The sequence below is a fragment of the Confluentibacter sediminis genome (assembly GCF_003258355.1).
GTDB classification, from domain to species: Bacteria; Bacteroidota; Bacteroidia; order Flavobacteriales; family Flavobacteriaceae; genus Confluentibacter; species Confluentibacter sediminis.
In genome coordinates this window covers 1-41,584 of the sequence record NZ_QKPO01000023.1, presented here as the reverse complement: position 1 = coordinate 41,584, position 41,584 = coordinate 1, and the positions used below count along the sequence as shown (strand labels likewise).

At 32.5% G+C, this 41,584-nt stretch carries 32 protein-coding genes; 15 read left to right on the top strand and 17 right to left on the bottom strand.

Going from position 1 to position 41,584, the window contains the following annotated elements; translation table 11 throughout:
• The 6 genes from DKT72_RS16790 to DKT72_RS16765 all read right to left on the bottom strand — a co-directional run.
• The coding region (locus tag DKT72_RS16790; protein WP_111309908.1) for a putative porin at nucleotides 1-1,515 on the bottom strand (1,515 nt) is incomplete at its 3' end.
• A 358-nt stretch (nucleotides 1,516-1,873) separates the two neighbouring features.
• Nucleotides 1,874-3,193 (bottom strand): DUF4302 domain-containing protein, encoded by a 1,320-nt coding sequence (locus tag DKT72_RS16785; protein ID WP_111309907.1) that lies wholly within the window; start codon nucleotides 3,191-3,193, stop codon nucleotides 1,874-1,876.
• A gap of 50 nt (nucleotides 3,194-3,243) precedes the next feature.
• Entirely contained in the window at nucleotides 3,244-4,191 is a 948-nt protein-coding gene (locus DKT72_RS16780) for a substrate import-associated zinc metallohydrolase lipoprotein (RefSeq protein WP_111309906.1), read from the bottom strand.
• An 18-nt stretch (nucleotides 4,192-4,209) separates the two neighbouring features.
• Nucleotides 4,210-5,643 carry a RagB/SusD family nutrient uptake outer membrane protein gene (locus tag DKT72_RS16775; protein ID WP_111309905.1) on the bottom strand — a complete coding sequence of 478 codons (1,434 nt, stop codon included), beginning with the start codon at nucleotides 5,641-5,643 and terminating at the stop codon, nucleotides 4,210-4,212.
• A 4-nt stretch (nucleotides 5,644-5,647) separates the two neighbouring features.
• A complete protein-coding gene (locus tag DKT72_RS16770) occupies nucleotides 5,648-9,229 on the bottom strand; it encodes a SusC/RagA family TonB-linked outer membrane protein (protein WP_162623349.1) in 3,582 nt (1,193 codons plus the stop codon).
• 182 nt (nucleotides 9,230-9,411) lie between these two features.
• Entirely contained in the window at nucleotides 9,412-10,584 is a 1,173-nt protein-coding gene (locus DKT72_RS16765; RefSeq protein WP_111309903.1) for a FecR family protein, read from the bottom strand.
• 106 nt (nucleotides 10,585-10,690) lie between these two features.
• On the opposite strand from DKT72_RS16765, the gene DKT72_RS16760 reads away from it, so the two are divergent.
• The 4 genes from DKT72_RS16760 (at nucleotide 10,691) to DKT72_RS16745 (ending at nucleotide 15,790) form a co-directional block, all read left to right on the top strand.
• On the top strand, nucleotides 10,691-11,281 hold the full coding sequence (locus DKT72_RS16760) for an RNA polymerase sigma factor (RefSeq protein ID WP_111309902.1): 591 nt from the start codon (nucleotides 10,691-10,693) through the stop codon (nucleotides 11,279-11,281).
• Nucleotides 11,282-11,293: 12 nt separating this feature from the next.
• A complete protein-coding gene (gene rnhB / locus DKT72_RS16755) occupies nucleotides 11,294-11,893 on the top strand; it encodes a ribonuclease HII (protein WP_111309901.1) in 600 nt (199 codons plus the stop codon).
• An 89-nt stretch (nucleotides 11,894-11,982) separates the two neighbouring features.
• Nucleotides 11,983-14,415 carry a ribonuclease HII gene (locus tag DKT72_RS16750; RefSeq protein WP_111309900.1) on the top strand — a complete coding sequence of 811 codons (2,433 nt, stop codon included), beginning with the start codon at nucleotides 11,983-11,985 and terminating at the stop codon, nucleotides 14,413-14,415.
• A gap of 325 nt (nucleotides 14,416-14,740) precedes the next feature.
• The gene (locus DKT72_RS16745; RefSeq protein ID WP_111309899.1) at nucleotides 14,741-15,790 is read left to right on the top strand and encodes a nucleoid-associated protein; all 1,050 of its coding nucleotides are present in this window, start codon (nucleotides 14,741-14,743) and stop codon (nucleotides 15,788-15,790) included.
• Here the strand turns inward: DKT72_RS16745 and DKT72_RS16740 are convergent.
• From DKT72_RS16740 to DKT72_RS16715, 6 genes are all read right to left on the bottom strand, one after another.
• Complete coding sequence (locus tag DKT72_RS16740) at nucleotides 15,787-16,233, bottom strand: GNAT family N-acetyltransferase (protein WP_111309898.1); 447 nt, start codon at nucleotides 16,231-16,233, stop codon at nucleotides 15,787-15,789. The genes DKT72_RS16745 and DKT72_RS16740 overlap by 4 nt on opposite strands.
• 4 nt (nucleotides 16,234-16,237) lie before the next feature.
• Complete coding sequence (locus DKT72_RS16735; protein WP_111309897.1) at nucleotides 16,238-17,533, bottom strand: phosphoribosylamine--glycine ligase; 1,296 nt, start codon at nucleotides 17,531-17,533, stop codon at nucleotides 16,238-16,240.
• Nucleotides 17,534-17,709: 176 nt separating this feature from the next.
• Nucleotides 17,710-20,697 (bottom strand): protein translocase subunit SecDF, encoded by a 2,988-nt coding sequence (secDF, locus tag DKT72_RS16730; protein ID WP_111309896.1) that lies wholly within the window; start codon nucleotides 20,695-20,697, stop codon nucleotides 17,710-17,712.
• 163 nt (nucleotides 20,698-20,860) lie between these two features.
• Nucleotides 20,861-21,490, bottom strand: a complete 630-nt coding sequence (locus DKT72_RS16725; protein WP_111309895.1) for a hypothetical protein — start codon at nucleotides 21,488-21,490, stop codon at nucleotides 20,861-20,863.
• A 112-nt stretch (nucleotides 21,491-21,602) separates the two neighbouring features.
• Nucleotides 21,603-22,523, bottom strand: coding sequence for a malate dehydrogenase (gene mdh, locus DKT72_RS16720; protein ID WP_111309894.1), 921 nt, complete (start codon nucleotides 22,521-22,523; stop codon nucleotides 21,603-21,605).
• A 240-nt stretch (nucleotides 22,524-22,763) separates the two neighbouring features.
• Nucleotides 22,764-23,780 (bottom strand): DUF6588 family protein, encoded by a 1,017-nt coding sequence (locus DKT72_RS16715; protein ID WP_111309893.1) that lies wholly within the window; start codon nucleotides 23,778-23,780, stop codon nucleotides 22,764-22,766.
• Nucleotides 23,781-24,004: 224 nt separating this feature from the next.
• Between DKT72_RS16715 and DKT72_RS16710 the strand changes: the two genes are divergently transcribed.
• Complete coding sequence (locus DKT72_RS16710) at nucleotides 24,005-24,781, top strand: membrane metalloprotease (RefSeq protein WP_111309892.1); 777 nt, start codon at nucleotides 24,005-24,007, stop codon at nucleotides 24,779-24,781.
• 66 nt (nucleotides 24,782-24,847) lie between these two features.
• On the opposite strand, the gene gyrB is transcribed toward DKT72_RS16710, so the two are convergent.
• Complete coding sequence (gene gyrB / locus DKT72_RS16705) at nucleotides 24,848-26,797, bottom strand: DNA topoisomerase (ATP-hydrolyzing) subunit B (protein WP_111309891.1); 1,950 nt, start codon at nucleotides 26,795-26,797, stop codon at nucleotides 24,848-24,850.
• A gap of 297 nt (nucleotides 26,798-27,094) precedes the next feature.
• Nucleotides 27,095-28,111: a dipeptide epimerase gene (locus DKT72_RS16700; protein ID WP_111309890.1), complete on the bottom strand. Its 1,017-nt coding sequence runs from the start codon at nucleotides 28,109-28,111 to the stop codon at nucleotides 27,095-27,097.
• Between the two features lie 300 nt (nucleotides 28,112-28,411).
• Here DKT72_RS16700 and DKT72_RS16695 point away from each other — a divergent pair, with 300 nt between their 5' ends.
• The 4 genes from DKT72_RS16695 (at nucleotide 28,412) to DKT72_RS16680 (ending at nucleotide 34,082) form a co-directional block, all read left to right on the top strand.
• Nucleotides 28,412-28,681 (top strand): Asp-tRNA(Asn)/Glu-tRNA(Gln) amidotransferase subunit GatC, encoded by a 270-nt coding sequence (locus tag DKT72_RS16695; protein WP_220628146.1) that lies wholly within the window; start codon nucleotides 28,412-28,414, stop codon nucleotides 28,679-28,681.
• Between the two features lie 2 nt (nucleotides 28,682-28,683).
• Nucleotides 28,684-30,084: an amidase family protein gene (locus DKT72_RS16690; protein ID WP_111309889.1), complete on the top strand. Its 1,401-nt coding sequence runs from the start codon at nucleotides 28,684-28,686 to the stop codon at nucleotides 30,082-30,084.
• Complete coding sequence (gatB/aspS, locus tag DKT72_RS16685; RefSeq protein ID WP_111309888.1) at nucleotides 30,084-33,422, top strand: bifunctional amidotransferase subunit GatB/aspartate--tRNA ligase AspS; 3,339 nt, start codon at nucleotides 30,084-30,086, stop codon at nucleotides 33,420-33,422. Before DKT72_RS16690 ends, gatB/aspS begins: the two co-directional genes overlap by 1 nt.
• 129 nt (nucleotides 33,423-33,551) lie before the next feature.
• Nucleotides 33,552-34,082, top strand: a complete 531-nt coding sequence (locus DKT72_RS16680) for a DUF2911 domain-containing protein (RefSeq protein ID WP_111309887.1) — start codon at nucleotides 33,552-33,554, stop codon at nucleotides 34,080-34,082.
• Between the two features lie 64 nt (nucleotides 34,083-34,146).
• On the opposite strand, the gene DKT72_RS16675 is transcribed toward DKT72_RS16680, so the two are convergent.
• Complete coding sequence (locus tag DKT72_RS16675) at nucleotides 34,147-34,647, bottom strand: pyridoxamine 5'-phosphate oxidase family protein (protein WP_111309886.1); 501 nt, start codon at nucleotides 34,645-34,647, stop codon at nucleotides 34,147-34,149.
• Between the two features lie 107 nt (nucleotides 34,648-34,754).
• A complete protein-coding gene (locus DKT72_RS16670; RefSeq protein ID WP_111309885.1) occupies nucleotides 34,755-35,384 on the bottom strand; it encodes a 7-carboxy-7-deazaguanine synthase QueE in 630 nt (209 codons plus the stop codon).
• Nucleotides 35,385-35,554: 170 nt separating this feature from the next.
• Between DKT72_RS16670 and DKT72_RS16665 the strand changes: the two genes are divergently transcribed.
• Genes DKT72_RS16665 through rluF form a run of 6 tightly spaced genes read left to right on the top strand, consistent with a single transcriptional unit; the run spans nucleotide 35,555 to nucleotide 40,650 of the window.
• Complete coding sequence (locus DKT72_RS16665) at nucleotides 35,555-37,099, top strand: helicase HerA-like domain-containing protein (protein WP_111309884.1); 1,545 nt, start codon at nucleotides 35,555-35,557, stop codon at nucleotides 37,097-37,099.
• A gap of 28 nt (nucleotides 37,100-37,127) precedes the next feature.
• A complete protein-coding gene (locus DKT72_RS16660) occupies nucleotides 37,128-37,688 on the top strand; it encodes a hypothetical protein (protein ID WP_111309883.1) in 561 nt (186 codons plus the stop codon).
• Between the two features lie 9 nt (nucleotides 37,689-37,697).
• Nucleotides 37,698-38,669, top strand: coding sequence for a YitT family protein (locus tag DKT72_RS16655; RefSeq protein ID WP_111309882.1), 972 nt, complete (start codon nucleotides 37,698-37,700; stop codon nucleotides 38,667-38,669).
• Nucleotides 38,670-39,035 carry a cupin domain-containing protein gene (locus tag DKT72_RS16650; protein ID WP_111309881.1) on the top strand — a complete coding sequence of 122 codons (366 nt, stop codon included), beginning with the start codon at nucleotides 38,670-38,672 and terminating at the stop codon, nucleotides 39,033-39,035.
• Nucleotides 39,036-39,863 (top strand): alpha/beta fold hydrolase, encoded by an 828-nt coding sequence (locus tag DKT72_RS16645; protein ID WP_111309880.1) that lies wholly within the window; start codon nucleotides 39,036-39,038, stop codon nucleotides 39,861-39,863.
• A 19-nt stretch (nucleotides 39,864-39,882) separates the two neighbouring features.
• Complete coding sequence (gene rluF, locus DKT72_RS16640) at nucleotides 39,883-40,650, top strand: 23S rRNA pseudouridine(2604) synthase RluF (RefSeq protein WP_111309879.1); 768 nt, start codon at nucleotides 39,883-39,885, stop codon at nucleotides 40,648-40,650.
• 2 nt (nucleotides 40,651-40,652) lie between these two features.
• Here the strand turns inward: rluF and DKT72_RS16635 are convergent, their stop codons facing one another.
• On the bottom strand, nucleotides 40,653-41,528 hold the full coding sequence (locus DKT72_RS16635) for a bifunctional 5,10-methylenetetrahydrofolate dehydrogenase/5,10-methenyltetrahydrofolate cyclohydrolase (RefSeq protein ID WP_111309909.1): 876 nt from the start codon (nucleotides 41,526-41,528) through the stop codon (nucleotides 40,653-40,655).
• Between the last annotated feature and the right edge of the window lie 56 nt (nucleotides 41,529-41,584).

Genomic DNA, 41,584 nt, shown 5'->3' with positions numbered 1-41,584 from the left:
TTTTCCCAATTTAACCCTTAAATACGATATCGTTTTATTATCCTGAAACCCTTTTATGGCATTGTCTGTGTCCTTTTTAAAATACGTGTAATCTGTGATTGTTGAATAGTCTACAGAAATATTTGCTATTTTTTTGGATTGTAGCTGAAATGATAGTTGTTGTGTTTCAGTATTATTAAAATTGTTTCTCCAATTATAATTAAAATAATTACTTTGGTACAATAGTAAATTATAATTAGGTGCTTTCGAGTTGTGATTTATGGTCGCTGTTGCCGATACATCTTCATTAAGTTTAAACGTAGCTTCTCCTTTTATATAATTACCATCAAAATCTCCTGCTACATTTAATCCTAATTCACCATTGAATTCAAATTTCCGAAATGCTTTATGATACTTTCCTCCTGCAGAAAACACATCGCCTTTTAATCTATTGGTAATAGTATTGCCATTTAAAACTACAACTTTATCATATCCGTAATTATAATTGGTATTACTAATATTGAATTGTAAATCTCCAATAATATCATTGCTATAATTTAAATTAGCTTGATTATAAAAATTTTCTAGTGTAACACGATCTGTGAATGCTGTTGTTTTAAAAGCTGACCCAAAAAAACTTGTAACCGCAGCAGATTGATCATATTGATAAAATTTATCTTCAAAAGACATTATATGACCTATACTAATTTGATTTGTTGACAATGAATCTTTTTTATTTAAAAGATAATACTTGTGATCTAAATAAACTCTTTTTCCCTCTAAAGTGTTTTCTGCATTTTCAAAATTCATTTCTAATATAGACCGATCCAAAAATTCAGGATCACCACTTTCAAAATATGGCACATTATCATCTTTTAACCCTCCATTTTCTTGATTCATTAAATCTTGGGTGACAATATGGGTTCTAACAAAATAACGCTTGTTCTTTGTTTGATAATTCGCCGTAAACCTAAAGTTACCTGTACTGGTTAGTAAATGTTGATATTTACCCAATGAACGTAACCCTTTATAAGCTATTGAAAAATTGAATTGAGGCGATGTGTTTACTGTAAAAAAGGAGTCTGCCAACTGTCCTTGTTCGAATGCAGATTTATATAATAATTCGGTTAAAGGTGTGGGAACACGATAATAACTAATATCCTCTACCTCCATATAATTAAAATGTCTGGCTCTTGCCCCAAAACTTGGCATTAAGCTGGTACTTTCAAAATCGTAAGTTAAACTATTATACGTTTGCCCTAGATTTGAAAAAGGCAAAAGTCCGAAGTCGTCTCTTCTTAAATAGTTGAATTTATAATCCTTTCTTATGGTTAACGTCGTATCAACATAAGTTGTATCGTTTTCATGAGAAATAATGAGGTAATCTGTTATTTTAGCAACTTCTTTATCTGATTTACGCTGGGTATCGCTGGGCGACTTCATGCCTTCTCCTCTAAGTGAACGATTTGGTTTATCTTGAGCAAATGCTCCATAATAGAAAAACACCGTAAGGAATGCTAAAAATATTTTTATCATCAATTTATTTTTTCCGAAGCAAAAGTAATTATTTGAACGTTAAGTGTCAGTAAATATTTTAAATCAATTTGAATTAATCTGCAACAGAAATAACAAAATATTCTTTATAAAAAGCAACAATCTATTAAAATAAGTTTATAAAACTAAAATCATGACCGTGACATCATCTTTCATTCTCCTACATGCTAATGCTACTAAAACCTATTTTAATTGAAAAAACAAAGCTGTACCAAATGATGACATGGAATTCATCTTGGTACAACCTTGTTCCAATGTTTACATAAATCTATATGCTTAATAAAGCAAATTATTATTTAGCCCGATCTTTTATATTGCCTATTATTTTTTCCTTATTTAATTAATACCAAAGTCCATAAAGCCTTAAACGGGGATTCTCGAGACTTGTAAATGTCGATGCCGAGTTAGAATATTGACTCGTGTCTGTTACAAATGACCCTTCATTTTGAAAATATAAACCTTCACTGCTTTTAAAAAAACCTAAAAGTGGTTCTAATAAAGGTTCAAAATAAGCCGCATTTCCGTTAAGTGTCCCATTATATGTTAAATACAATTTATTATTTTCTATCCTTTGAGCAAAACTATAAGCTCCATAATATCTAGCTCCTGTAGCCACACTATCCATTCCAATATATATTATAATATTACCATCTTGATCTGGTATTGTATTATATTCCCAAGCACCGATAGTGAAAGATGTATTTGATTGGTTGATTGATTCTAGTAAAGCTATAAAACCAGAAGATTCCAATAAACTAATACCCCATTCTACTCTATATGCAAATGTTTCATAACCTGATGTTCCTAAATTATCAACATCATTAGTAGGCACTCCCGGTATATTGTCATATATAATCCTTAAATTTTCAGAAGTATTTTCATATTCATTTGCGGTTTGATTATATACAAAACTTGTTAATATAATACCATTAACATCTATAGGGGTTATAAAATAAAAACCATCTGCCGTAATTGCTATTGGACCACTTACCGATTCTATTTTCCCATCTTTTAGATAACTAACGGTTGTTAGCCTTGTTGCTGCATTAAAATCAAATGTTGCGATTACCTCATCATTGTACAATACATTTCTAAAAACAGATTCGGTACCATCTCCCGCGATATTCTCTACAGACATTTTTACATTATCTAAATCTAAATCGGCTGCAGTTGCTGGATACAATTTAAAAATCGTCACATCATCTCCATAGTCCAATTTACTTTCAAGAACAATTTCTTCACTGGTTGCAGATAATACATTAAACACAAATTCACCATCATTATTATTATTATTCAAAGCAAATATGTCGCTAAATACCGATGAAGTCTCAAAAACCAATTCAATTTTTAATGTTTTGTCTAACCTATACGTTATATCATCTTCATTAGATTGATAGTCTGATTTTATTGTAACCCCACCATTTTCATCAAAATTCAAAAGCATGGTATATGCACCAAAGTTTTTGTTTGGCGAATAATATCCTTTCCATCCATTTTCAGGAGCTGTTAACACGTTTAAATACTCTGTTTTAAGAGCATCTGTTCGTTCATTTATTGTTTGATCAAAAAGAGGATCTACATCATTATTTGAACAACTAATCGCTAAAAGAAGCAGTAGTAACGGAAATGACGATACTAATATTTTTATAATCTTATTCATGATTTATATTTTTATTAACCTAATTAAGTAAAAAGTAACTCATCTTTTACTTAATCTGGAATTTCGTTAGTTTCTATAACTTTATTTAATCTAACTTGCAATGAATCCCTTACCGCTAAAAGATCTACATTAAAAGAATTCTTATAATATTCTACAACAAGGTCTACTTTTTTCTTAATTAATAAACGCCCTTCATTAAGCTCTTGACAATTAACAATGTCTCCTGCATCTGTATATGTTGTACAATCTTCTTGAGCTATAAAATCTTCCTCAAAGCTCTCTGGATCTGTAACTAATAAATGTGATATTATTTCACAAAAATCTTCGTATTCATTTAATGTTCCATAATTTCGCACCATACCAAGTTTTATCGCGTCCTCCTTACTAACGCCATTACTCCAGTTATTACCTAAATAGGTGTCTGAAATTTTATTAAAACCTACAGGTAAGCCATAATTTTGATGTACGATATGAGAAAATTCATGATGCACTGTTGCTAATATACCTCCTCCAGGACGGGTCATCCAATCTCTGTCTTGATAATCTAAGCTATTTAGATTTAAAATTGTAACACGGGCTCCACCTTCGGCATATCCTAATAATATAGTTCCATCTTCTTTGTAAATATAAGAACCAATATAAACTAACTCTGCAGGGAATAATTCTTTAATAAAATTAGCGGCAGACGTTCCTGATGCAGCATAAGAACCAATCCATAAATGGTTAATTAACTTTGTGGCTGGAATAACAAAATCTGATTTTATAGGAGTCGCGCGTTGCGTCGGATCTATATAGTTATCATTCCATCTCCAGCGTGTAGCCGTACCGTACAACTCGAAAAGACTATGGCCATTATTACTGTAGAGGTATTGATCGTTAACACTAGATATATCTGGATTTTCTGGTGCCACATACTCTAAGTTGGGGTCATTACCGTCGCATTGCATAAACAACAAAGTTGCGAAGCATAGTATTATATGTTTTATTATATTTTTCATATTCTTAATATTTTTCAATTATCTTTGATTTGGTTCGATTCCGTTAGCGATTGCTTTTAAAGGAATTTGTTCTGCTTTTCTCGAATCTTTAGCCGTTAAGTTATACTCATTTCCCAATACATCAATATGAGTAACTTCTAAATCAAAGCGTTTTATATCAAACCACCTTAAACCTTCTCTTAAAAACTCCTTTCTGCGTTCTCCTATAACAAGCTTCAACATAGCTTCTTTTTCTGTACCACCATAGTACCCAACCACATCTGTAATGGTAAGTTGCCCTCCAGTATCATATCTTAAAGTTGCCATTACGTTATAATCATTAATGGCATCTTGTAATCTATCCAATTGAATGTATGCTTCGATTCTATTTAATATAACCTCTTCACTGCGTAACTCTGGCATAATAAAATAAGGGAAGCCTGTTGTCGATGTAGTATATCTAAATAGTTCTGTATATTTAGGTGGGTTTCTAGCCGAAGATGAGCTATAACCATATGCCAAACGTCTGAAATCATCGCTTCCCTGTGGGTTGTCATAAAGATAAATTTCGTTGAAAGTTCCTGTGTTAGGCTGATATCCTCTTGTATATCTCGTAACTGCTAAAGTTTCTTTTCTTACAAGCAATAAGTTAGTAGGATCATTAACATCTATAAATTGATTAGCTATCGCAACAGACCCTGAACCAGAAAAAACAGCATCCATGTCTCTTACATACGTTGTTCCTATAACACCAGAACCTAAAAGTTTATTCGAATACTCTATACACTTTGCGTAATCACCTTTAAACAAATAAAATCTAGATGCAAAGGCAATAGCGGCATTTTTATTGAAATGGTATTTTCCCAAACCTGTATAAAACTCATCAGAAATTAAAGGAAACCCTTCCTTTATATCATCTTCTATTAATTTAAAGGTTTCTTCAAGGGTACCACGGTCATAAAATACTTTTAACTGTGTTTCTGGTTCTGTTATATATGGAATGCCCAAACTTGATTTATTTTCATCATTGTAGTTTAAACAAAAAACACTAGCTAACATAAAATGATTATAAGCTCTAGTAATTAATGCTTCTCCTTTTAAAGCATTCCGATAAGAATCGTCTCCTCCCTTAATTTCACCTAAAGCCTCCAAAGCTTGGTTGGAATGGGCTATAGCAGCATAATTATTTTCCCATAAATAAGTTGGCGTATCTTGTTGTTCATAAGATACAACAGGCTGAAATGTATAGTTTTCAGTCATCCAAGTGTATTGATCATTTTCGGGAATGGCTGTGGCATTATCTGATTTCCATTCTACAAAGCTATATATAGCCTCCGAATAAGCAGACACCAATAACTCTGACACATCATCTAAAGTTGTTGCAGTTTGTCTATTATCGGGTACTTCATCTAGGTAATTATCGCATCCAAATAATACAATAAAGCCTAATAATATCATTAAATTCTTTTTCATAGTATTAAAAATTAAAATTAAGCGTAAAAGTGTAGCTTCTTGTTAAAGGGAGAGAAACCCCTCCTGTTTGGAAAAACTCTGGATCAATACCATTTAATTTATCATCTGAATATAGCAACCAAAGATTATATGCTGAGAGACTCATTGAAGCAGATTTTAACCAGGTGTTACGAATAAAACTTTCAGGCATTCTATATGTTAGCTTGATATTTTTAAGTCTTACAAAATCACCATCGGCAACTCGTAGATCACTTTTATTATAAAGTTCATATGCATTTGAACCTGCGGCATCTAAACTATTACTAACAGTTTCAGATAATATAGCAGGAATATTGGTAATGTTTTCGTCACCTGGAAGAGACCATCTATTAATTAAATCTCCTGGTAAGGAATTATAATCATCATATGTCGATTTATAGGCATCATCTAACCGGATTTTATTTCCACCTCTATAAGAAAAACCAAAATCAAAAGATAGATTTTTGTAACTTATTGTATTGTTAAAACCTCCAAAAAAAGTAGGTTCTGTTGGCCCTTCATACTTTAAATGTTTCGTTATATCTTCTCTATCTTGTAAATTAAGTGAATAAATAATTTCACCGTCTTCACCATAAAAAGTTGGAATACCATTTGAATCTAAACCTGCAAAAGGCACAGAAAACAAAGATCCTGCTGAATACCCTATTATGTTCCCCCCATTTCTACTTATAGCATCTCCAATACGATCCTGCGATTCCCATTGCGTAATTTTACTTGTAGAATGACTAAAGTTAAAATTCGAACTCCATTTAAAATCATTAGAAACTAAATTTACTGTTCTTAATGTTATCTCATAACCATCTCTCTTTAAAGTCCCAATATTCCCTAATTTGGTACCTTCTCCACCTACTCCATTTGTTTCAACATAGCCTATCAAATCTTCAGACGTTCTTTTATAGTACTCTAATTCAACACCAAGACGGTTATTAAATAAATAAGTTTCTAAACCAATATTCCACTCATAAAGCTTCTCAAAAGTTAACTCACTGTTTTCCAATTGATCTATCAATAAAGCAACTTCACGCTCTGAAGCATCTGGTCTTAAAGGTTCTGCTCCGTATAAAATTAAACCTGCACTTGCATCATAGGGGTTTTTTCCTGACAAACCATAAGTAGATTTGATTCTCAACTGGTTTACCCAATCGACATTATCCATAAAAGATTCTTGATGTATATTCCAAGCACCACTAATATTCCATGTTGGCAAATAACGTGCTGCTTTAGAATTACCCGTTCTGTTGTCGCCTGTATAAGTATAGGTGCCATTAATAATATATTTTGACTTGTATGCATACGCTAAATTTGTAAAAACACCCCATCCTCTAGCTCTGGTATCGTTTACTCCAAAATAATCTTCTCCTCTACTATCTAAAAATCTAATAAAATTAGGGTCGCTTATAACCAATCCTCCTTTATCGAATAAATAGCCCCAACCATCATATTTTTCATAAGATCTGTTGGAATAAGTTATTTCTTGAGCCAGTAAAGCTGAAACTGTATGTACATCACTAAATACTTTTGAGTAATCAAATTGATTTCTCATATAGTAATTCGTTAATGAATTTTTTGTTGTTTTTCTAAACCCACCCGTTGGTAAAACAGAATAAGGTAATAATTCTGGTGCATCTGGATCATCAAAAAGAAAAATATTGCTACCCGCAATCAATGGGTTATCTGCCCTGTAAGCCTCTGCATTATTAGAGTTTTCATGTATAGTTTGCAATGCATTACTTTCATACCAACGACCTTGTAAAACCGTAGTAAAATTTAAATTATTAGTGAGTTTCCAGTTAAGATTTGTTTGAAACGACAAATCCATTAAATCTAAATCTACATAGTTATGTGCAACCTCGTGTATAATATTGAATGGCGCATAGTTTCTTCTTAAAAACTGTAAATCACCATTTTCATCATAAGGGGTAATACTTCTACTTGTATATAATGCATAATTAAATGGATTGATATCAAAATTTCTTTCATACACACCTGTAATAGCATTAAATTTTCTGTTCTCTGAAGCAGCCACCTTTTGGTCTCTCACATTTCCTGTAATTTTAAAACCCAAAGTAAAGTCTTTAGATAAATCGAAATCGGCATTTAAATTTGCTGTGTAATTTTTAACATTATCTGCAATAGTTTGACCTTCATCTACCAAAGAACTTATAGAAGCTCTATATCTTGATGTTTCTGTACCTGAAGAAATACTGAAACTATTGGTTCTTGCAAAAGACTCCTTGAACAGCACATCAAACCAATCTGTATTCGCATCAGCATAACGCTGTAAATAGGCATAATTGGGAGAACCTCCTGGTCCCCAATTTAATTCGTTATTTGCTATTTTATAAAGCATATCTGAAAAAACGCCATGATTTCTAGCTGTATTCGCACCAGCTATATCTATCCATCCTTTTTCATATAATTCCTGATAAACAGACATTTCGTTTCCTGAATTCAAAAAATTAAATTGATTGTAAGTGGGTTTTGATTTTACAGATAAACTGCTGGTAAAATTAATAGAAGGCTTACCCGTTTTCCCTCGCTTTGTTGTAATCACTATGACCCCATCTAAAGCCCTAGCTCCATAAAGTGCTGTCGCAGATGCATCTTTTAAAACCTCAAAAGATTCTACATCCTCTGGATTTATGCCGGCAGTTGATGAACTTAATATAGTTTCTAAATTTCCAGAGGTAATATCGGTATTAGATAAGTCGACTGCGTTCTCTAGAATTACACCATCAATAACCCATAAAGGTTTATTCAAGCCATTAATTGAAGAATTTCCTCTAATTCTTATCGCAGGTGATGTACCAAATGTTCCTGAAACATTCTCTATTTCCACTCCCGCCACTTGACCTTGCAAGGCTCTACTTACATCAGGAACACCATCTAACTTAACGTCTTGAAGTTTGATTGTGGATGCAGAACCTGTAAACAGCTTTCTACTAATTTTTTGATACCCTGTTACAATAACTTCATCTAAGGACGAAACATCCTCTTCCATAGACACATTAAGCACACTGTTTGAAGGCACCGTTTTTTCAATAGATTTAAATCCTATATATGAAAAAACTAATGTTTCCCCGGGAGATGCAGCTATTGAATAGTCTCCGTCAAAACCTGTTTGTGTTCCTATATTTGTCCCTTTAACTAATATAGTAACACCCGGCAACGGTAAGCCATCAATAGATGAACTCACTATTCCTTTAACAGAATTTTGAATTAGATTGTTTTGTTGCTCAAATTTGTTTTCTGAAGATTTTAATATTATATACTTTTTCTTAATTACAAACTCTATATCCGTACCTGCCAATAATGTTTTTAAAACTTCAGAAACATATTGGTCCTTTACATTTATAGTAACTCTTTTTACAGCATCTAGTTTACTGTTATTATACAAAAACCTTATTTCTGACATAGATTCAATTTCATTAAAAACATCTTGAATAAGAACGTTATTAACATTTAAAGTTATTTTTTGATCCTGAGAAAAGCTTTTTGCTTGTACACTAAACATTGAAACTATGGCAAATAAGGAAAGTAGTTTCATTTTTAAATTAAATTTTGAATTGAACCTTTCCGTCACAAAAAGGTTACAACGATTCATTTTTTTCATACTTTTGAAATCTGTATTAGTTGTTTAAAGGATTTTTTACAATTTTACTTCTCGCCGAAAGATCTCGACCATCTTTCGGTTTTTTTTAGTCATTTTATAATCATATGCTTCTGTTTTTAGTTAATTAATGGATTAGTTATGATAATATTATCTTTGTTTTTTGAATAAATGAATTGAGTATCTTCATTAAAATAACTCAATATATTTTCTATACTTTCTCCATCATAAAATGAAGCTGTATAAATTTGTTCCCCTAAATACTTGTAATCATTTTTAATAGTCACATCAAAATGACGTTCCAGTTCTTTTAAAATATCATTAAAAGACACAGACTTAAACCTTACAGCTCCAAATCTCCAATCTGTATAAAAAGTAACATCTGTATTTATTATAGCCATTTCATTAAACAGTTTATTATATGAAGCAAGCTGACCAGGTTTTAACAAAAACCGCTTACTTATCTTGGATTTTTCTTTTTCAATCTTAACCGCCCCTTCAACAAGCGCTGTTTCTATTTTTTTATCTTCTGTATAACATGAAACATTAAACTTAGTTCCTAAAACTTCAATATTCAAATCATCTATATTTACTATAAATCTATCTTTATCTTTATGTGCTACATTAAAATAGGCTTCTCCTTTAAGAATAACTTCTCTGTTTAAACCGTCTATGAACTGTATGGGATACTTGATATAAGTTCCTGAATTTAAATCTATTGTCGTACCATCAGACAATACAATTGTAAATCGCTTGCCATAGGGAACAATCAATTCGTTATACACCAAGTCCTTAACTCCTTTAATTACTACATACTCTAAAGTGTCACTTTTTTGCTTCCCATAAACTGACCCTTTTTTGTTTTTAAAACTCTTTGACTCATTAGTTTTAACAACTTTTTCTTGGCCATTCTCCAATTTCAAAATAATTTCATCAGACTCTAACTCTTTAACGATATCCAATACTGGATCTGCTGTTTTGGAAATATTATAAAAAGCGTAATATGAAATACTTAATACGCATATTAAAATGGCGGCATACTTAAAAATTTGTTTGTACTGAATATTTTTTTTTGTTCTCTTGTCTGCTTTGATTCTATTAAGGAGTTCTTCTTTGATTTTATCGGGGCTGTGATTGGTCATATTATAATTTATGGAATAGTTTATTTTCACATAAGCATCAAAAACGTCATCATTTTCAGAATTCTCCAAAAATTGAATTAATTCATCAAGTTCTTTCTTAGAAATTGAACGAGTTAAAAACTTAATTATTAAATGTTCTATTTGATTCATGTGATGGTTATATTGCTTAATACGTAAACAAAACACCAAACCCTAAACTTTTTTTAACTTTTTTTTATATTTTTAGAAATATTTTATGTTTAACTGTTAAATCTTTATGAATAACAAAACACTACCCAACAAAACACTTATTAATAAATTAAAAAATGGAGAAGCATTTGCTTTTACATATTTGGTAGATAAGTTTCATCAAAAACTTTATGTATATGCAGATTCATTGATAAACGATCCAATAATTTCAGAAGATATAGTCCAAAATGTTTTTATTAAAGTTTGGGAAAGACGTAGCCATTTGAAAGAAGAATTTTCAATTCAAAGCTATCTTTACAAATTAGTTTACAATGAGTTTATTGATCACTATAGAAAACACAAACATGTAATTCCTTTAGAAAAAAAACATATAGATACCCTGTTATTTATAACCAGTGATGATAATAGCTCTTATATCGAACAACTGAATGAAATGGTAAAAGTTGAAATTCAGCAACTACCCTCTAAATGCAAGAACATTTTCTTATTAAGTAAAAAAAATGGGCTTACCAATAATGAGATTTCCGAACTCTTAGGTATTTCCCTTAAGACTGTTGAATATCACATAACTAAATCTTTTTACATCATAAGAAAAAATCTAGATTTAAAAATGAGATGTATTTTATTTTTAATTTACCATATTGCTTTTAATTACTAAAGCAATACTTTCATGTTACTATTAAATCATTCCAACTTTAAATTAGAATGTGGCACAGACGAAGCTGGACGCGGTTGTTTAGCGGGACCTGTGACCGCTGCCGCTGTTATAATCCCCCCTGTTTTTGAAAATTCCATATTAAATGATTCTAAACAATTAAGTGAGAAAAAAAGAGAATTGCTTAAGCCTATTATAGAACTTGAAGCTTTAGATTTTAAAGTTGCTCATGTTTTTCAAGAAGACATTGATAAAATAAACATTTTGAATGCTTCCATTCTAGCCATGCACAAAGCTATTGCCACTTTGAAAATAATCCCAGAATTTATAATTGTTGACGGCAACAGATTTAAACCTTATAATAACATCCCTTTTGAAACTATCGTTAAAGGAGATGGAAAATATATGAGTATTGCTGCTGCTTCCATTTTAGCAAAAACGTATCGTGATGCTTATATGAATTCAATTCACGAAGAATATCCTATGTATAATTGGAAACAAAACAAGGGGTATCCAACCATTGAGCATCGAGAAGCTATAAAAAAATATGGCATTACAAAATATCACAGAAAATCGTTCAGACTTCTGCCCGAACAATTAAAACTTAATCTTTAGTATTTTATAAAATATTGCTTTTATATTCCCTATTGTTTTATTTAATAGTAAAATGAAAAATATGTAGGTTTGTATAAATTAAGTTATTCATGAGATTTTTTTGTTTTACTTTCTTACTTGTTTTAATCACTAGCTGTACCAAAGCAGACTTAAATAGAACTAAGCTTATCCACTATGCCCCAGAAAATGCTTCTGTTATTTTAAGAACCAATCATATGGAAAGCTTAAAAAGCAGTATAGATAACAGTCCTTTTTTTGAAACTCTTTCAAATACCAATGTCTATAAAAATCTTGATGAAAAACTAGAGCACATATCTCTTTTACAACCTAATGGGGATGTTTTAATTTGTTTTTCAAAAGATAAAACAGATAGTCTTCAACATACTGTTATTACAAAATACAGCAAAAAGCTATTTGTAACAGATTCATTAAAAAACTATAAAGAAGAAGTTTTAACATATAAGAACAAAACAATAATAAAATCTACCTTAAAAAATCAAACGTTTTACAGTGCTGTTATTGATAGTGTTTTTATGGTATCTTCATCTAAAGACATTATTGACGCTGCCTATGATAAAGAATATATAGATACTGAATTAGAAAAAGTTTACAACACGACAACCTCCGACAAAACATTATCTGTTATCATAAAATCCAATGCTCCCTTTGTAAAATCGCTTTTTTTAGATACTGGTTTGCCTTTAAAAACCTTTACCAATTACATAGCTGTAGATGTTGATATAAACCAGAATCAAATTTTTATTAATGGTATTACCAAGGCTTTAGATTCGTCTCATAGTATAATTAATATTTTTAAGAATACCATTCCGCAAGAAAATCAGCTACAAAATATAACACCGAATAATAGTGATGGTTTTATGAGTTTTACTTTCAATACTTTTGAAAATATAGAAACCAATTTACAGACCTTTACTAAAAAAGATTCTTTAAAAAATTCAACATCTCTTTTTGATAATATTATTGAAGTTGGTGTGATTTATGAAGAAAATAAGCGAGCCATTGTTTTAAATTCTTTAGATATTATTTCCACCAAAGACGAATTGTTGGGAGAATTGAATAGTCTAGATACTTTTAGGGAAACAGATATTTATAGTTTTAGTAAACCTGATTTATTTTCTAAAACATTTAATCCATTAATCATCTTCAATAAGGCTACAAAATATTGTATTTTGGATAATTTTTTTGTGTTTGCTGATGATTCAGAATTGCTTCACAGCATCATTGCTAATTATCAAAATAAAACTACATTGAGTGAACAATCTTATTTTAGTGACATCAAAAAACAATTGAATGATGCTTCTTCATTAATGATTTTGGCCAATCCTACCATTCTCAAAAATATTTTGGAAAAAAATCTTGACGAGACCATCACTTCCCCGTTAAGTAATTATAATGCTTCGGCTATACAATTTATTTACGATACTAATTTTGCCCATGTTAATGCCATAATAAAACAAACAAAAATTAAAGCCAGTGAAAATTCGATTTCTGAAGAATTGAATATAAAATTAGATACCGATTTATTAAACACACCACAGTTTGTTACCAACCACATTACAAAAGAAAAAGAAATTGTTGTACAAGATATTAAGAACAATCTCTATTTAATTTCCAATAAAGGAAAAATTATCTGGAAAAAACAGCTGGAAGGTCCTGTTTTAGGCAGTATTGAGCAAATTGATATTTATAAAAATGGCCGACTTCAATTGGCGTTTGCAACACCACACCGCGTTTATGTCATAGATAGAAATGGTAAAGACGTCGCACCATTTCCAAGCATATTCAATGATAATATCACACAGCCTTTATCTGTTTTTGATTATGATAACAACAAAAATTACAGATTGTTAGTTACCCAAGGAAAAAACATATTAATGTACGATGTGAATGCTAAATTGGTAAATGGATTTACATTTAAATCAGCAAATGAAAATATCATCAATCAGCCACAACATATCAGAATAAAAAGGAAAGACTATATTATATTTAAAACAGAAAAGAAGCTTTATATATTAGATAGAATTGGCAAAGTTAGAGTTACACCTAAAACATCAACCTCTTTTTCTAGTGAACCTGTATTCTATTATGATGAAAAGTTTACAACAACAAGCTTAAATGGCGAGGTAATATTCATTGATATTAATGGAAATATATCATCATTAAATCTTAATCTTACCGAAAAACATCACATGGACGCCAGTAGCAAAACATTGGTAACACAAAGTGAAAACAAACTAAACATTAAAGGAAAAACCATTGAATTAGATTTTGGCAGTTATACGGCACCTAAACTGTTTTATATTAATGATAAAATATATGTTAGCATTACAGACTTGCAATCGCATAAAGTATATCTGTACGATAGCCAAGGTGAACTAATACAAAACTTTCCTGTTTACGGAAATTCAGTTATAACACTTGATGCCATTGATAAAGATAGAAATTTAGAATTTGTCGTAAAAGGTGAAAATAACTCTATAATTCTGTATGAAATACATTAAAAATAAATAAAATATAATCTTATTTGTTTTTAATATTCTGGTTATTCATTAGTAATTGATATATTTACTAAGCTATTATCATTTACATAAACTGAAATATCAAGCATTCATTTGATTCTATTACCTATTAACGTTTTTCTTTTATAACCCTTGTGTCTCTTTATCAAATGGTTTATAAAAGTAAAGGTTCTTTTTATGAAACTAAATAACGGCAACCAAATCTCAAGTCCCTAAATCTTGAACGTCAAAGTTTCGACTTTGGCGTTCTTTTTTTATAGGGTTTCTGTTTCGAAATTAGTACTATTGCATTATTAAAAAACATAACATGATTACTAGAAAAAATGCCTCTATTTCAAAATTCCTCATTCATAAAGTTGGAAATAAATTCAATGATACCAAGAATGCCTTTTCAGAAAAAATAGTGGATTTTGATGAGGCTAGCTATAATTTAATGCTACCTTTTTTATTACGTCCTTTTAGTAGTTTAGTACAAAGTTACCGTTTTAACCATCATGCAAATATTAATCTAAACGAAATTAATAGCTATAGCAAACAAATTTTTAATGACGATGATGCGTTTATAGATGTTTCAAAACATATCGTTACCCATTTATATGAGCAATCTACTTCAGCAAATATTAAAACCGGTGATGTTTTGGTTGTGATGTTTGAAGGTATCGAATTTAATGAAATAACCACGAACGCCCTTGGCATTTTTAAAATTGAAACTAAAGTAGATTTTTTTCAAACCTACTTAGAGAACAATAGTTATGATGTTTTGGTGCAAAAAGGCATCAGTTCTAAAAAAGTTGATAAAGGCTGTCTTATTTTAAATCAAACAGATACCGAAGGCCCTATTGTTTTGAGTATAGATAATAATAGTTATGATGCACAATATTGGATTCATCAGTTTTTAAATATTAAATATGCAGATGATGCCAATAACCATACGCAACAATACATTGCTTTATGCAAAGAATTTTCAACCGAAATTTTAAAAACCAGCTATGGAGCCCAAGAACAAAATACGTTTTTAGCTAAAACCATTGATTTTTTTAAAGAAAATGACATAGTTAATATTGAACGATTTAAGGATGAAATTTTTGAAGAAGACAAACATAAAAGCTTGTTTGATGATTATAAAAAGACTTTTGAAGGCGAACAGAATATAGTCATGCGAAATCAATTTGATGTTGCCGAAGCTGTTGTAAATAAAGAAAAAAAGAAAATTAAAACGGATATTAAGCTAGATACCAATATTCAAATAAAATTAGATATTGATGCTCCTGATGCTTCCAGTGAATATTTAGAACGCGGTTATGATGAGGAGAAGAAAATGTATTATTACAAGGTATTTTTTAATGTTGAAGCCTAAATACCTTCAAAACAATAAATAATTTCTTCATCTTCATTATTAAACAAGGATTTTACTTTTATAAATCCGTTTTTTGTATAAAATTTATGAAGTTCAAAATCTTCTATGGTTAGCCAATATTTTTGGTTAGGACGTGTATCTCTAAGATTTGATAACCAAAGAGAACCCAAATTTTGCCCTCTTTTGTCTTCCAATACATAAATAAAACCTAAATAAAGATAACCTTTTTCGAACCATATCTTAGCTTCTTCTTTAGCATATAACATATCTGGTGGACATTCTGAAAACACTAAGCCTCCTGCTATTGGTTTTTCACCTTCCAAAAGTAAATAACATTTAGTAGAATTTTTATACAACTCCCAAAATGGCAAAATACTATCTTGCCAATCTTTAGGGAGTATATTAAAAAATTGATCGTGTGTTGTTGCTTCTTTAAAATTCATATACTTATAACAATCCCCAGGACCATAATTTATCTGAATCTTCGGTCCATCGATCACCAATATCTGTTCTGTAATAGCTATTATTAATAATGATGTTACTAATTCTATTATACATCATTTTTTGGGCATCTTTCATAGTCGTGCCTATTCCTGTCACTAAAACTGCAATTCCTATATTTCCTGTTATTAACCACTCATCGTTAATCTTCTTTAAATGCATAGGATGAACACCTTCTTTTCCATTCTTTTTAAAAACAACAACGGCATCTTTAGAAAAAAGTCTGAAAGCTTTTTTATCATCAAAAGGAAAAGGTGGCACGACAATAAAAGCACCTACTTGAAATCCTTTCCTAACATTAATTTTAAACTTTTGCTTAGAAGCTAACTTATAAAATAGCTCCCCAATAGGTTCGATAATACCAGATCTTTGGATAAATATCTGTGGATAACCAAAGCGGGATGTAAACTCTAACGGATAAATACCATTTCCATTTACAATACAGTTAATATCAATATGCCCAATAAAACCATGTTTTGCTAAGGTATTTTGAAACTTTAAAAGAGTGGCTTCAAATATGGGGGAATCTTTTGTCCAAAACATACTGGTTCCCATTTCACCTGTGGAAACCCCTAATTCTTTTGGAAATAATTTTTTATGTTCAAAAGTGATATTAATAGGATAAATAAATTCTTCTCCATTGAAAAAAGCAGCTATGGAGATTTCTACCCCTTTCACTTTTCGTTGTAACTGAAAATTACCAAAATTATCGCCCCAAGATTTTTCATAGGCCTTTAAAACCCTAATAACATCCAGACCTTCATCATCACTTCCAACAAATAATAACTGTTTTAATTCTTGAGTTTCGCCACATGGCTTCAATACATAAGAGTTGGGGTTCTGTTCAATATAATTTATGGCGTCTTTAAATGACACAAATTCTTTTGATGGTAAAACTTTTATCTTATGCTTCCGCAACTCGTCTTGTCCAAAATTTCTATCAAGTTCAAGGTTATCTGTATATTCAGTTCCACCAACAACCAATTTGCCTGCAGCTCTTAATTGTGTTGCTATATTACCATATCCTGTATAGTCAAAAATAATGACATCTGCCCAATCAATATGTTCTTCCCACTTGGTGACCTTTTTCACAAAACCAAGACCTATTTCTCTAGAAGATTTGTCTTCTATAAATAATTTAACCTCATTTCCTTCCAATAAGGTTGTATATGCTATATCTAAAGATTCACCCCATCTTGAGATGAAAAGGAATTTTTTACCAGAAGTTTGCTTTGTTTTCACTTGAAAAAAAGACTTATATTATTCATAAATTTGAATACAATTTAGCGTTGTAATTTTATGCGAATGTATATAAATAACGCTACCATTATTCATTTAATATACTAAATTTTTATATTGACAAAAAAAACCTATCAACTTTCGCTGATAGGCTTTATAAAGGATATAAAACTATATAACTAGCTTTTTATTTTTTTCTTTTCAGCTTTACTAATGGAATCGTACATTAATGGCGTTGCTATAAATAGCGATGAATAGGTACCTACAACGATACCAACAATCAATGCAAACATAAATCCTCTAATAGATTCTCCACCAAAAATAAAAATAGCCAATAATACAACCAATGTTGTGGATGATGTATTTAAGGTTCTTCCTAAAGTACTACTTAACGATACATCTACTACTTTTTCAAAGTTCCATGTTGTATGTTCAGCAAGATATTCTCTTACCCTATCAAACACAATTACCGTATCATTTAACGAATAACCAATTACCGTTAAAATGGCTGCAATAAATGCCTGGTCTATTTCCATACCAAAAGGCATAAACTTATAGGTTAATGAGAACACCCCTAAGGTTATCAGTACGTCGTGGAATACAGCCAATACAGCACCCAGTGAGAATTGCCATTTTTTGAAACGTAATAAAATATAAAGGAACACGACAATTAATGACCCTAAAATAGCCCAGAAAGAAGCTTGCTTAATATCATCTGCAATGGTAGGACTTACTTTGAATTGTTCCATCATACCAACTTCTTTATTAACATTGGAATAATCTACAAAATCCTCATAAGAAACTCCATCTAAATAAGGCTGTAATGCATTATAAAGTTTCATTCTTATTTCTTCATCCACTTCAGCACTAGATTCATTGACTTTATACTTAGTGGTAATTTTTAATTGGTTGGCATCTCCTGCTATTTTAGCATCGGCACTACCAAATTCATCAACTAATTTACCGGTGATTTCAGTGGCGTTCACATCTTGTGCAAAACGCACTTTATAAGTTCTTCCTCCAACAAAATCTACGCCTTGGTCTAAACCATTAGTAAATAATGATCCTAAACTTATTAGAATAAATGTTCCTGAAACGATGTAAGCTACTTTGCGTTTTCTTAAAAACTGAATATTTATATTTCTGAAAAGGTTTTTTGTAAGTGCGGTTGAAAATTGCAGTTTACCTCCTTTATTAACATACCAATCAATCAATAATCTTGTTATAAAAATAGCCGTAAATAACGATGTTAAAATACCTATCAATAAGGTTGTGGCAAATCCTTTAATAGGACCTGTTCCAAAAACAAATAATATCAAGGCAGTTAAACCTGTTGTTATATTAGCATCTAAGATTGATGATAAGGCATTACTAAACCCATCTTGAATGGCTTCTTTTTGTCCTTTACCCTTGGCTATTTCTTCGCGAATACGCTCAAAAATAATAACGTTAGCATCAACCGACATCCCTATGGTAAGTACAATACCTGCTATACCAGGTAATGTTAGTACTGCTCCAAGTCCGGATAAAACACCAAAAATCAATAAGATGTTTAACATCATGGCAATATCTGCAAAACCACCAACTTTACCATAATAAACAATCATCCATACCAATACTAAAACCAAAGCTATTATGAATGACATCGTACCACTATCAATAGCTTCTTGCCCTAAAGATGGCCCTACTACTTCACTCGAAATAATGTCTGCATGCGCTGGTAATTTACCGGCACGTAATACATTCGCTAAGTCTATCGCTTCATTTAATGTAAAGTTTCCTGAAATTTCAGAATTTCCACCAGAAATAGGTCCCGTTGTGACACCTGGCGCAGAATATACCACATTATCTAAAACAATAGCTATTTGGCTACCTTCTGAAAATGCCTTCCCAGTCATTTCTTCCCAAATCTTAGCACCTTTAGCATTCATTTGCATGGAGACGGCTGGTTTACCTGTTGGCCCATAATCTTGTCTAGCATCCACAACAACAGCTCCACTTAATTGTGGCACATTTTCTCTATTTCCTGCAAGTGCATATAAATCTACAATCTCACTATTCGCTTCTGGTTTACCAAAAACAAATTTCACATAGCGTTGCTCTGCCGGAAGCAATGCTCTCACTTGAGGCATGTTCAAATAGTTTAGAACTGTCTCTTTATCTTTAATTTCAAATCTTCCAACAACAGGACCTCCTTGATAACCGGTTCCTCTCCATAAATCAATTAATGGATTGTTTGACGCCGTCGCTGTAGAATCTACACTGGTTTCTCCTAAAAGATCATCAATTTTAGCATCTTGAGCATTTTCTTCGTCTTGATTTTCAACTTCAGTATTTTTTTCTTTTACATCAACAATCTCTTTTAAAACCTCATTAGCTTGTTGTATAAATGGTAAAAATTGTTCGCCTTTATAAGCATCCCAAAATTCTAATTGTGCTGTACTTTGTAATAATGTCGAAGCACGCTCCACATCTTTAACTCCTGGCAATTCAACTAAAATACGTCCAGAACTACCTAAACGTTGGATATTTGGAGATGTGACCCCAAATTCATCAATACGTTTACGCAATACTTCAAAAGCAGACGTAATGGACTCATCTATTTTGGTAGCAATGACTTTTTTTACTTGGTCATCGGTCATGCTTCCATCAATTTCACCGTCCAATGCTTTAGTATAAAAAATATCTGGAGATGCTAATTTGGTATCCCCTTTTATTTTATCAAAAGAGATAAAGAAATCATCCAAATAGGTATTCTGACTATTTTTTTGAAGATTAGTGGCATCGTCTAAAGCTTTGTTAAACAGAGGATTTTTAGTGTTATTTGCCAATCCTTTTAATATATCCTTTACTGATATTTGCAGAATGACGTTAATCCCTCCCTTTAAATCCAATCCAAGATTCATTGCTTTTTCCTTAACCTCGTTATATGTGTATTTTGCAATACCCATATTAAACACAGTGTCTTTAGCAATAGATTCTAAATAACTTGCTTCATCGTTACTTCTTTTTTCCCTGTAGTCTGCTTCAGTATCAGGAATTTTACTAATAGCAACCTCTTTAGCTTTATTCTCTATTTGGTTTGCTTTAAATGTGAATGATAGTTGGTAAATACTTACCAAACCAAACAAAATTGCAAACAATTTTACTAGTCCTTTATTTTGCATTATTTATATAGTTTTTGGTCAAATTTTTTAAAACGAGCAAATATAGAATTTACCGATGATTTGACAATTATTTTTTATGATTATAAATTAGTAATAAAGCTTTTACATATATAATAAAAGCTAATTTTAAAAACAGCTGCGTATTCGTTTAACCAGCCAAATTTTAAATTAATCCTCCCGCATTTGGTCCTGCTCTACCATCTGGGATTTTATGTGAAGTATTATCTATGGCAATCGCACTATCTTTTCTGAATTTATAGGTTTCCTTTAAAGTATTATCAATAGTAATAAAACCTATGTCATCAATAGATACTAATAGATTTGGTAGAAAAAATCGAAGATTGTCGGACTTAATTTCTAATGCATATTTTCCATTTAAATCAGATCCTGTATCCTGTTTTTGGATTTCAAAAACATCAATGTCATACGAATTTGTGTTTTTTTTCGAAGGTGATTTAGATGGGTTTTTATCTTGATTAGAAGAAACATAACCAAGTTCTATATCATTATTTACTTCAGAAAGCAGCTCTTTTATACTTACAACATCTGTTTCGCTATAATAAGTGATTTTTAAGCGTCCTTCTTCTTGAAATTCTTTGACATGGATATTATTAGCTCCAATACCTATCAATTGCTCTTTTACAATAGCAATGGCATTTTGAGCTTCGTCTGAGGTTACTTTATCATTGGTAAACCGTAAAACGATTTCCTGATTTGGTAAACAAACTTCCTGCTGACTGGCAATACCAATTAAGGCAATTATAATAAATAAAAGGCACCATCTCAATTTCATGAGCCAAATATATAATTTAAAAGTTAAAAGTTAAAAGTTAAAAGTGCCTAAAATTGCAGTTAACATACAACTTTAGGCACTTATTAATAAAACGTACTTTAAATACTTATATTTATAATAGATCGTTTACAGCTTTTACGCCTTTAGCACTTTCTTTCATAGTAGCGATTTCTGCATCATTAAGTTTGATATCTATAATGTCTTCAATACCATTTTTGCCTAATATAACTGGCACACCAAGACAAATATCGTTAAATCCATACTCACCTTCCAATAATGCTGAACAAGGGAATACTTTTTTAGTATCACAAGCAATAGCCTGAACCATTCCAGATACTGCAGCACCCGGTGCATACCAAGCAGATGTACCTAATAATTTAGTAAGCGTGGCACCTCCAACTTTAGTATCTTCCAATACTTGGTTTAATCTTTCTTCTGATAAAAACTCAGAAACTGGCACTCCATTTCTTGTGGCTAAACGTGTTAAAGGAATCATACCTGTATCGCTATGGCCACCAATAACCATACCATCAACATCACTAATTGGGCCTCCAATAGCTTCGGCTAATCTGTATTTAAAACGTGCAGAGTCTAAAGCACCACCCATACCTATAATTCTATTTTTAGGTAAATTAGTTGATTTATGAACTAGATACGTCATAGTATCCATTGGGTTACTTACAACAATTATAATAGTATTCGGAGAATATTGTATTAGGCTAGAGGATACGGTTTTAACAATACCTGCATTAATACCTATTAATTCTTCTCGAGTCATTCCTGGTTTACGAGGAATACCAGAAGTAATAATACAAACGTCACTATCTGCTGTTTTACTATAATCATTGGTAATACCTGTAATTTTGGTATCAAACCCGTTTAATGATGCCGTTTGCATTAAATCCATGGCTTTACCTTCGGCATAGCCTTCTTTAATGTCTAATAATACGACTTCAGAAGCGAAATCTTTAATAGCTATATATTCCGCACAACTAGCACCTACGGCTCCTGCTCCAACTACTGTAATTTTCATAAGTTTTTATTTTAAAAAGGTTTATTGTATATAATATTTTAATCAAAATTGAGGATTTTTATTAACCTAAAATATGATTTTTGTTTGGTTCTGAATGTGTAAAATTATGTAGCACAAAAATATAAATTAAAATGTTCTTAATAAAAAAAGTGCAAGATTAAATCCTGCACTTTTAAAACATCCAACTAATAACTAAAAATAAACTAATTCAAACAATCAAATTATGACTCTTTAATATTTTTATCTAAATCCGAAATTTATACCCGCTGAAAAAGTATTGAATTCGGCTACATGATATTCTGCATTTAATCTAAAAAAACCAAGTTTCAGTTTAGTACCAATGGTACCCCTTACACCAGACACTTCGCTGGAAACTGAAAATGGATCGACAATGGGATCAGATGTTATAATACCATTGGACACTCTATAAGTTCCTAACAAATCTGATTCGGATTTTCCTTTAATATATCCAATACCACCATAAAAATTTATTACAGGTAGTTTTGTGGAAGCAATTAATTGAAATAACCATGTATTGGTATCGTTTTCTAAACGTTGATTATCACCATCTATACCAGAAGAATCAGTTAAATCATAAGAACCATCTAAATGACTATAAGCCACTAAGCCAGATATTGCTACTGGTAACAATTTATCTGCAGGCAACCATTTGGTAACCTCAAATTGCACGCCAGCACCATACATACTCAATGATACGTCATCGGTTTTTATTTTAGGTACAAATCGGGCCTTCAATTCAATACCTTTCATTAGTCCAAGAGCTCCCTGAATATATGCTGTTGGTAATAAATTTATATTTTCTGAACCAATACCACTTGGTAAGGTAATTTGTTCTGTTTGTTGTCCAAATACAGGATCATCGTAGGTTATCAAAACATTGATGTCTGGATTGTTTTCCCCTAATGCCGTAGAAACCATTTGTGAGTTTGGACCCTGAACAAATTCTACATTATTGTACAAATCCGTATTCATTAAAAATGTCTTGTTCTCGCTTTTTACTTGTGCAGCATTGGCTATAATTGATATTTCAAAACCGCCTAGAGGTTTAGCATCTGCCGTATTAAACCAGTTAGCATTCATGCTATACATTAAGCCATTGGTTCCTGGTGCTAAATAATCATTAGCAAAACGCTGTGCATCATCTATACCCGCAGCAAGTAAGGCATCTAAATCATTTTGAGCCTTTGAAGAAATAGTTGCTATACAAAATACGATAAGTAAAGCTATTTTTTTCATTCTTTAATAAATTTGGATATACAAATATATATAAAAAACTACAAGAAACAACATTTTATCTAAAAAATTTGTATTTAATCGATATTATAACATTAATCAACTACTGAAGACAAAGAAATGAATAGGAATTTTAATTGATTAATCGCTATAAAAATGATTAACAATTTAAAACAAACAATATTTAATAAAAGTCACTAGTTTAGTAACCTGATAAAACATCAAGGATGAGATACACAGTTTTAATAAGATTAGTATTAGTGTTAGTGATACTTCAATCTTGTAGTAAAGATGATGTAAGCGGTGATTATTCAAACGGAATAAATAAAATTGCCAATAAACAGACCACAGGAAGTTCTGCGAACGATATTCTTTCTGATTCTAAATTTAAAAGTATCCTTATTGAACTGGTTTACGTAGAAGGCTTTGAACCAACCTCTACTTCTATTAATAATTTTATAAATTTCATCAATGCTAGAAGCTACAAACCAAAGGGCGTAACCGTTGAAAAAAGAGGCATTCCTTCTCTTGGAGATAAAGAATATACCATACAAGAAATTGCAGATATTGAAGATGCTAACAGAACAAAATATAATGATAAAGAACAACTTGCCATATGGGTGTTTTTTACAGATGGAAAATCTGATAAAGATGATGGAACGTCTGTTGTTTTGGGAACTGCTTACAGAAATACATCCTTTGTTATTTACGAAGAAACGCTTCACAAGTACAGTAACAACCGATTTCAGCCAACACGAAGCTTATTAGAAACGACTGTAATCACTCATGAATTTGGACATATATTAGGGCTTACAAATTTTGGTTCTGCCCAGCAAACACAGCACGAAGACACAGAACACCCTAAACACTGCAATGTAAAAAACTGTTTAATGTATTGGAATTCTGGAACTTACTCTAGTTTTTCTAATACGATTAATATGAACTCCCCTCCGCAATTAGACGCACAATGCCTTGCTGATTTACAGGCTAATGGCGGGAAGTAAATTAACTAAAAAAAATGTCGCTATATGGATATAGCGACATTTTTTTTTAGTAAGCTTATCAAGCTATTAGGCATCAATATTAGCATAAATAGCATTCTTTTCTATAAAATCTCTACGAGGTGGCACTTCATCTCCCATAAGCATAGAGAAAATCCTATCAGCCTCAATACCATTATCTATTTGTACCAAACGCATGGTTCTAAATTCTGGATTCATAGTTGTATCCCATAATTGCTCTGCATTCATCTCTCCAAGACCTTTGTAACGCTGTATATTAACGCTTCCTCCAAAATCTTCGGCAATAGAGTCACGTTCCTTATCACTCCATGCATAAGCTTTCTTATTTCCTTTTTTAACTAGGTATAAAGGTGGCGTTGCAATATATATGTGTCCACCTTCGATTAATTCTTTCATGTACCTAAAAAAGAACGTTAAAATTAAGGTGGCAATGTGGCTACCGTCAATATCGGCATCACACATAATGACTACTTTATGATAACGTAATTTAGAAAGGTTAAGCGCTTTACTATCATCCTCTGTACCTATTGTAACCCCCAGAGCTGTAAAAATATTTTTTATCTCTTCATTCTCAAACACTTTATGTGTCATCGCTTTTTCTACATTCAAAATCTTACCCCTTAAAGGAAGAATAGCCTGAAATGCTCTATCACGTCCTTGTTTTGCTGTACCACCTGCAGAATCTCCCTCTACAAGAAAGACTTCACATTTAGCAGGATCTTGCTCGGAACAATCACTTAACTTTCCTGGCAAACCACCAATACTCATAACGGTTTTACGCTGAACCATTTCACGAGCTTTTTGTGCAGCATGACGGGCTTGAGCTGCCAACATTACTTTTTGGACAATAATTCTGGCATCGTCTGGATGTTCTTCTAAATAATCAGTTAACATCTCAGATACCGCTTGACTTACAGATGCGGAGACTTCCCTGTTCCCCAATTTGGTTTTTGTTTGACCTTCAAATTGAGGTTCTTGAACTTTTACTGAAATAATCGCTGTTAATCCTTCACGGAAATCATCACCTGCTATTTCGAATTTCAAATTTTTCAACATCCCTGATTCATCAGCATATTTTTTAAGCGTCATAGTTAAACCACGACGAAAACCTGCTAAATGTGTACCACCTTCATGGGTATTGATATTATTAACATACGAGTGTAAGTTTTCGGCATAAGACGTATTATAAATCATGGCAACCTCAACAGGGACTCCGTTTTTTTCACCCTCAAAAGCAATAACGTCTTTCATTAAAGGCTCTCTATTTCCGTCTAAAAATTTTATAAATTCTTTTAGACCTTCATTAGAATGAAACGTTTCACCTTCATAAGTTCCGTCTTCTTTTTTCTCTCTTTTATCAATTAGGTGAATGGTAATCCCTTTATTTAAAAATGACAACTCACGCATTCTACTGGCTAAAGTATCATAACTATACTCTACTGTTTGCGTAAAAATAGTTGGATCGGGTTTAAATGTCACCGTAGTACCACGCTTCTCTGTATCTCCAATTTGCTTAACAGGATACATGGCTTTGCCTCGTTCGTATTCTTGCTCGTAAATTTTACCATCTCTGTAAACGGTTGCTGTTAAATGCTCGGATAATGCATTCACACAACTAACACCAACACCATGCAAACCACCAGACACTTTATAAGAATCTTTATCAAACTTTCCCCCTGCGCCAATTTTAGTCATAACAACTTCAAGTGCAGAAACCCCTTCTTTTTTATGTATATCTACTGGAATACCACGCCCATCATCTTCTGTTGTAATAGAATTATCTTCATTGATAATAACTGTGATATTATTACAATGCCCCGCAAGTGCCTCATCAATAGAGTTATCTACTACCTCATAAACTAAATGATGAAGTCCTCTAACCCCAACATCACCAATATACATAGATGGACGCATACGAACATGCTCCATACCCTCCAAAGCCTGAATACTATCTGCCGAATAATTATGCTTGTTAAATTCTTCTTTTGGTTCGCTCATATTAAAATATTTATATAAATTTTAGTATCTTTTTTTCATAAAAAAAGATGCCTTAAGCATCCTTCTGAATACATACAAATATACGGAATTTCTAAGTGTTTTAAAAGTATTTCGTCGATTTAAACGTATAATTATCAACATTTGTTAATTACTACAAAATAGCTTAAATCGCTTAAAAAGTGGCTTAAATTTGATTTTGGCCTTTTTCTTATCTGTTTCAAAAATGAAATTTAAATAAAATGGCTTAAATCGCGTATTTTGAATTTTACAACTTTTAAAATGATATAAAAAAGGGGATTAAAACAGTGTTATTCCCGAACCATTTGAAGAAGAAAATACAATGTTTCCATTTTCAAAACACACCCCTTCAGCAATATCTTTTTGTAATAACATCGCACCATCTGCATCCATACAATCTATCAATCCTGCTAGTTGTGTTAGATTTGAAATTCCTACAGTAGATTCAGTCATACAACCAGCCATAACCAGTAAATAATGCTTTCTTGCCTTTTCGATCATGTCTAAGGCAGGGGTTATGCCGCCACATTTCATGAGTTTTATATTAATGCCATGAAAAACTTCGGCACATGCATCTACATCTTCCAATCTTTGACAACTTTCATCGGCTATAATTGGTAGCAAACTTCTCTTCATTAACAATTTCATTCCTTCCCAATCGTCCGCTTTTAGAGGTTGTTCTATAAATTCAACATTTAAATCAATCAATGCTTTCATATTCGAAATGGCTTTTTCGACCGTCCAACTAGCATTGGCATCAATTCTAAATACAGAATCCGTTATGTCTCTTAAACCCCTTATGATATCTACATCATGATCGGTTCCTAACTTTATTTTATATATAGGCCATGGCTTTTCTAGAATTTTAGATTGCATATTCTCTATAGAATCAATGCCTATCGTATAATTGGTAAGAGGTAATGGCTTGACACCATTGCTCCAAAAACTTCGCAGTGTTTTCCCTCTTATCTTAGCATGTAAATCCCAATATGCACAATCTATAGCACATAACGCAAAATAATCATCTTTTAAATGAGGTTCTAAATCATTCCATAATTCTTTAGGATGTTTTAAGTCAGTTTTTTGAATAATGGATTCCACTTTTTTAATGGAACTTTGTATTTTTTCAACGGTGCTATGATAATATGGATTTACCGTCGCTTCGCCATAACCTGTAAATTCACCATTATGTATACTAACAATGACGGTACTTTGAGTTTCTACCGTATATCTGGAAATAGTAAATGGGTGCTGTAATGGCAATTGGTAGTGCTTCGAGGATACAACTAATTTCATAAACCAAATATAGAAAAGTTAATAGTAATTTTTATTTATTATTATTTTCATGTCATTATGTAACCAACAAATATTTCTCGATTTTTTTAATAATTTAATAATTATGAAATAGGATGTGATAAAAAATAGTGCTTTATATAGTATTTCTGTATATATTTGACAGGCTAAAAAGATATAAATGATATTTAATAATAACAATAATTTCAATAATCCTAATCTTTAGGACAGGAAGGTTATTGTTTAAACATATATAAAGCCTTCCTAGTTCGGAAGGCTTTTTTTAATATAAAAATTTGAAGTATGAGTAAAATTATGACAGTCGACGTATTGTCGAGTATTAAAGGAGCACAACCGAGTGAGGCCGTGAACAAATTATTTGATGTGATTAAAAATGCACAGCCAACAAACAATAACTCTTTTAATAATAATCGTAATAATTACGTGTCTTTAAATGATCTAAGAGATGATGTAGTAATAGAAAGCTCTGCATTGGAAAAACAAATCATCATCGAAAACTTCCCTAAAGAGAAAAACGGATATTTAGTAGTCTCTAAAATTATAGAAGAATAATTATGGATTCTCACATAAAACAGATTCATCAACAATTGATGAATAAAGACATTTCTTGCGTTAAACTCATTCAAGAAAAATTAGATTTGCTAAGAGCCAATACCAATAATACGGTCAATTCGCTACTCGATACTTTAGCCTTACAATTAGCTAGAAAAGTAGATGCAAAAATAGCGAATGGTGAAACTATTGGTATTTTAGAAGGTATTCCATTTGGCATTAAAGATGTATATATGCTTCAAGGCACATACACAACAGCGAGTTCAAACTTGCTTAAAAATTATAAATCTGCTTATACAGCAACAGCCATCCAAAAATTATTGGATGCTGGTGCTATTCCTATCGTTAAAGAAAACTGTGATAGTTTTGGACATGGGTCTTCTAGTGAAAACACCATTTTTGGTGCTGTTAAAAACGCTTCAAATCCAGATTTAGTGGGTGGCGGATCAAGCGGAGGTTCTGCCGTAAATGTCGCTAAAGATTACACTGTATTTTCTATTGGTGGTGATACTGGTGGATCTGTACGTCAACCCGCAGGTTATAATCATGTGTATGGTTTAAAACCGACTTACGGACGCATTTCACGCTATGGATTAATGGCATATGCATCGTCTACAGATTGTGTTGGCCCTATCGCCAAATCGGTTGAAGATATTCGTATGGTATTGAATGTGATGAGCGGAAAAGATGTAAAAGACCAAACAACTTATACTTCTACCGAAATAAAAGAAGAAAGTATCTCAAATTCAAAAGGAATCAAAACCATCGGATATTTCAAAAATTTTATTGAAAATGATGCTATTGATCCTAAAGTGAAAGCTGATTTTTTAACAGCAATTGAAAAAATAAAAGCCAAAGGATTTGAAATTAAAGCATTGGATTTCTTTAAGTCAGACATTCTGGTTTCTACGTATTATACATTGGCCATGGCTGAAACCGCCTCTAACCTATCTCGTTTAGATGGTTCAAATTATGGAAATCGTATAGAAGATAAAAACCTGAAAGAGTCATACGCCATCACGCGTTCTGAGAATTTTTCAGAAGAGACTAAACGGCGTATAGTTGGTGGCAACCAAGTATTATCCCAAGGATTTTCAGACGAAATCTATTTAAAAGGATTGGCTCTTCGTGATGCTATTTCAGAAAATTTTGAAAACGATTTTAACGAAGTGGACATTATATTATCTCCCGTGACGCCTAGCGCACCACCTAAAATTGGCGACAGTTTAAAAGACCCGCATGCCATGTATTTAAGCGATGTGTATACAGTCGGTTTTAGCTTAGGGCAATTACCTACTTTAACCGTACCACAAGGCACAGACACGGGCTTACAAATTACAGCCGCTAAAAATAATGACGAACTCGTTTTGAAGTTTGCTAACTTCTTAAAAGACACGATATAATGGAACTTGAACAATTAGACGCCGCTTTAAAAGCACATGATTTAGAGTTAGTAATCGGACTGGAAACACATGTTCGATTAAATACTAAAACCAAGTTGTTCTGTTCTTGTCCGAATCAAGAAATAGAAACACCAAACCAAAATATATGTTCTGTTTGTACAGGACAAATGGGAGTTTTACCTGCCATCAATAAAGAAGCAATTACTAAAGCCATTTATTTTGGAAAAGCAGTAAATTCTTCTTTTGAAAACGAAATCATTTCTTGGGATAGAAAACATTATGAATATCCTGATAACCCGAAGAATATTCAAATTACACAGTTTCACAATCCTGTTATTCCTGACGGACAAGTCTCTTGTTACCGAAATGATGGAAGTCAGTTTACTGTTAATTTAACTCAGGTCCATATCGAAGAAGATGCTGCCAAATTAATGCACGAAAAAACGGTGTCATTAGTCGATTTCAATAAAGCTGGTGTGCCTTTAATTGAAATTGTAACCGAACCTTGCATTCGCCATATTGAGGACGCTTCTATCTATGCCCAATACATTCAACGTATTGTTCAAAATTTAAAAATTTCTGAAGCCAATCTTGAAAAAGGCGAATTTAAATCGGATGTTTCGGTGTCACTTCGCAAAAAGCATAGTTACGCCTTAAATCCACGTACCGAAATCAAAAACTTGAACTCATTTAAGTTTATGGTCGATGCTTTAAAAGAAGAGGTTGAAAAACAATTCAACTACTATATAGAACATAAAGAGTTTAGACCCGACCAAACCACGGTTTTATGGGATGCCGATTTAAAGCAAACCAAAACCATGCGTAAAAAAGAATATGAGGCAGATTACCGTTTTATTTCAGAGCCCGATTTGCCTTTTGTAAACATAAAAGATGCTGTCGAAAACATCTCTGTTGATACAAGTGCCTTACCTTATGCCGTAGAATCTATTTTAATACATGGCGGTGTGTTGCCTCAAGACGCTAAATTTTTTACAGCAGACTCTTTGCGTTCTGAAACTTTTGTAACTATCAATGAGGAGGTGAAAGATGCTTCTTTTGTTGCCAAGACCTTAGCGAACAACATAAAACCTGAAGCTTATTCCCAAATTGAAAACATTCAAGATTTTATTGATATTTTTAAATTATTTAAAGAAGAAAAAGTAACAGCCGTATTGGTTCAGCATGCTATTAAATCATTGCTGGAAGATACACATTTCGATTATAAAACCTATTTTGAAAACAACAGCATTTCCGAAGAAAAAATTCAGGATGCCATCGCTAAGGTTATCGCAGAAAACGAAGCCATAGCCAACGACATTAAAGCTGGAAACCAAGGAAAATCAGGTATTTTAGTTGGAAAAATTATTGCGATTATTGGTAAAGGCGCTTCAGGAAAAGTGATTCGTGAAGGGATTTTAAAAGCGCTTGCTGGGGAAGACCCAAGACCGATGACGGAAGACCCAACAACCAACAACCAACAACCAACAACCAACAACCAACAACCAACAACCAAAGAAGAAATTCTGCCTCAAATTCCCATCGTTATAAAAGAGGAATACAGAACCCACTTAATTACAGCCATTTCTGAAGCTAATATCTCTGAAAAAGTCACTTTTGCAGGATGGGTTTCTAGTGTTCGTGATCATGGAGAGCTTATTTTTATTGACTTACGCGATTCAAGTACCGAAAAATTCCAAGTACGTTTAAGCAGGGAATCATTCCCTAATTTAGATGAACTTGTAAAATTAAAACCAGAATCCGTTATAACAGTTACTGGTACGGTTGTTCAACGTAAGGAAGATGATTATAATGTCGCTTTACGAACAGGAAAAATAGAATTGGAAGCTTACGAACTAGAGATTTTAAATCTATCCAGAACCTTACCTTTTGAAATAAAAAGAGCTACCAAAACCAATGAAAACATACGTTTTCAATATAAGTTTTTAGATCATAGAAATGACGATGTACGTCGGGTGATTGTAAACCGACACAAGGTTATTAAATTGTTGCGTGATATTTTAGATGAAGAAAATTTCTTAGAAATTGAAACACCTATTTTAAGTGCAGGAACCGATGAAGGAGCACGTGAATTTATTGTTCCAACCCGTAAACAACCTGGTGCATTTTACACTTTACCACAAGCTCCACAACAGTTTAAACAAATGTTGATGGTAAGCGGTTATGAAAAGTATTTTCAAATAGCACGTTGTTTTAGAGACGAAGATTCTCGTGGCGACCGCCAACCCGAATTTACCCAATTGGATATGGAATTGGCTTATGCCAGTATGCAACAAATCATCGATTTAAACACCAAAATGTTTAATGCCGTGGTAACCAAAATATATGGAAATAAATGGATTTTACGTCCGTTTGAAGTCATCACCTATCAAGATGCCATGTATTATTATGGTTGTGACCGTCCAGACTTACGTTTTGGCTTAAAACTTCAAGACATAACAGACATCGTAAAAGATACGACGTTCCAAGTGTTTAGTAAACCTATCGAAGAGGGTGGCATTGTAAAATGCATTAAAGTGTCTGCTGAAGAACAAGGTAACAAACGTTTATCTAAAGGCCAAATTGAAAAGTTAACAGCCACTGCGCAACAACATGGCTTAGGTGGTTTGGCTTATATCATTGTTAATGAAAACGATTTACAATCACCTATCATTAAATTTTTAGGTGAAGATATTGCTGCTGGCATCATAAAAACAACAAACGCTCAAGTTGGGGATATTGTATTTTTCTCTGCTGCCGATTACGCAATAGCCAATAAAGCATTGGATGCCGTTCGACAAGAATTGGGCAGTATGCTACATTTAATCAATCCTAAAGAATTACGTCCAGCTTGGGTGATTGATTTCCCCATGTTTGAAAAAACCGATGAAGGTCGTTGGACCTTTACCCACAACCCTTTTTCGATGCCTGCTGTTTACGATATAGATAAGCACATGAATGGCAAAGAAGAAGAAATTGGAAGCATCATTGCCCAACAATACGATTTAATATTGAATGGTTATGAAATTGGTGGTGGCTCCATTCGTGCACACAAACCCGAAATTTTGGAAGCTACCTATAAAAACATGGGCTATAATAAAGAGGACATGTTAAAAAGCGTTGGCACCATGTACAAAGCATTCCATTATGGTGCGCCACCGCACGGAGGCATTGCTTGGGGTGTTGATAGATTGATGATGATTCTAGAGAAAAAAGCATCTATTCGCGAAGTCATGGCATTCCCAAAAACAGGCACGAGCGATGATTTATTATTTGGTGCACCTTCTATGCTATCAGACAAAAAAATTGAGGAAATGAATGTGAGAGTTATTAAAAAATAAAATGTTAAAAATAAAAAAATCAACACATTGTGGTAAGTTTTATAAAAAAATATAGACTTTTATAACTTATCTTTAAAAATTTTAAACTCAGATTTCAACTTTTTTGTAAAACTAAAACTAATAATTTCTATGAGAAAATCAACATTTTTAACAACTATCGCTTTAGCATTTACCATGCTATTTTCAATACACTCAAATGCTCAAAAATTTCCAGGATTGGATGGAAGCCCATTAGACATTGCTTATTTTAGAACGGATAGAAATGCGCCACCGATGATTAAAGTCTTTTATAGCCGACCTCAACTAAAAGGGAGAGAATTAGATAAACTGGCTCCTAATGGTAAAGTTTGGAGAACAGGAGCTAATGAAGCTACTGAGGTTCATTTTTTCCAAGACATGAATTTTGGAGGTAAAACAGTCAAAGCTGGCACCTACTCCTTATTTACAATTCCTGGAGAAAAAGAATGGACAATCATTTTAAATAGTGATTTAGATGTTTGGGGAGCTTTTAGCTACAAAGAAAACAAAGATGTTTTAAGAGTTACAGCTCCAGTAAGTAGCGGAGATTCCATTGAAGCTTTTGCGATAACTTTTGATAACAACAATATGTATTTAGGATGGGGAACGACACGAGTTGCCATACCCGTAAGTAAGAATTAGAAAAAAACACCCCAATACAACAAAACATCCCACTATGTAAAGCGATACTAGTGGGGTGTTTTGTTTAAACATTTAATGACCCAGTATTACCCATATCTGGTTCAGAATCTGTCAAAGCACCAACAGCCATTTTAAACAATGACACTAATTTATTATGTTTAGGTTCCCAATATTCAGCTTCTTCCGGTTTTATTTTAAGAGCGCATAAATTGGGGTCATTAACTCCTTCAAACCAAGCATCATCTGTAGTGCCGTATAATTCTTCTATACGATTTTTATTAGAAATAACCTCTCCTCTTCCGTATACTTTCAAAAAGGTCATTTTCCCTGGTTTAGAATATAAGACAGCAACTTGATTATCCTTAAGTATGTGTTGAGTATGATGACTCTCCTTATTACTTAAAAACCATATGTTGCCTTGCTCATCAACTTCCTTGGTGCTCATAGGGATAGCATGGAAAGGTACATTTTTTAAATTGGTGCACATCATCGCGAAATCGATATCTTCAGCCAATTCTTTAATCTTATCTTTGGCTTCTTTGCTATAGAAATTTTTTTGACTCATAATTTTTATTTTGCCTAAAAATAATATCTATCGGCAAAATTAATTATCCCAAAAAATAAAAGTATTGATGCAAATACAATTTTAACCTAATAAAAAAAACAGAAGGCTTACGGAATGTTCAAATACTTATGGGTTTGTAAGGATACTTTCCATTTTGGGTTTTTCATGACATAATCTACAATTTCAGGAATCACCTTATCACGTTTACTCCACTCGGGTTGTAAATACAAAATACAATCTTTATTGACTTTAGCAGCTTGTTCTTCAGCAAAGCGAAAATCATCTTTATTATAAATAATCATTTTCAATTCATTGGCTTTCGCATAAACTTCGCTGGTAGGCAACTTCATCTTTTTTGGAGATAAACAAATCCAATCCCAAATGCCTGTTAATTTATATGCCCCAGATGTTTCAATATGTATTTGCAATCCTTCGGCTTTTAATTTTGATGTTAATATTGTCATATCCCAAGTTAAGGGTTCGCCTCCTGTAACCACAATGGTATCACTATATGTTTTTGCATTTTCAACGATCTTAGAAACTTCCGTTGGCGGGTGTAAATTCGCATTCCAACTTTCCTTGACGTCGCACCAATGGCATCCCACATCACAACCTCCAATTCTTATAAAATAAGCAGCAGTTCCTTTATGAAACCCTTCCCCTTGAATGGTGTAAAACTCCTCCATTAAAGGCAACATTTCACCTTTATCAACCAATATTTGCAAGTCTGTATTCATAGTCAGCAAAGATACTTTTTAAAATTTACGATTTAGGGTTTTTAATTTACGATTTTTAAAATTTCGCTTAGAAATTACATGAAATATATTGGCAGATATTATTCAAAAACCGAAAAACATACGTACCATTTTATAAAATAAAACCTTATTTTTATGCAAAATAAAGACGCATGGATACAAAGGAAACCTTTTTTAATTATATCAATGAAGGCAACATGACCAAAGGGGATTTTATTTCCGTAGGTGCTGCCATGTTGAATGGCGAAACCATTACCAATGCTTTAGTTAATATACCTTTAAAAACATTAAATCGTCATGGTTTAATTGCTGGCGCTACTGGAACTGGAAAAACTAAGTCTTTACAAGTTTTAGCTGAAAATTTAAGTGATAAAGGTATTCCTGTATTGCTTATGGATATCAAAGGTGATTTAAGTGGTTTAGCCCAACCTAGCGAAGGACATCCAAAAATTGATGAACGCCAAGCAAAAATAGGCATCCCTTGGAAAGGCAAGAGTTTTCCTGTTGAAGTGCTTACGTTATCTGAACAAGATGGCGTGAGACTAAGAGCTACCATAAGTGAATTCGGTCCCGTACTATTATCACGTATTTTAGATTTGTCTGAGGCCCAATCTGGTGTTGTGGCTGTTATTTTTCAATATTGTGATGATAACAAACTTCCTATTTTAGATCTAAAAGATTTCAAAAAAATATTACAGTATGCTACCCAAGAAGGGAAGGCGGAGTTTGATGAAGCCTACGGACGTATTTCAACAGCATCAACAGGCTCCATTTTACGTAAAGTGGTGGAATTAGAGCAACAAGGTGCTGATTTGTTTTTTGGCGAAACCTCTTTTGATGTCGATGATTTATTAAGAATTGATAGAGAAGGCAGAGGTTATATCAATATCATTAGATTGACTGATATTCAAGATAGACCCAAATTGTTTTCTACATTCATGTTGAGTTTGCTTGCCGAAATTTATTCGACCTTTCCTGAACAGGGTGATGCGGAACGCCCAGAACTTGTTATATTTATTGATGAAGCCCATTTAATTTTTAACGAGGCTTCCAAAGCATTATTAAATCAAATAGAAAGTATTGTAAAATTAATACGAAGTAAAGGCGTTGGTATCTATTTCGTTACTCAAAATCCAACCGATGTCCCTGATGCCGTTTTAAGTCAGTTAGGCTTAAAAATACAACACTCCCTTAGAGCTTTTACGGCCAATGACAGAAAAGCTATTAAAATGACGGCTCAAAATTATCCTGATTCAGAATATTACGATACGGAAACTGTTTTAACATCCCTTGGAACAGGTGAAGCCCTGGTATCTGCATTAGATGAAAAAGGGCGTCCTACGCCATTGGCAGCAACTATGATGAGAGCACCGATGAGCAGAATGGATATTTTAACCGATAGCGAATTGAATACCTTACTTTCTCAATCTAAGCTTGTAAAGAAATACAATGAAACTATTGATAGAGAAAGTGCTTATGAATTATTGAATAAAAAAATAGCTCAGGCTCAAGCAGAAGAAGCTAAAGAAAAGGCAAAAAAAGAACAAGAAGCCCTTAAAAAAGCTGAAGAATCCAAGAAAAAAACAACAGCATCAACTCGCAGAAGTACTGCTATGAATCCCGTTGTGAAAGTGCTAACAAGTGCCACGTTTATTCGTAGTGTTTTTGGTATTTTAACTAAAGTCATGAAAAAATAATTTCAAAAAAAATAAAACAACCATTTAAATGCATAAGTCACTTTTAACCCTCATCATCATCTCTACATTATTTGCTAGTTGCAAAAAAGAACCTGATTCTTTTGAAATTGGCAAACACCATGTTGGTTTATTAAATGATTCTACTCAAGTAAAAGATCTTAAAACCATTTTTGGGAATGATTCTATTGTGAATTTTATTGGAGATACCGAGTTTACAAGACATATTAATGATATTGAAATTTATGAAAAAGGCGGAAAAAAGTTATTGGTTTTGACACCTAGACAATCATCAGATTCAACATCATTTATTAAAAATGTTAGAGTTTTAGACCCACGCTACAAAACCGATAAAAACATTAGCACACTAAGTACCTTTAAAGATATTTCAGATAATTATAAAATATCCCAAATAGACAATTTAATAAACATGGTACTGGTTACGGTAAAAGATTTAAACGCCACGTTTACTATAGACAAAAAAGAGTTACCTGCTAGTATTCGTTTTGATACCCATTTAAAAATAGAAGCTATACACATTCCAGATAATGCCAAAATAAAATACTTTTTTTTAAATTGGAATAAACTATAAATTATACATATGAATCCATTTTTTTCAAAGCTATTAGTTGATGTTGCTCGTAAAAAGCTTGAAAAAAAAAGCACCTCAAAACCTTATAGTATCCATGATATTTCAACGTTAGCAAATTCCTTGTATGTTGAACTAACCCATAGCATCAAAGAATATATATTTATCATCATTGGTGTGTTTTCGGCTGGCTTCGGTTTAAAAGGCTTTTTATTGCCTAATCGCTTTATAGATGGTGGCGCCACAGGTATTTCTCTCTTGCTTGAAAATTTAACATCTATTGAACTTAGTATTTTATTAATTGTAGTGAATCTTCCTTTTTTGTTATTAGCTTCAAAAACCATTAATACTAAATTTGCCATACGTAGTATTTTAGCCATTTCGCTTTTAGCCTTTGTTGTTCACTCTGTTGATTATCCTATTATTACAGAGGACAAACTACTCATAGCCGTTTTTGGTGGATTCTTTTTAGGACTTGGAATTGGTTTGTCTATGCGAGGAGGCAGCGTTATTGATGGTACAGAGGTTTTAGCCATTTATTTAAGCAGAAAATTATCGGCAACCATTGGTGACGTATTGCTTGTCATTAATGTTATCATATTTTCGTTTGGTGCTTATATTTTATCTATAGAAGTGGCTTTATATGCCATTCTTACTTACCTAGCAGCGGCAAAAACAGTTGATTTCGTTGTGGATGGTGTTGAAGAATATATTGGTGTTACCATAATTTCCAATCACCATGAACGTATTAGAATAATGATTACAGAAAAACTATTAAGAGCTTGCACCATTTATGCTGGTAAAGGCGGATATGGCACTCAAGGAGAAAGCTACGACAAAGATATTATCTATACTATTGTAACGCGTTTAGAACTCCCTAAATTAAAAACTGAAATAGATAAAATTGATAAAAATGCCTTTATAATTATGGGTATGGTCAAAGATTTAAAAGGTGGAATGATTAAGAAAAAACCATTAAAATAAATGAAAAAGTATAGCATTCAAAATAAGCCGTTTTTAGTTCCAACCTCAGATGGCAAAATCATTGAAGAACATTTTGGATTGGCCACTGATGGCAATACTGAAATAAGTATAGCGCATATGGTTGCTCCCGCAGGTTGGAGCGAACCTTTTCAAACCCCCGAATTTGATGAATACACCTATATAATAAAAGGCAAAAAACAATTTATTATTGAAGGTGACACCATCATTTTAAAAGCTGGCGAATCTATAAAAATAGACAAAAATACACGCGTACAATATTCAAATCCATTTTCAGAACCTTGTGAATACATCGCTATTTGCAAACCTGCTTTTTCTATGGATTTAGTAAATAGAGAAGATTTTTAAATGAATAAATACCTCCCCAAAATTATTGGCTCTTCTATAAACTTGATAAGCCATATCTCAACACCATTTGCTGTCCAGTTAGCATTTCAGCTATTCTCTAGACCTCAAAAAAGAAAAACAAAAGATAGTAACACTAAGTTTCTAAATTCAGCTATCCAAAAACAACTATTTTATCAAGATACGGCTATCATGACATACCAATGGATTGGAAAAAAGGAAACTATTTTACTAGTTCATGGTTGGGAAAGCAATTCTTATAGATGGAAAAAATTAATAGACCTCTTAAAAGATTTAGATTATAACATCATTGCCTTAGATGCTCCAGCCCATGGTAACTCTGGAGGAAAATTATTTAATGCCGTATTGTATTCTGAATTCATACATGTTGTAAGCAAAGCATTTCATCCTTCTATCATTATTGGGCATTCTGTGGGTGGTATGGCTACCATTTTATCTGAATTTAAATACCACATAGCATCAGTTAATAAATTAGTATTATTAGGAGCACCCTCAAATTTCACAGGTATTTTCCATCGTTATAAAAACTTAATGGGTTATAACGACAAGGTTTCAAATGGTATTGATCAATTTGTACTGACTCATTTTAACCACTTACCTAGTTATTATCATATCTCAAATTTTTCAGAAAAAATTAAAGCTAAAGGTCTTATCATTCATGATAAAGAAGACAAAATCATTCCTTATAGCGATGCTTTAGATTATGAAAAGCATTACAAAAACACCACACTTATCTCCACAACTGGCTTAGGTCATGGTTTAAAATCCGATGAAATTAATACCTCTATTTTAGACTTCATCAACCAATAGTTTATTGTATTTTTGCACTATGGAAGACGCTTTAAAACGCATTAATAAATATTTAAGTGAAGTTGGTTATTGCTCACGCAGGGAAGCAGATAAACTTATTGAAGCTGGTCGAGTGACCATTAATGGTACCATACCTGAAATGGGCACAAAAATATCTCCAACTGATGTGGTTCATGTTGACGGAAAGGAAATTAGCAATACCAATACCTCTTTTGTGTATTTAGCTTTTAACAAACCTGTTGGTATTGTTTGCACTACCGATACAAGTGTTGAAAAAGATAATATCATTGATTTTATTAAGTATCCAAAACGTATTTTTCCAATAGGAAGATTAGATAAACCTAGTGAAGGCTTGATACTTTTAACTGACGATGGGGATATTGTAAACAAAATTCTTCGTGCCAGTAACAATCATGAAAAAGAATATATTGTTAAAGTCGACAAACCTATTTCCCAAACGTTTATTGAGCGTATGTCTGGAGGTATTCCTCTGGAAGATTTAGATAGAGTTACCAAAAAATGTGTGGTTGAAAAACTAAGCACGTATGAGTTTAAAATCATATTAACTCAAGGTTTAAACCGACAAATTCGCCGCATGTGTGAGTATTTAAATTACGAAGTTGAAACCCTTAAACGCGTTCGTATCATGAACATTAAAATGGATATGCCTGTTGGGGAGTATCGGGAACTTACTAAAGACGAATTTAAAGAACTAAACAGACTTATAGCTGATTCCACAAAAGAACACAAACCTAATTTAATAAGACCACATAGGAAAAGAAACTAAACCTATTGATGTCTCTCTCTTGCCAACAATGTATTTTTAAGTAGCATAGCAATCGTCATAGGACCAACACCTCCTGGAACCGGGGTTATATAACTTGCTTTCTTACTCACACTTTCAAACTCCACATCCCCTGCCAGTCTATAACCAGTTGATTTAGTCGCATCTGGAACACGAGTAATGCCCACATCTATGATAACAACATCTTCCTTAACCATATCACCCGTTAAAAATTCCGAAATGCCAATGGCAGCCACAATAATATCTGCTTGTTTGGTGATTTCAGTTAAGTTTTTTGAACGACTGTGCACTACGGTAACCGTAGCATCTCCGGCTTTACGCTTCTGACTCATTAAAATGCTCATGGGACGCCCCACAATATGGCTTCTTCCCATAACTACCACATTTTTACCAGAGGTTTCCACTTGGTATCTTTCCAATAATTCAAGGATTCCATAAGGTGTTGCAGGTAAAAAAGTTGGTAAATCCAAAGCCATTTTACCCACATTTGTAGGATGAAATCCGTCCACATCTTTATCAGGATGCACAGCCATAATCACTTTTTGCTCATCAATATGTTTTGGCAAAGGCAATTGCACAATAAAGCCATCGATATCATCATTGGTATTGAGCTCGTGTATTTTTTTCAACAATTCCTCTTCTGAAGTGTATTCAGGTAAATCGATTAAAGTCGACTTGAAACCTATCTTTTCACAAGCTTTTACTTTGGCGTTTACATAAGTCATACTAGCACCATCGGTACCCACTAAAATAGCAGCCAAATGTGGTACTTTTTCTCCATTGGAAATCATTGCTTTTACATGTTCAGCGATTTCATCTTTTATGTCGTTACTAACTTTTTTACCGTCTAAAATTATCATGTTTTGGGTGATGGTTTTTGGTTGGTGGTTTTTGGTTTTTGGTCTCTTAGCTGAAG

Bases quoted from the DNA above. Each gene is read 5' to 3' on its own strand.
- DKT72_RS16785 (WP_111309907.1), bottom strand. From the start codon at position 3,193: ATGAATAAGATTATAAAAATATTAGTATCGTCATTTCCGTTACTACTG.
- DKT72_RS16780 (WP_111309906.1), bottom strand. From the start codon at position 4,191: ATGAAAAATATAATAAAACATATAATACTATGCTTCGCAACTTTGTTG.
- DKT72_RS16775 (WP_111309905.1), bottom strand. From the start codon at position 5,643: ATGAAAAAGAATTTAATGATATTATTAGGCTTTATTGTATTATTTGGA.
- DKT72_RS16770 (WP_162623349.1), bottom strand. From the start codon at position 9,229: ATGAAACTACTTTCCTTATTTGCCATAGTTTCAATGTTTAGTGTACAA.
- DKT72_RS16765 (WP_111309903.1), bottom strand. From the start codon at position 10,584: ATGAATCAAATAGAACATTTAATAATTAAGTTTTTAACTCGTTCAATT.
- DKT72_RS16760 (WP_111309902.1), top strand. From the start codon at position 10,691: ATGAATAACAAAACACTACCCAACAAAACACTTATTAATAAATTAAAA.
- rnhB (WP_111309901.1), top strand. From the start codon at position 11,294: ATGTTACTATTAAATCATTCCAACTTTAAATTAGAATGTGGCACAGAC.
- DKT72_RS16750 (WP_111309900.1), top strand. From the start codon at position 11,983: ATGAGATTTTTTTGTTTTACTTTCTTACTTGTTTTAATCACTAGCTGT.
- DKT72_RS16745 (WP_111309899.1), top strand. From the start codon at position 14,741: ATGATTACTAGAAAAAATGCCTCTATTTCAAAATTCCTCATTCATAAA.
- DKT72_RS16740 (WP_111309898.1), bottom strand. From the start codon at position 16,233: ATGAATTTTAAAGAAGCAACAACACACGATCAATTTTTTAATATACTC.
- secDF (WP_111309896.1), bottom strand. From the start codon at position 20,697: ATGCAAAATAAAGGACTAGTAAAATTGTTTGCAATTTTGTTTGGTTTG.
- DKT72_RS16725 (WP_111309895.1), bottom strand. From the start codon at position 21,490: ATGAAATTGAGATGGTGCCTTTTATTTATTATAATTGCCTTAATTGGT.
- mdh (WP_111309894.1), bottom strand. From the start codon at position 22,523: ATGAAAATTACAGTAGTTGGAGCAGGAGCCGTAGGTGCTAGTTGTGCG.
- DKT72_RS16715 (WP_111309893.1), bottom strand. From the start codon at position 23,780: ATGAAAAAAATAGCTTTACTTATCGTATTTTGTATAGCAACTATTTCT.
- DKT72_RS16710 (WP_111309892.1), top strand. From the start codon at position 24,005: ATGAGATACACAGTTTTAATAAGATTAGTATTAGTGTTAGTGATACTT.
- gyrB (WP_111309891.1), bottom strand. From the start codon at position 26,797: ATGAGCGAACCAAAAGAAGAATTTAACAAGCATAATTATTCGGCAGAT.
- DKT72_RS16700 (WP_111309890.1), bottom strand. From the start codon at position 28,111: ATGAAATTAGTTGTATCCTCGAAGCACTACCAATTGCCATTACAGCAC.
- DKT72_RS16695 (WP_220628146.1), top strand. From the start codon at position 28,412: ATGAGTAAAATTATGACAGTCGACGTATTGTCGAGTATTAAAGGAGCA.
- DKT72_RS16690 (WP_111309889.1), top strand. From the start codon at position 28,684: ATGGATTCTCACATAAAACAGATTCATCAACAATTGATGAATAAAGAC.
- gatB/aspS (WP_111309888.1), top strand. From the start codon at position 30,084: ATGGAACTTGAACAATTAGACGCCGCTTTAAAAGCACATGATTTAGAG.
- DKT72_RS16680 (WP_111309887.1), top strand. From the start codon at position 33,552: ATGAGAAAATCAACATTTTTAACAACTATCGCTTTAGCATTTACCATG.
- DKT72_RS16675 (WP_111309886.1), bottom strand. From the start codon at position 34,647: ATGAGTCAAAAAAATTTCTATAGCAAAGAAGCCAAAGATAAGATTAAA.
- DKT72_RS16670 (WP_111309885.1), bottom strand. From the start codon at position 35,384: ATGAATACAGACTTGCAAATATTGGTTGATAAAGGTGAAATGTTGCCT.
- DKT72_RS16665 (WP_111309884.1), top strand. From the start codon at position 35,555: ATGGATACAAAGGAAACCTTTTTTAATTATATCAATGAAGGCAACATG.
- DKT72_RS16660 (WP_111309883.1), top strand. From the start codon at position 37,128: ATGCATAAGTCACTTTTAACCCTCATCATCATCTCTACATTATTTGCT.
- DKT72_RS16655 (WP_111309882.1), top strand. From the start codon at position 37,698: ATGAATCCATTTTTTTCAAAGCTATTAGTTGATGTTGCTCGTAAAAAG.
- DKT72_RS16650 (WP_111309881.1), top strand. From the start codon at position 38,670: ATGAAAAAGTATAGCATTCAAAATAAGCCGTTTTTAGTTCCAACCTCA.
- DKT72_RS16645 (WP_111309880.1), top strand. From the start codon at position 39,036: ATGAATAAATACCTCCCCAAAATTATTGGCTCTTCTATAAACTTGATA.
- rluF (WP_111309879.1), top strand. From the start codon at position 39,883: ATGGAAGACGCTTTAAAACGCATTAATAAATATTTAAGTGAAGTTGGT.
- DKT72_RS16635 (WP_111309909.1), bottom strand. From the start codon at position 41,528: ATGATAATTTTAGACGGTAAAAAAGTTAGTAACGACATAAAAGATGAA.